We start from the raw sequence: 50,492 nt of genomic DNA, 5'->3' as shown, positions 1-50,492 counted from the left end.
GGATGGGTGCGACGTAAGCTTCGGTGTGCCATCTGGCGCCAATGGAAGCAGCCCTCGACGAGGGCGCGCAACTTAATGCGCTTGGGGCTTGGCGAAGCTCGTGCCTGCAAGTCAACGTCGAATGGCCGCGGCCCATGGTGGAACTCGGGGGCGTCGCATATGAATCAGGCGCTGCCGAAGAAACTGTGGAACCAGCTCGGACTGGTCTCGATACTGGACACGATCAACGGCTTATCTGCATAACCTGAACCGCCGTATACGGAACCGTACGTACGGTGGTGTGAGAGGACGGCGGATGCAAATCCGCCTCCTACTCGATCCTGAAATTTGATGTTCTTGCGGTGAGGTGTAGTTAGTGGCCTCTTGGAAATGGCTGGGACAGTGGTCTTTTAGCTTTTTCGGATAGGGCTCTTACCCTTGAGTTCCTTTTCCCTTCCAGTCCTTACCCGCCGTTTTTCCGCGTGTCCCTTTGTGTGGCAATCGGAATATCGATCTATCCTAGTGCCGTTTTGTTGGGTGCGTATGCTGGTACGAAAAAGGAAAGTGTCGGTACACTGCGGTGCGAATTTTAGATCGGGTCTCGCCATGAACCTCACAGATGCCACGCTCGTACTGCTGCTCGCGGCACGTATTCATGGAACAGACGAAGCCGTCAGGGCTTCGGCGAAGAGCGTGGTCAAGAAGTTACCGCGCAGCAAACGTGATCTGATCTACAAGGTGATTGACAGCCGGAGCCCGCTCCATCTCGTGGGTTTTCTGGCAGAGAATCTCGATGATTGATGGATGTTCAGCGATAAAATTCTTTCTGGTTTAACTGACCCTTTTGCGCAGCCTATTGCCGGTCAGCTTGGTGAGGTGAGAGCGAGTGTCTAGAGAGCACGCAAATGGTGATATTCATCATGGATGGCCGGTTTTTATTGCGAAGGGGGTCTCCATTTGGCAATAATCTCGCCCCCGTATTCTTCTGTCAGCCCTCCATCCCTCTCATTCGGGGGCTGCGTTTTGGAGAAGTGGGTAACCCGGCCTTCGTGCCGGGTTTTTTGTTTATTGGGAGCGGGGCTTTTTCTTCTCAATCGACTTCGAGCGACGATCAGAGGTAAGCGTCTGCCTAACAGCTCTTGCTTCCTGATCAGCCTCTCTGAATAGAATGGGTCCACCTCGTAGAGACTCCGCGCCGCCCGGATGATCACTGGGCGTGTGGCCGGTCTCAGGCCGCTCGAAACATTCTCGGCAGTTATGCGGCGAGCTCGATATAGCTAGACTCCCCACCCCCGGTCGCCCCCGACAACCAACCCCATACAAAGGTAAGAGTGGTACGCCCCTCGTGATCAGCACCTACCGTGCCACGAGACCAGCCAGCAAGAATTTCGCCTTCTGTAGTTAGGCAATGAAACAGAAGCTCAATGGTATCGGGCCCCGTCACGCGCCCAACCTGATGACCGATGCGAATCCGGCCACCTTGGTATGTACTCGAAATGGACTCTCCCTCGATGTGGTAGTGAAACACTGTGCCCGCACCGGATACCCCGTGGGAGTTGTCCGCTACGGTAAATCGGCGATTATTCAAACGCTCACTGATTTGGGAAAAGGGGACTTCCATATTAACTCACGTCCTTAGTTGAGATTTTCATTTCCAGCCTTCGGCGATCCTAGGCCTTTTTGTCGCGCCTCATCAAGGCAGTGCCTTGGCTATCAGGGGAGCGCGAGTCCCAGCGATACGGGCAGATGGGTTCACTGGCCGTTTACTTTCCTCCCAAGCGAGTCTTTTGAATCTACCAAATGATAAGGCTCAGAGTTACAGAAGATATGCTAGGATTAGATAACCTAAATAACCCTGTAGGGTGATTTCCATGAGCGTCGTTTTAGACCAATCGGGCGTTTCCACTTTGGTCGGCACGCCCAAAGAGGTACGGGCCCGCCTGAGCCGCTCGCATGCGGATCGAGTGCTGGTCGTGTCTTTCGATCACATCAAACCCAACGTTTTCGAAGCATTGGCTGAGAATTTCGCAAATGTGGCGTCCTCGATGTACGAGGTTTTGCAGGAGCGCCAAGACTTGAATTCCCTGGAGCGATTGGCCGAAGTCTTTGTTACGCGTAAGCCGCCTTCGCCCCGTTTGCTCAAGGAGGCGGCGATGCTGGTCCAAGCTCGCAAGGCGGTCTTGGAGAGTGGCGACTGGCTAACCGCAGCCGACATTGCACAAGTGGCGCAGTTAAGTACCCGAAACCCCAGCGCCCAGCCCAACAAGTGGAAAAAGCAAGGTCAGATCTTCGCTATCAATCATGGTGGGGTCGACTATTTCCCCGGTTACGGTCTGGACCCGGATGCAAGCTACCGGCCGTCGAAGGCGCTGGCCAAAGTCATTGAGGTTTTCGAGGGGCACAAGGACAGCTGGGGTATGGCTTACTGGTTCCGTTCAGACAACAGTTTTTTGGGCGGCAAAAAGCCCCAAGACCTATTGGCATCGGCGCCTGACCGAGTGATCGACGCGGCACTGGATGAGATTCAAGGCATCGCCCATGGCTAAGCGCAGTGCTAAGGGCAGTGAACGTGAGGCTCCGCCGTCGGATGATTCGGCGGCATCCGCGACTCCGGCGCCTGAGGCTACGCTGCACGTCACGTTCACTGAAATGGCTAAAGGCGAGGTGCTCCATCGCGTGCACCACGACAAATACCAGCCAGATCAATTCAATCCAGGCGTGCAGGGCAATGCACGCTTCAGCCCGATCCAGAATGATCAAGGGCAGGCGATTCCAACGTTATATGGTGGTACGACAATAGAGTGTGCCTTGATGGAGACCGTCTTTAACGATGTTCCCCATACGCCAGGCTTCAAGAGTTTCGATAAAGGAAAGCTAGCTGGACAGGTGCACTCCGCTGTCCAGATCGATCAACCGTTGCAATTGGTCGATCTGTCCAGCGTTCCCCTGCGCAAATTGGGCATCACCCGTAGGCAGTTGATCGACACTGAGAAGGATCAGTACCCGGCGACGCGCAAATGGGCCGAAGCGATCCATCGCCAATGCCCGGATGCGCAAGGCTTGTATTGGGTATCCAGGCAAGACGATTCTGCACGAGCTGTGGTTCTTTTTGGTGACCGTATTCCCGGAGGTTCGCTTCGTCCACAGGGTGTTTCGCGCAGCCTGGTAGACGATCCTATTGTCTACGACGCAGTGCTCGATCTGGCAGATCGGATTGGTGTCGCCGTCATTGCAGGGAAAAACTGAACGAATGCTCGAACAGTGTCCCGTGATTCGTTTCTCTGAGATCGAAGCGGCCGTGCCTACGGCCCCTGGTCTTTATGAGATCGTCACTGACCAGGGCGAGATTCTAAAGGTGGGCATCAGCGTTAATCTTCGTAAAAGGCTTATACAGCACCGACAGTCGAGGCAGTCTCGCTTGAAGCTCAAGGATGGAGGTGAATGGAGTAACCCCTCTGACGTTGTAAGCAAGCAGTCGATCCTCGCCAAGCATCTTTTCTTCTCAGGGCAGGTCTCGGGTTATGACTTGCAGACCGAGGCTGGCCGGCAATGCTATCTGGAAGAGAAGTGTCATATTCTCATAACGCCTACCACGACCCGGGACGAGGCACGGGCAATTGAAAGGGTGAAAGAAAAAAGCGGCGCCTATCGATTCGGAGGCAAAGTCAGGCTTTCATGCTGAGACGCTCCAGTACAAGAAGAGTGGGTACACTGCGGTGCATCATTTTTGGGTCTAGCAATGAACCTTACTGACGCTACGCTCGTGCTGCTCCTGGCAGCGCGTATCCATGGAACAGACGAGGCCGTCAGGGCTTCAGCGAAGAGCGTGGTCAAGAAGTTGCCGCGCAGCAAACGCGACCTGATCTACAAGGTAATCGACAGCCGAAGTCCTCTTGATCTGGTTGGATTTCTGGCAGAGAACCTGGATAACTGAAAATCAACCGTCTGTGGCGCGTGCAGCTTTCGAGATAGCTCTCGGAAGCGAGCCGTAAAGTTATTCACGAAAAGCGTGGGTATATCTGTGGATAAAGCTCTACGCGCCCCGGAGTAGCTTGATTTCCACGGTGTGATTACTAACTGATCAGCAGTGTTCCAGCTGGTTGATGGCGTGCGATTTCGACATCGCTAGAATGTCCTTCAGGGGCATGCGGCCTCATTGTTGCCTTGTTGCCTTGTTGCCGGTTGGCAGATAGGCCCATTTTCATCGAGCCATGAAGCCCTGAATCGGTGAGTTTTAACTAGTGAAGGCTGCCCACCTTCTCAGGCCGATACTGTTGCTTAAGGATTCTCCGATCAAGTCAGCACAGCTCATCTGACCTGTACTGACTTGATCGGAGAATCCTTAGGCGAGTGGTTGTATCTGAGTTCAGAGCGCTGAAAATCTGACTTTTTCAACAGAGTTGACTCAAAGCGGACATCGGAGCACCAAGGGTGTTATATCCGCACAGAGGGTGTTGCCAGCTACAAACAGAAAAATCTAGTTGAGAAATTCGCTAGGCTATCCGACAACCTCTGAGAGCGCGGCGTATCTAAATACCGCGCTCAGTAATGAATACTGGAAATAAATATTTATCGAAGGGAAATAGGGTAATTTATGATAATGCGATTTTCATCAAATTCATTGGTATTAAAATCCCTCCGAACGCTTGCGTTCCGCCATCGAATATTAAGATTTTTCAGCGTGCCGGACTGCACCACGTAAATTAATTCCGATTCTCGAACCCATTCTTTTCCGTCCACTACCAATCCGCTACGTACATTATCTCCGCTGATATATCGATTCATCAGAGTCAGCCCCGGAATCCCTAACACAGCAAAGTCGAAATTGTGTCGCACCTGCCATGAGCGCTCTTGTGCGTTATCAAAACTACCGTTGAAGGTATCATTGGCCACGGTTCCGCCATTGGTTCCATTCACACGCAGCCATGGACTGTCGCCGGTTAGTTTCTGAAGGCCCAGGTAGAAAGTGTTGCCACCGTACTTGGCAGATAGCAGAGCGAAAGCGGTCTTGTTGTCTAGACTGCCGGCCAGTGCTTTTCCGTCTTCCTTGCCGTTAAAAAAACCTACGTTCGCCCCAAGTATCCAGTCGCCTGCCGGCTGGCTATGAGTGAGGTTGACGAACTGCTGGTGGTAGATGTCACTCAGCTCTGCGTACCACAAGCCTATCTGCGTACGCTTGTCATTAAAACTATATTCGGCTCCGCCGAAGTTAAAACGATCCGAAGTGGACGCGGGTTTACTGTTTATGTACATATCTTCCATGCTTGCGTCGTTGCGCGGGCTGTTACCTCGGAACTGGCCACCGTAAAGTGTGAGGCCGGCCATCTCCCTGGAGGTCACTTGGCCGCCGCGAAAGGTTTGCGGCAAGGATCGGCCATCATCAGAGCGTAGTATCGGCAGCAAGGGCATCCACTCACCTACCTTCACTTCAGTTTGTGATACTTTCGCTTTCAGCGCGCCCCCCAGGCGGCCAAAGTCATCTGCTGGACGGCCGTCGTCATGGATCGGCAAAAGTTGAGTGCCTCCGGTGCCCTTGCCACCGTCAAGCTTCTGAGAATAAAGCCCCAATAAATCAACCCCAAATCCAACCGGACCTGGCGTATACCCAGAGCGGGCATCAAGGATGAAGCTCTGAGTCCATTCCTCTGCCTTGTTCTGTGGATTGGCTTTGCTAGGGTAGGAAGGATTGGTAAAGTTTCGATTAATGTATGCGTTTCGCAAATTGATAGTTGCGGAAGAACTCTCCAAAAAACCGACGTTCTCAGCGGCTTGACCATCGAACGGGGAGCCCACGCAAACCAGCAAGACTGAGCGGTTCAGAAATCGACGTGCGAAGACGCCAAGCATACTTATAGAGTGTCGCATTCTATGTTCTCACAATGATTGTTATTGTTCTTGCGATATTGAGTGCGTATAAATTCAAGCTTTATTGTTTTTTTCGGTATTTCTGTGTTTGATTGCCGGTGTATGTATGTTGGTCTGAATCTATCCCTCGTGTTCTCGAAGATTTTTAGAGGACCCCACGCATGCGCAGGCATGAGCTGTCTCTAACGGGAGGCCGTTTGCAAAAAAATCTCCGAATCAATCTTTCATAACATCATGATAAGCAAAATCAGCGATCCAGGCGGAGGACGTGATGAGGTCTTTTCCGCAATTTCGATTACCCCTCAACTAAAGTTGGACCTTCAATTCGGCGATGAGCAGAGCAGAATAAAAAATCTGCTTATGTCCCGTTGAAATGGGTGCTAAAGCCATCAATAGAATGAGCTTCTGCATTATTCGTTATTGATCCCGGGGAATACATATTCATGCCCTTATGCTGCAGGCCATCGGGGCTGGCGCCATTAAATATAACGACCTGCATCAACCTATGAATAAAGGCTTCTTGTTTTGGATTCTAACGGGTGCCCCAATCAAAACCGTATTCCTATGCTAAGGCCTTCATTGGAATTCAATCGGCTTGAGAACGAGTCATTTGCTTCTGCCTCTTAACCGCAATGACGATCAAAACCGCTGCTGCTCCCATCCAGAACACGCCAAGCCAACCGGTAGCCACGTAGCTCCCAGTTGCCTGCCGCAGTATGCCATTTATCGTGGGACTGATGACCGAGCCTAGAATCCCGCAACTCGTCATTACGCCTATTCCCAAGGGCCTAGCCAAGCGCGAAAGCATAGTCGGGGGAACTGTCCAAAGTAACGCCATTGCCGAAAAACCACCCGCTGTCGCAGCAATTAAGCCAACCAACTGGAGCCCAGGGTTACCCGTTTGGGTGCTGGCGAACCACCCCAGTGCTGAGAGGGTTGCGGCAAACGCGAAATGACCTGCGCGCTCTTGTTTGCGATCAGAAGATGCACAAAGTAGTGGCATCATAATGATTGCTGCTAATCCTGGAAACGCAGCCGCAAGTCCGACATTCAAAACACTGGAGCCATTGTAAATATCCTTGATAATTAAGGGCGACCAAGTTCCTAGAGTGCTCAAACTTGCGACCATAAAAAGGTTGGCAACGCAAACTGTGACGAAAGGGAAGTTAACAAATGATTTAAATGAGACCTTACTTTTTTCCACTTGCCCGGTAACTTTCTCAGACGCCAGCTCGGCTACAAGAGCGTCGCTTTGAGACTGTGTAAGCCAGCGTGCCTTCTTAGGTCCGTCCGGCAAATATTTGAGAACAATAAGTCCAAGGACAACGGTTGGAAGAGCTTCAATGATGAACATCCACTGCCAACCATGCATTCCCAGATATCCGTCCATCGAAGCCAGTATCAATCCTGACAGAGGTGAACCTAGCATGATTGCAGCTGGCTGAGCGGTCATAAATAGCGCATTTGCCCGGCCCCGCTTGGATGCTGGAATCCAGAAAGTAAGGTAAAGCAGGACTCCTGGTAAGAAACCCGCCTCGGCGATACCCAGTACCACCCGCGCAATATAGAGTCCCCAAGGGCCTGTCGCAAGACAGGTGGCCATGGACGCCACACCCCACGAGATCATGATTCGGGCAATCCAACGCCGAGCCCCAAAGCGAACAAGCAATAGATTACTTGGAACTTCGAAGAAAAAATACGCTGCGTAAAACAGCGTGCCAGCCAGCCCAAATTGCGTGAGCGTTACGCCCAGGTCGCTATTCATTGTAATGGCGGCAAAACCGAAATTTATTCGATCGATGTAGGCCATTACATAACAGGCAAAGAGCAACGGCAGGAGGTGTCGAAAGGCTTTTTTTACCGCTTCGTCTAGGTCGGCACGATTTACTGCAGGCGCAAGATGTTCTTGTGCATAAGTTGCACTGTCCATTGTGTAGTCTCCGCTTGTGATTTCTTGTTTTTGTCGAATTAACAGCACGAGGCTCTGACGAAAATGCTGGCATGGAATGGTCACTGCCATTCCAGCCTGCCTCTACCGGATAATTTGCGGTCAATACACGCTCAATTTACCGCCTTCAATGATCTGATTCAGACATCATTTTTAAGCCCTCCGCCCGACCATTGCGGATCGGTGCGCTGAATGAAATGGGTTTCTGAGATTCTTTCCCACAAAATTGGGGGATTGAATCAAATTCCGATTAATGCAGTTTTCATGTTCTGTAAAATGACACAGTCAGTAACCTTGTGACCTGTCAATTTCGCCTGTCAAAGGCTCGCCGGTTGTCAAGCGTCTTAGGTTGTCTATGAATTGCTCTACAGCAGACATCACCGAAGGCTGGGCCGCAATATGAGGAGTAACCAACACTTCCTCGCGCCGCCAAAACGCGCTAGTCGGATGTAAAGGTTCGGTTTCAAACACATCGAGGGCGGCGCCGCTTAGGTGACCGTCGTCGATCAATTTCAACAGGTCAGACTCAACTACAATGCCTCCACGCGCTACGTTGATCACATAGCTTTCCTTCGGCAGCTTCGACAACAGTGAGTGATCAATCAGGCCTGCGGTCTCTGTCGTGAATGGAAGTAGACATACCAGGTAATCACACTGTTCAAGAAACGGCTGGATGTTACGTTTGCCAGTGAATACCGGCACGTTCACTGCGCGCGTATCAGAGCGTGTCCATCCAATTACTCTGAAACCCAACTCTCCGACCACTCTAGCTACCACAGCGCCAATGCTACCCAAGCCCATGATGCCGACCGTCACCTTACTGGCGTCAGGCACTGGGATCCTTCTCCACTCGCCGGCCAAGTGCTGGGTTTGCAGTTTGGACAATGACCGAAATCGAGCCAAGATCTGCAGAGCCACATATTGCGCCATGCTTAGCCCTAGACCTGGGTCCATCACGCGTGTAACTCGAACATTCTCCGGAAGATCCTGCGCCGCAAGTATGCCATCTGCACCAGCCCCAACAGAGGCCGCCAGGCGCAGGTTCGGCAAGCGCGGCGCGATACCAGATGGCAACTTAAATGAGAACAATGCGGTTACGTCTGGATCAGGTTCCGTGCCCAGCTCAGTGATAATCTGCAGCATGGGCGCCCGAGCTCTTAATTCTTCGTATCGACTTTTGACGAAGTCCGAAGTGAGCAGCATCAAAACCTTTTGATTTCCCGCTTCAAAGGAAGTCATACAAGGTTTCTGTTGAAGCTGAATTCGGGGTTATGACGCCTAACTTGGCGTACGAGGAGTTTCCATCGCAGATCTACGACATCTGGGCGCTGCAAAAATGCCTTGGCCTGCCGTGCTTCCTCCGGCGGAAGCTGCTTTGCTGTGCCAACAGCCATGGCTTGCAATTGCACGCGGGCTGCAAACTCAAGGACGGTGGCTGCGATGGTGGTTTCTGGTATGGAATCCCCAACCACCACAGAGCCATGGTTCCGCAGCAGAATGGCCCGATTGCTGCCCAGATGCGTAGCAATGCTTGCGCCTTCTTTTTTGTCCAGCACGATACCGTCGAATTCGTCGAATAGTACGATATCCTCGTAGAACAAGGCACCGCTCTGCGTGACAGGTTCAAGATTGCTACCTACAACGCCCAGCGCCAGGGCAGCCTCGGAATGTGTATGCAGAATGCAGCAGACCTCTGGTCGAGCCTCATAGATTTCGGTGTGAATGTTCAGCGTCGGATTGCAGGGTAGGGTTCCCGTGACAGTCCGCAGATCGAAATCTGATTCAATGAGGTCGTCCGCCGTAGCCTCTTCAAAACCGAAGCCGTAGGGAATGCTCCAAAAGGTTTTCGCACCAGGCAAGCGGGCGGTCAGATGACCCGAGATCCCGCTTCCTTGCCCGTCCATTGCGAGGATTTGAAAGGCATGCACCAGATCATGAATTAATTCCGGCAAATTATTATTGTTCATTTATTAACTCCCTAAATGGAATCAGCTCTCAACTGGGGTACTTGATTCATTCGTTACATCGACAGCAGTGGCGTCGTAGCTAAACAGCCACTCATAACGCTGTCTTACGCTTTCTTCGTTCCACTCAGCAGAGACATAACGGCTCGCCTCGGCAGCATCGGCCAAAAGCGAATTGTGAAACCGCTCGCCATTGGCTGCCGATCCGCGAACAATGCGCGAGGTACGCTCCAGTCGCAGCGCCTGATATCGCAACAGACCTGTCGCTGGATCATTGCGATGCGCCGCGAGACAACGAGCTAGTACTACGCCGTCCTCCAACGCCATAACGGCACCTTGGGCCAAGAAAGGGAGCGTCGGATGACATGCATCCCCAAGAAGAGTTGCGCGACCCAAGGTCCAGTTTTCCATTGGCTGGCGACTTAGCAGCGCCCATTTGTAAGGTTGATCAATACCTTTTATGAGACGCTGGACATCGTCGTGCCAGTTTCTGAAGTCGTTTAAGCATTCCTCAACACTACCTTTCTCAGTCCATGACTCAACTTGCCAGTCACTGCGCTCGATGATGCCTACAAAGTTTACGAGCTTACCTTCGCGCAGAGGGTAATGTATGACGTGAGCACCGGGCCCGACCCAATTAGTACCCAGATTGGCATTCAAATGTGGCGGCAGATTTTCGCGCGGTACTAGGCCACGCCAGGCTACACAACCGGTGAACTGCGCACTGCTTTCGCCAAACATTGCACGTCGGATACGAGAATGGACACCATCGGCGCCAATGAGGATGTCGCCACGGATGGTCTCGCCATTTTCGACCTCGACGTTGACGCCCTCTGCGCCTTGGGTGAAACCGATAACTTTGGTGCCTAGCCGAATCGCGTCCGGCTGGCGTTGACGCACATGACGAACCATCAGTGCATGCAAGTCTGGCCTGTACATCAGGTAGTAAGGAAAGCCGTATTTCTCTACCGATTCAGCACCCAGGTCAAAAAGCTTCCAGGTCTGGCCAGTATTCCAGAGCCTGATTTGCTTGCCTTCCGCCTGGGTGGCCAACTGCTTTACTTCTTCGCCCAGGCCGATATCGGCAAGGCAGCGGGACCCGTTGGCACTGACTTGGAATCCAGCTCCAACTTCACCAAGTTCGCGAGCTTGCTCCAGGACTGTGACGCGAATGCCGCGTCGCTGCAGTGCGAGTGCACAGCATAAGCCTCCTATGCCGGCACCAGCGATTACCACGTGCAGAGGTTGAGCGGTCATGAGCTCTATCCTTTCTTATTGTTCGGCCCGATTGGCCTCCCTAGAATTGAGCCTCACCTGCATCTATATTTGAAGTTAAACTATCAAATCAATTAATAAGCGCTGCTAATGAACGTTAATACCCGCCAGCTCCAAGCCTTTCTCGCTATCGCCCGATTGGGCAGTTTCACTCGTGCGGCTGAAGAGATCTTCGTAACTCAAGCGGGCCTGAGTCTCATGCTCAAAGATTTCGAGGCGCAAGTTGGCGCTCGTTTGTTTGATCGCACCACTCGTTCAGTGAGTCTTACCCCGGCCGGGCAGGCATTGCTTCCGACGGTCCGAGGTATGTTGGCGGACTGGGAGAGCGCCATGTTCAACATCGACCAATTCTCTGCGGTGGCCGGGCAACGGTTGGAGTTGGCAGCGACACCATTGATTGCGTCCAGTGTGCTCCCGGATTGGTTACACGAATTCAGGCGAGTCCAGCCTAGCGTCCAGGTCAATGTCTGCGATCTCGATCGACGACAGATTCTGCAAGGCATCGAGTCCGGCGAGATCGATTTGGGACTGGGGGCTTTTTTTAAACCTGCTGCAGGTATCGAGCGGCGTTTACTAGCTACTTTTCAGATGGTACGCATCTGTTCCAGGGCGGGTTATGAGACGACTTCCCGTCAGCGCGGACGGCGCTCGGGTCTGGGGCAACAAGCGAGATGGGCTGATTTTTCGGGCGAGCGCTTGCTGACATTACCCGCCGATAACCCGATCCAAAAGCTGGTTAATGATCAATTAAGCGGTGTTCACGCCGCGCCCGTTCTAGGGGGAGGCCTGCAAAATATCCAGACCATCATCGGAATGGTTGAAGCTGGCCACGGTGTGGCAGCGTTGCCGGGGTTTGTCGTCTCGGCATGCGAGCGTTACAACGTCATGATTGAACCTTTGATCGACCCAGTCGTTCCGATTGAATATTTTGCTGTGACTAAAAAGGGTCGGCAAAAGACTGAATTAGCCACGCACACCATGGACAGTATCGAGACATATTTTCAGAGGTTGAGCCAGATCAGCGTCCATTGAAAATAGACGTCTATCGCCGATGGCGACACCTGTGCGCAGTTGACCCTCCATCAACACTGAAGACACCGTAAGGTAAATTGGTCAGCGGAAAATCGCCGTGACTATTTGCAGAAGATACCCAACTGTTCATTTTCTGCTCGCTCATTCAAGAATTTGGTGTGTGTACTTTGAGATCAAGCCTTGCCAACATGCATCGTAATTGCTCTGTAAGGCGGGGTTGTTCAGGGCAAATTTCGTAGGTCGCAGAACCTGCGAGGTTTCAAACATAAAGGCCATGGTGCCGCTGAGTTTCTGAGGCTGGAGAGAAGCAGTGATCGCCTGTTCACAGGTATGCGCATCCGGGCCATGGGCACTCATGCAAGCGTGGAGCGAAGCGCCACCTGGACTGAAGCCATCCGCTTTTGCGTCGTACTCGCCTTCGATCAACCCCATGTATTCATTCATGAGGTTGCGGTGGAACCAAGGTGGACGGAACGTATTTTCAGCTACCAACCAACGCGGCGGGAAGATCACAAAATCCAGATTTGCAAGGCCCGGCACGCTGGTGGGTGAAGTCAATACGGTGAAGATGGAAGGATCAGGATGGTCGTAACTGATTGATCCGATCGCATTGAAATGTCTTAAGTCGTATTTGTAGGGAACATTGTTGCCATGCCAGGCGACAACGTCGAACGGAGAGTGATCGAGCTCTGTTTCCCAGAAACTGCCTTGAAACTTCTGTACCAATCGAGTCAGCCCTTCACGTTGTTCGAACCACGCTTCAGGCGTGAGAAAGTCACGGGCATTGGCCAAACCGTTGCTGCCAATTGGGCCGAGATCTGGAAGACGCAGCGGCGCAGCATGATTTTCCGCGACATAACCCTGGGCTTCTGGATCAAGGAGCTCAACTTTCAATTTCAGCCCTCGAGGAAGCACTGCGATTTCTAAGGGGCTGAGTTCAATCCGACCTAACTCCGTTACCAACATGAGACGACCGCTCTGGGGAACGATCAGCATCTCCCCATCGGCGTTGTAGAAAACACGTTCCATAGAACGGTTCGCAACATAGTGATAAACCGTCACTCCGCTCGGATGGACAAGGCTCGAATTGGCAACCATGGCGCGCAAACCGTCCAGGAAGTCGGTCGGTGCAGTCGGCACAGCAAGAGGGTCCCAACGCATCCGGTTTGGATTCGCAGGAGCCAGCTCCGGCTCGGGGATTGGAGAAAGCATGGGCTTGAACGATGGATGTGCAGCAGATGGTCGAATTCTATACATCCATGTCCTCCGGCTTTCGTGCCTTGGCATCGTGAAGGCAGTACCGGAGAAGAGTTCAGCGTAAAGCCCGTGCGGCACGCGCTGCGGAGAGTTCTGGCCTTCCGGCAGTGCTCCTTTCACTGCCTCACTGGAGAAATGGTTACCGAATCCTGACTGGTAGGTGAGCTGGTGTGATGGCTGGTTCATTTTTACCTCCTGCAAACTCAAAAGTTATGCTTAGCGTAAAACGATTACACATAGCGTAATTACGGGGTTGCGTGCGGTCAAGATATTGCCGTTCAAATCTGCGCAGACAGACCTAACGAAACCACCGTAGAGAAACCGAGAGCCTGAAGAAATCCCTAGAGGCGGTTGGTCTCCGTTTTCCTCATTCGACGAGAGAAGGCCGTGACGAGACCGCCAAGCAGGGCAAAATGATTAATTTCGCATCGGGGGAATTTCGGTAGGACAATGGCTGGCGGAGCAAGCTGCACGGGCGCTGTTCAGAGAGATCTTCAGGGTGGTCATCCAGCGCATAGGGAAATTCTGGTGGCTGGATTAACTGCAACCAATCCGGGGCAGCTTCGGCGGCGGCGGTGATGACATGTCATGTCTTTGGGTTGGAGACGCTGATGTAGTTTCTGCGGCAACTGTTTCGGTTGTCGAATCAGCCAGCGTTGAGGATGTCAGAAACTTTTACTCGGTCGGCGTGTGTATGGGCGGTGTGAGATTGTTTGCCGTCCGATCTGGCTGTGGGTCGAACCAAATTGCGTAGCCCGAAGCACCCTCCTGTTTGGCCCTTGATACCCTCCAAAAACAAGTCCAGAATTAAGTCTTTCCCTGCTTCGGCAAGAAAAGAAACCCCTTAAATTTCAATGAGTCGGACACCAGATGCGAGTCTCGTTTCCCGCTCCAATTATTGTTCTACAGGCTTCTATTGAAGTTTGCAGAAACTGAAAAAAGAGGCTTCGGCCTCTTTTTTTCGTTCCAGTAAGTTCTTCTCGGAAGCAGACTTCGCGTAGACGCTCTTCGGCACCGACTGTGCTTTGGGCTGTCGCTTCATCGTTCCGTGCGGCTTTCGTGCGCTCGTGCAGGCGCCATGCCGACAGTACCAAGCTTGCTACCGGACGACCGGCGTCCTACGCATGGGCATCGCCCAGGGTTTCGGCGGCCAGTTGTGAGCGAGGCAGTCCGTTTTCGGGCAGTCGGCGGAGCACGCGGTCAACTGCTCTCAGCAACTGGCGTTGTCGACTGGCTCACCGCAATCGCGAGCAAGCTTTGCTCCCACGGGTTTGAGGCTTAATTGATCGGCATTAGGCTTCGGCCTCTTTTTTTCGTTCCAGTAAGTTCCACTCGAAAACACTACCATCCAAGTTTTCTTAATGCATTTTGTAATACATTAATCCAGCGCTCGGTAGATCAATTTTTCATCGGACTCGCCTCTCGGGAAATCGTACAAATCTCCTCTATTCAAACGAGGCGGATATTGTACGTGGCCACTTGCTGAAAACTTACGCCATTTCGAGAATCTTGGGATGAAGCGTTAACGAACAAGTCTGTTCTTTTGCTAGTGAGCGTTTTTCCGTTGCAAGATCGTCCTATAGCAGACGTATCACATCGATCGTCAACCCCGTTAGTTTTTATGCTCTTGCAATAGACATCTGTGAGAAACGCTCAGTTAAAGGAGAGGCGTAACGCATTCTCCATGCTGGCCAGCTTGATTTGAGTTTCCTCATACTCATCTTCCGGTCGAGACCCATCGACGATCCCACACCCCGCAAACAAGTGACAATGCTCAGGCGTAATCAGTGCCGAACGCAGGGCCACCAGAAAATCTCCATTGCCTCTTGAGTCTAGCCAGCCCACCGGCGCCGCGTACCAGCCCCGATCAAAGCCTTCGTGATGCCGAATGAAGCTCATTGCTGTCGCGCCTGGCAAACCTCCGACCGCTGGGGTGGGGTGTAAGGCCTGGATGCCGTCCAGCAAGGTGTACCGCTCTTTGAGCTGCGCCCTGATCGGGGTGCTCAGATGCTGCACCGTGGCCAGCTTCAGGAGTTCGGGTTGGGGGGCAGCGTGCAGTTGGCTGACGATGCTGCTCAATCCCTGCTGGATGGTCTGCACCACCAATTGGTGTTCGTGCAACTCCTTGAGGTCCGCTAATAAGGCTGAGCCCACGTCCTGATCCTCCTTGGGAGTCACGGCGCGGCGAGCGCTACCCGCGAGGGCATGGGTGCTTAGATTGCCTTGCTGGCAACTGAGCAGCCGTTCCGGGGTTGCACCCATGAAACAGCTGTCTCCACGGTGGAGGGCGAAGAGGTGGGCTTGGCTGCGTCGCTCGTGCAGTCGGCGCATGACGGCACCGCTGTCAAGGGTGGCGTCCAGCTGATATTCGATGTGGCGGGCGAGCACCACTTTGCTCAGGTCGCCGCTGTCGATGGCCTGCAAGGCGTTGGCGACTTTGGCCTGCCACTGCGGCGCTGGTAATGCGTTGCGTTCGATAACCTGGGGGGGCGATGCCGGGGCGTGTGGGGAGGCGAATAGCTCTGCGTACGCCGCCAGACTGGCATGCGCCAGCACGGCTGGATCGCTGTCGGGTTCTACCACGCACTGGCATCGCAGCCAGCGGCCATCGTTGTCTTCGCTGAGAAGCCAATGGGCAAGGTGAAAACTGGCATCGGCAAACGGTGCCCAATGTTGCGCGCAAGGCTGCTGCGCGTCGAAGCGCATGCCCCCCAGCAGCAGGGGTAGAAGGGGGCCGTCGAGCACCGCGTCGGCGCACAGCGCGAGCCATTGACGGTTCACGTCGGCCAATCGCTGGGCCCCCGCCGCTTCGATCTGCCAGGCGCAGCCCAGGCCGAACAGCGTTAGGGCTGGCGAATGAGCGCACCAGAAGAAGCCCTGCCGGTGCGTTTCGTAGAGCACCAGGGGATCCAGAGTTGGCGCGGGGTGTGAGCTCACGGCGACGACGGGGCGCTGATACTTCAGCGCGCACTGGTGAGCAGCTTCAAACGCGTTTAACAAGGCGGCTTTGTTCATACGGCCGTGCTCTTTTTCTGCAGCCAGAACGCCGTCTGTTCCGCGATGTACCAGTGGATGATCTGATTGAACAGGCCCTCGATGAATTCGCCGTCCAGACCGGCTTCCTGTGCCCATTGCCGGCGCTGCGGCAACATCGCCGCGACGCGGTCCGGTGCGGCGATACTGGCCTGGTCGGGCTTGAACGACGAGGCCGCCTTGACGTATTGCATGCGCAGCCCCAGGGCATCGATGATCTGCCGGTCGAGGGTGTCGATGGCGTGACGAATGTCCGGCAGGCCGGTGCAGTGTTTCGGGGTTTTCATACCGAGTCTCCTTGAAGATAGGCAGCGCGTTGCAGCAGGTGATGGATAACGGGGCGCGGCTGTTGCTTGAGGTAAAAATGGTCGCCGTCGAATAGGCGGATATCCGGGGTGTGCTTGCTCAGGTCCGCCCACGCCCGGGCCTGGTCCAGGCTGACGTCGGTGTCGGCCCGGGCCAGCAATACGTCGATTGGCGCCGTCAGCCGATCAAGCCGCGCCGGTCGCCAGGTCTCGATGGCCTGGTAGTCGCTGCGCAGGGTTGGCAGGAACAGTGCGCGCAGTTGCGGGTTGTCCCACAAGCCTGTGGCCTCGGCGTCCTGGCGCAGAATGTCGGCAATCAGCGCGGCGTCGTCCTGGCGGTGCAGGTCGCTGCACGGTTGCCGGTGCGGTGGCGGGTGGGCCGAGACAAACACATGTTCGGTGCCGAAACCTGCCGCCTCCAGACGCACACCGACGGCGTAGGCCAGCGCCGCGCCCATGCTGTGGCCAAACAGCCACAGCGGGCGGATGGGCAGGCTCAACAGGGCTTGGCTGATGTGCTCGGCCAGAGTGGCCAGGCACGCAATACGCGTCTCGTTGAACCGTTCTTCACGTCCGGGATACTGCACGGCCAGCAAGTCGATATCTCCCGGCAGGTGCGCCAGCCACGGGCGGAAGAAGCTCGCACTGCCGCCGGCGTGCGGCAGGCACACCAGGCGGGCGCGGGGGTGGTCGCCCTCACGCAATACACGCAACCACGCGGACAATTCGCCGTTCATAAGGCCTGCACCTGTTCCGCCAGCGCCTTGCGGTTGACCTTGCCCAGCCGTGTCAACGGGAACTCGCGCAGCACCTGCAAGCGATCCGGCAATTTGTAGGCGGCCAATCCTCGCTCGCGCAGCCAGGCGTTGATCGGTCCCAGCTCGACGTGTTCCGCGTGGGCCAGCACACAGGCGCAACTGCGCTCGCCCAGCAGCTCATCGGCCAAGGCCACCAGCGCGACATCGCGAATCAACGGATGGCCCAGCAGCAGATTCTCGATCTCTTCCACCGGGATTTTCTCGCCGCCGCGGTTGATCACATCCTTGGTCCGCCCCTCGACAATCAAATGGCCTTCGGGCAAGCGTCGCACCAGGTCGCCGCTGCGGTAGAAACCATCGGCAGTGAAAGCGCGCAGATTCTGCTCGTCGGCGTTGTAGTAGCCACGGATGGTGTAGGGGCCGCGCACCAGCAGTTCGCCCACGGCACCTGGCGCGACAGGAACGTCATCGGCGTCGACAATGCGAATCTCGTCATCGGCGGTCAGTGGCAGGCCCTGGGTTTCGAAGATGCGCGCTTGCGGGTCATCCAGCGGCGTAAAGCACAGTAGCCCTTCAGCCATGCCATAGACCTGTTGCAGCCCACAACCCAGGGCCGGGCCGATACGCGCGGCGATCTCGGCCTTGAGCCGCGCTCCCCCGACCTGCAGCCATTGCAGGCTGCTCAGGTCATGGTCGGACCATTGCGCCATTTCCAGCCACAGCAGCACCAGCGGCGGGATCAAGGCGGTATGGGTGATGCGTTCGCCCTCGATCAGTTCGAAGGTGGTTTCCGGGCTGGGCTCCGGCGCCAGCACGAGCGTAGCGCCGACACTGAACACTCCCAATGCGCCGGGTGAGGCCAAGGGAAAGTTGTGCGCCACCGGCAACGCCGCCAGGTAGCGGGTATGGCTGTTGAAGCCGCACGCGCGGGCCGCCAGGCGGGCATTACAGGCGTAGTCGTCATGGGTGCGTGGGATCAGCTTGGGCAGGCCGGTGGTGCCGCCGGACAGCAGCAGCACGGCGACTTCCCGTGAGTCCGGCGCGGGCAGCGCGCGAGGCTGAGCGACGCAGTCGCCCAGAGCAACGAATTCCTCGGCCGTCCCGACCACCCAGACCTGTTGCAGGCTCGGCGCCTGTTCACGCAGGGCGCGCGCCAGCGGTCGATAATCGAAGCCCAGGTGCCGATCGACGATCACGTAGGCCACGGCCTGGCTCAGGTCGGCCAGGTGGCGCAGTTCATGTTCGCGATGGGCCGGCAGGGCGAACACCGGAATCACACCCAGGCGCAGCAGGGCGAAGGTCAGGCTGAAAAACTCGGCGATGTTCGGCAGTTGCACCAGCACCCGCTGGCCGGCGCGCAGGCCCCGATCGGCGAGGCCGGCGGCCAGGCGGTCGGCCTGCAGGTCGAGTTCGGCGTAACTCCAACGCCGCTGACCGTCCACCAGCGCCTCTTTGTGCGGCGTGCGCTGCGCCTGCTCGCGCAACAACTGGCCCAGGGGGACGCCCTGCCAGTAGCCGTATTCGCGATAACGGCGGATAAAGTCGTCGGGCCAGTCGGTGCATCCATCAAGCATGGCAATCTCCTTGAGCGGTTGGGCACCCCAGCAAACGGGCGCCGTGCAGAGTCAGCGGGTGCGCCAGGCCAGCGATCTGCACAGCCTGTACGCCGGTGTAATCAGCCGCCTGGATACGCAGCAAAGGGTCGTCACCGGTCAGCAGGCTGAGGGCGGTGTGGTCGGCGGGGTTCACGCCCAGGTGGATCGCCGCGAGGCCCGTTGCACCGTTGGGGTGAATCATTCGGGGCGGATGCTGGGCCGGCTCATAGGGCGTGACGAGGAAGGGCAGGCGGTCATGGCGCGGGTAGACGAAACGAAAGCGCGTCTGGCTGCCATCCGCGCAGGTACGCCGCCAGTTCACCGGGCGGCCCATGGCCACGCCGCAGCCCGCAAGCCCCTTGAGGCGCGGCGCCAGGGCCGGGGTCTCGCACAGCAGCGCCAGGTCGCAGAAACCTTCTCCGTGGGCAGCCCAGCGCAACATCCGTCGTCCAGCGCCACGGCCGGCCAGGCAGTCGATGGGCCACTTGAACAGCCAGGCGTGACGCGGTGTGGTGAGCAATTCAATGATCGGCCCGTGGCTGAACCAGATATGCGCGTGTTGGGCGCGAGCCTCGGCGGTGGCGTAGGTCACTTCGAAACCGGCGGCGCGGAAATTCGCCACGGCCTGGTGCAAGTCGCGCACCCAAAGCAACACATGGCTGCAAGTGGAGGAGGATCGGGCAGTGTTCAAAACGGCAGCGCTCCCAACAGTTGGGCGGTGTCGTCACCGCGAGGCGGTTGCACGGCGCCGGCAAGGGCCTGGAGTTCGGCCAGCGGTAGCGCGCGGGGCACGGGCGGCTCAATCAAGACGGGCATGCCGATCAGGTTGTTCATTTCGCGCCACGCCATGGCCACTTCGGTGGCCCAGACGCCACTGCGCAGACGCCGCGACGGTTCATCGATGTCGCGGCATAACTCGTCCAGGGCGATGCTGACCGCGTCGGGCCAGACCTGATTGAACACCTGCTGGTAGCTCTTGGGCACCTGCGGATCGAGCAGCACCATCGTCGGTCCGGCGAGCCGTTCGCTGCCCGGGCCGGTCATGATCAGGCGGTCGGTGCTGTCCCTTGAGGCGTGCAGGCGCGGGTTCCACAGCACCGGGCCGTGGGTGTCGGCCAGGCTCAGCACCCCGGCTTCACAGCCGACTTCGAGGCGATGAAGCAAGAACGAGTGGTTGTCCGGGTCCTTGGGGTGCACTTGGTTCTGCACCCGCAAGCTGATGGGTACGCCATTGAAACGGGCATCGAGCCGCGTGAAGGGTTGCCCCGCGAACGCAGGGGCGGGTGCCGCGAACGTCCAAGGCCGCAGACCACCGGCCAAGCGCCCGAGAATATCCAGCAGGGGATAGGCCACCTGGCTGTTGCAGGCAGCCTCGATGTACGCCAACCCATGGTGATCGTGCAGGTAAGCGGCCACTGCGAGAAAACGCCGAATCGCCAGGATATTCGGGTACAGCGTATTCACCGCATAGGCGGCTTGGCCCTGGCGTGCGGCCTGCATGCACACGGCGATTTCGCGGTGGTGCACCGGGTGCTCCTGCAATACGTGGATGCCACGGTGCAGAAGTTGTTGGGCCAAGTCACCGCCGACGCCCCCGGTTGCGCCGGAGCGCACCACCACGCAGGCGATATCGACGTCATCCGGCACCTGTTCGACGGTCTCGTACAGCGCCACTCCATAATGCTCGGCGCAGGCCCGTGAGTAGGCATTGCCACGCGACAGGATGCCCACGAGCTGGTAGCGGTCATGGGCGCGGGCCAGGGCCTGCAGGTAGATGCGACCGAATGCGGTGCCGGCCACGATCACGCGTTTACGCACAGGAATGCTGTTCATGGCCAGGTCTCCGGGAGGCGAGCCCACAGGGCCAGCGTGTGGTCGTCGGGCAACTGGTCGGGCAGTTCGAGGGACAGGGCGGGTTCCTCGAGGTGCGCGGCCAATGCCGCGCGGCTCAGCCGCTGGGCAGGTACCTGGGCGACGAAGACGCGATGGCCCAGCCGCGCCAGTGGGTGCCCGGTGGCGGGCAGGCTGCGGTTGCCCTGGAACCCGGCCCTGGCCAGCGCGGTTTGCCACTGCGCGAGGTTGAGGAAGGTGGCGCTGCTGTACTGACGTTCATCATCGGCCTGGTTGAGCATGAAGGCCTGTGATGCCATCACCCAGAACTCCTCCTGCGTGGGTTCGCTGAACACCAGCCAGCCGCCCGGCTTGAGCAAGGCGAACAGGGTCGCCAGGGAGCGCTCGGTGTCGCGCGCGGCATTGAGCACGCCACCGGCGATGATCAGGTCCCAGCTCTGGCTGCGATAACCCTGGGCCAGGGCGGGGCGGTCGATGTCGAACACGCCGTGGCGAACCCATGGCCAGGCGTGCAGACGCTTGGCGGCCTGCTCGCAGAAATAGCGCGACACGTCGGTGCATAGGTAGTCCACCGAAGCATTTACCAGGGCGGGCAATACTGCGTGGGTGGTAGCGCCGGTACCGGCACCGACTTCCAGCACGCGCAACGGTACGCCGGCCGGTTGGTGCGCGGCCCAGACTCCCACCCAATGGGCTACGGCGCGATGCTGGTACTGCGCCGCCAGGCTTTCGCGGTACAACGCCGCCGCGCGTTCGGTGCGCCCCTGCGGAAATAGCAGGTGCACGGCCGCACAGTCGCCGCGCATCAGCGCCGGCAATTGGCGCGCATTCTCTCGAGCATATTCGAGGGTGCCGCTGCCTCCGGTGTTGCGCGTCCAGTCCAGGGTCAGTTGCGTCCAGATACCCTCGAGGGCTTCGTCGCCCCAGGTGCTGGCGTCAAGAGTGGGATGTAATCGGGTGCTTTCGCGGCGCAACAGGCCTTGCCCTTGCAACACATCCAGCCAGCGTGCGATCAGCGCGCGGTGACCCGGCGCGATGCCGCCATGTGCCAGCGCTCGGGCGACATCGTTCAGCGGTGCGGGCAGCAGGCCGCAATGGTCCAGGCCGTTGAGCATCGACAATAACGCGGCGTGGCCCAACCGATCGTTGAGTCGTGCCGCTTCGACGAGTCGTTCGGTGGAAAACTGCTGATTGAGGGCGGCTTCAGTTTCATCGAGGTGATCCTCGACCCATGCTGCCTCGCAAGGGTGAGGCACGGCGAACAGGGTCTGGCCGTGCAGCGCGACGCTGTTCACGTCGGGATGCCCAAGGGCACGCTCGCGCCAGCGCTGCTGCTCGAGCTTGACGCTGACCAGGTCGCGCCAGTCGCCAAGGGTCTCCGTAAACCCCTGGACGCGGCAATTGAGCTGTGCCGCCGCGCGTTCGGCGAGTTGCCAGTCGCCCGGTTGCGCCGTGACGAACAGCAGCTGTTCCAGGTGGCTCAGATCGGTCAACGGCAGCGCGGGGAAGTCCAGCAGCCGTTCCAGCTGTTCGGCATTCATGACCGCCACGGCGGGGCGCTGGCGTTCGATGATCGCCAACAGGCGTGCCGGGGAGCGCTGGTGAGTACCCAGGTCGGTCAAGGCAGGCAAATGCCATGGAAACGTGCCGACGGGCAGAGCAGTCAGCAGAATGTCAACGTGCAGCGTCATCAAGAAGCTCCTACGGCGTGAAACAAACGTTGCCCGGCGGCCGCCAGCGGGTCGGTTGCGGCGGGCCATACTTCGAGCAACTGGAAACCTTGGGCCTGCAAGGCCTGGCGCCATGCATCGGGCGTGATGAAGACCTCATCGGTATCGCGCAACGTCGCACCGGCGGGCGGTGATAGCAACAGGTGCATGAAGGTCAACATGGCCGGGTTGTCCGCAATGGACTCACTGAACAACAGGCTCCCGCCGTCTCGCAGGCAAGCACGAATCTGCCCGAGGCTGCGGGGCAGATCGCGGGCGTTGTGCAGCGTATTGCCAGCGACCACCAGGTCCTGGCTGCGCGCCGCGATGCCTTGTCCGGCGAAGTCTTTATCAAGGTCGAGCAAGCCGAAGTGCATCCCCGGCTCCAGGCGAAACTGGCGCTGGGCCGCGCTGGTGAAAAGCGCACTGATGTCGGTAAAGCGATAGTCCTTTTCGCGTTCCTGCAACGCTGCAAGCACGGCGCGAGTGGTGCAGGCGGCACCGCCCCCCAGCTCCAGCACCCGCAACTCATTGCCGTGGACCGCGGTTTCGCCCGCCCGTGTCGCGAGGGCCTGATTGATCGCCGCGGTGAAGTGGTTGTGCTGGTAAACCCCGAGCACCGCGACGGGGTCACCCGATTGCAACAGCAACGGTGCCAGGGTGAGTTGATCGCGCAACAGGTCAGGCAAGCATTCGATGACCTGGCGGTGCAGGGTGGCCATGTTGGGCGGGAAGCCCAGTTCCGCGTACAGCTCGGACAGGTTTTCGACGGCGGCCTTGGGGGGCGTGTCCTGCCAGGCGAGGTGTTCAGCGTCTTCGCCCAGCGCCCCGGCGCGGGTCAGCGCCGCCAGCCAGCGCCGTACGATCCAGGCATGGCGGGGCGCTGTACCTAACGCTTGGTTGATCTGCCCGGCGCTGCGCCAGGCCTGCAATGGCAAGGCCCGGGTGTCCAGCAACACCTGGGCCATCACCCCCAGGCTCAGGTGTTCGAGTTCGTTCAGAGCGTTGTTCATAGGCAACCTTCTTCGACGCTGTGCAGGTGATCGAGTGGGCCGTGCAGCAGGTTCAGGGCACGGATCGCCGAGGTGCGTTGCAAGCGTTCAAGGCTGACGGCGGGCGGCAATACCTGGGCGGCGTAATGGCAGCCGGTGCTGATTTCACCGTGCGCCACGCTGACCACCGTGGCCGCCGCCATTGCACCGGTCAGCGCCGCATTGCCTGCACCGCTGAGCACCAGGCTGCAGGTGCGCGCCTGGCCGTTCCACAGCCCGTCGAGCTGCAGCAACAACGTGACGAAGGGGGCCTGGCCGCTGAGGTCCAGCAGGCTGGCCTCGCACAACCGCCGAACCGCTTCGGCGCGCGGCAGGCTATGGGCCAGGTCCAGCGCCTTGAGCACATGCCCATCGGTGATCACGTTGAACCATTGGCCGACATCCAGGCGCAGGTCCATCGCCAGGCGTTCGCCTTCCTGGTTCAAATAGGGCAACACGTGAACCTGGCCGGGGAAACACGGCAGCAGCACGTCGCGGCTGCGGCGTAGCGCTCGGCTGCATCGGCCGTTGCGCCAGGCCGCCAAGGGTTCGTTGGTGCCATCCACCGCGCCTTGCAGGAAATCATCGGCGGCCACGGCGGTGAAGTGGTCACGCAAGCCGAAATAGCTGGTCAGTTCGAGGACTTGGGTGAAGGCTTGCTCGGCCAGCCAGCGCGGCAACAAACCGGTGAGCCCCGGTTGCAGACCGGCACCGAGGACGGCGCAACGGTTGCGCCATTGATGTGGGGCACGTGTCATCTCGCCGGCCGCATCCACGTAATGCGCATCGGCTTGCAGCGCCGCCCGTGCGGCACGGTCCGCCAGCCGCCAAGAGGGGCCGGCGCAGTTGAGCAGCACGTCGCAGCCGCGGGCGAACCCGGTCAGGGCAGGGGCATCATTGAAATCCACCGCCGTCCATTGCAACCGGGCGTCGGGCCATTGCTGCTGCAGCGATGCCAGGCAGCGCGCACCGTTGCCTGGATCGCGCCCGCCCAGGCGAAGCTCGTTCACGCCCAGGCTCAACAGCGCCCGAGCGCTGGCCAGACCGACATCGCCACTGGCGCCCAGCACACCGATCAGCATGGCTGGGCCTGCGCATTCAGGCGCCAGCCACCGGCGCGCTGGCGATCACGCCAGAACCCGGCGTAACGTCCGTCGAGGGCCAGCAGTTGCGGGTGAGTGCCGGCTTCCACGAGGCGGCCCTGGTCCAGCACCAGAATCTGGTCGGCGGCCATGATGGTCGGCAGGCGATGGGCGATGACCATTACCGTCGAGCTTTGCTTCAGGCTACGAATCGCCGCCTGTACAAAGGCTTCGTTGTGCGGATCCAGTGCGGCCGTGGCTTCATCCAGCAGCACGATCGGGGCGCGCTTGAGCAGCGCCCTGGCCAGGGACACCCGCTGGCGCTCGCCGCCGGACAGCGCCGCGCCGCCTTCGCCCACTGGGGTGAGCCAGCCTTGGGGCAGGCGCGCGACAATTTCATCGACGCCGGCGAGGCTCGCTGCCTCAGCCACCTGTTGCGCACTGGCGTCCGGCTTGCCGACGCGGATATTGGCTTCGAGGCTATCGTCGAACAGGTAGACGTCCTGCATCACCAGCGACAGTTGCGCCATCAAGGCCTCATTGGACAGTTCGCGCACATCGACGCCGCCGACCTTGACGTGGCCCTCGGTCACATCGAAAAAACGCATGAGCAGACGCGTGACGGTGGTCTTGCCTGAACCCGAGGCGCCGACAATCGCCGTCATTGAATGGGTCGGTGCGTGGAATGTCAGGTCGCGCAGCACTGTCGGGCCACTGGCGTAGGCGAAACTGACGTGTTCGAAGGCAAAGCTGCCGGGTTCGCTCAACGGCTGACTGACCTGTGGTTGCGGCAATGGCGGCTCGCGCAGGATGCTGACCAGTTGTTCCAGGTCGTTGCCGGCCATGCGCAACAGCCCGCTGCGTGCCGCCGCCTCGGCCAGTGGCCCGACAAAACGCGCCGCGAGGGCGAGCAGGGCAACCAATTGAATGGCGTCGATGTCGCCTCGGGCAGCGAGGGCGATACCCACGCCCACCAGCAGCGCGAAGGCCAATTGCACGGCCAGGCCGCCGGCCAGCAATTTCGGAAAGGTCTGGGACACCATGGAACCGCCGGCCTGCTTCTGCGCCAGGTTGGCCGCCTGCAACGGCGCGTATCCCTCCTGGGTCCGGCCAAAGGCCCGCAGCACTTGCTGGTAGCGAGCGAACTCCACCACTCGGTTACCGGCGAGGGACGCGGCGGCTTCGACCCGGGCATCGTTGTGGCCGATGGCATCGGCTGACCATCGATGGGTGAAGTAGATCAGCGGTGCGCACAGCACAGCGGTCAGGCCCAGGCGCCAGTCGAAGATGAACAGGGTCAGTGCGACCGTGGCCGGCACTACCACCCCGCAAACCACCGGCCCCAGGTAATGCGCAAACAAGCCGGTGACCATCAACGTGCCGCTGGTGGCGCTGCGCGACAGGCGCCCGACTTTCTCCGAGTTGAACCAGCCCAGGGGCAGGTTGGCCAGATGTTGGCCGAGGCGATCATGCAAAGTGGTCAGCACGACCAGTGCGAGCGCAAAGCCTTTCATCGCCTGCTGGTAATGGGCGATGCAGGTCAGCGCGGCCATCGCCGCGAGGCCGGTCAGCCACGCCATCGCCGTGGACAGGTCACCGGCAAACAATGCGTGCAGGATCGGCACCAGCAGTGCTACGGCCAGGCCTTGCAGCACGGCGCTGGTCACCAGCCACGCGAGGTATCGATAGAGGCGCGCGGCATGCGCCGGCCCCAGTAAAGTGACAAGACTGCGGATCACAGGGACATCTCCAGCTCGGGGGCTGAGCGCTTGGCGCCGGCGCGCCACAGGCGGGCATAGGCGCCGTTGGCCTGAAGCAGGGAATCGTGACGACCGCTTTCCAGCACGCGACCCTGGTCGAGGACGACGATCTGGTCCACCCCGCTGATACTGGACAGGCGGTGGGCGATCACCAGTACCGTGCGACCCCGGGTCAGGGCCGACAGTGCGTCCTGGATCAGCGCTTCGGATTCGGGGTCGGCGTGGGAAGTAGCCTCGTCGAGGATCAGCACCGGCGTGTCGGCCAACAAGGTGCGGGCGATGGACAGGCGCTGCGCTTCACCGCCGGAGAAAATCGCATCCTCGCCGATCACCGATTGATAGCCACGGGGCAGGGCCTGGATGCGCGAGTGGATCTGCGCCGAGCGGGCCGCCATCTCCATCTTTGCAGCGCTGGCATCGGGGCGGCCCAGGCGCAGGTTTTCGGCCACGGTCCCGTGCACCAGTTGCGCGTCCTGCAAGACGAAACCGACCTGCTTGTACAGTTGGCGCGGATCGATCTCTCGTACATCGACACCGCCGACCCGTACGCCGCCGGCGTTGACGTCGTGAAAGCGCGGTACCAGTTTGGCCAGGGTCGATTTGCCCGCGCCGGAGGCTCCGACCAGGGCGGTTACGCTGCCGGCCGGGCAGTGCAGATCGACGCCGTTGAGGATCGGGTGCCCGGCATCGTAGCCGAACTGTACCTGTTCAAAAGTGATGTCGCTGCCCTGGGGCTGCTTGCTGACGTTCGGCGCGGGCAGCTCTTGAACCGTGAGCAGCGCTTCGATGCGGTCGGCAGCGGCCAGGGCGGTGCGTTGCGCGGTCAGGCTCTGATTGATCACCAACAGTGACTGCGGAATCACCACCGCCACCAGGGTCTCGGCAAACAATTGCAGCGGCGTGATCCAGCCTTCGGCCAGCAACAGGCTGCCCACCCCCAGGCTTGCCAGCAGAATCACCGGGACGCTCAAGGCCATCGAGGAAAGCGCTTCCAGACGCAGCAGCGGCTTGACCCAACCGGCGTATTGTTCGCTGAACTGGTTGACCGCCCGTTGATAGCTGCGATGGGCCTGGCCTACCTGGCCGAATGCCTTGACCACGGCAATGCCGTGGACAAACTCGACGATCGCGGCGCTGACCCGGCTCATGCTCTTGTCCAGCAACTGCATCTTCGCGCCGAAGCCACGCATCATCAGGGCATAGGCCAGTGCATACACCGGCAAGGTCAGCACCGCCAGTAATGCCAGGCGCCAGTTCAGCGTGGCCAGCCATACCAGCCCCGCCAGGGGCGTGACGATTGCCGCGGTGAGTTCCACCGCATGGTGGGCGACCAGGTGATGGAGGTCTTCCAGATCGTCCTGGACCACTTTGCGCACCGCGCCCGAAGTGGTGTCGGTGTACCAGCCCAAGGGCACCCGCCCCAGCTTGTGCACCATGGCTTCGCGCAGGCTGGTTTGCAGGCGATGGTCCGCCAGGTGGGTCAACCACAGCGCCACCCCGTTGGCCATCCAACCCAGGCTCAGGGCGATCACCACCAGCGCGGCCCAGCGCCACAAGGCCTGACTGTCGACGCTGCCGGCCAGCAGCAACCGACCCAGTTCGGTCAGCCCGATGAAGGGCACCAGGTTGACCAGCGCGCCGACCGCGGCAAACGCCACGCCGATGCGGATCAGGCGGTTGACCGGACGTTTGAGGGTATCCAGAGCGCTCTTCATGAGTTCTTCCGTAGGGCTTCCAGCAAGTGTGCGGTGACGGTGTGGACGTAAGGCGGTTCGATCACGCTGAAATGGTTGCCTGGCACATCGATCAATTCGAACTGCCCCAGGCACGCGTCTTCCCAGAACGGCGCCGCCAAGTGGCCAACGCCGCCGGTGATACCGAACGATTGCTGCTCCAGGCAGCGCAGGTAGGTCATGTTGCCGAGGAACGGCGGCGGGTCGAACCGTGCCGCGCGCATGCTGTGACGACACACGCGAAACAACGTCGGCACCAGCTCCGGACCGATGGGCACCCCGGCCTGGCCCGACGCCAGGCGCGCATACTCGGCCAGGCGTTCTTCCTGGCTGCGCGCCGATTGTTGCTGCACCGCCAGCGCGAGGGCCTCCAGGCCCGAGTCGCCGCTTAACGAAGCCATGGCCCCGGCTGGTACGCGGCGATTGTCACGGGCCATCAACAGATCGATGGCGCGGTACACGTCATAGTCTTCAATGTGCGCGCCGAATACGGTCTTGACCGGGTCCAGGTTCAGGTTGGGTACGAAGATCGCCTCGTAGGCCAGCTCTTCGTCGGTGTCGATGAACATCGGAATACTGTCGATCAGACTCAAGTCCACCACGTCCATGCCGCGTTCGAGCAGGCGCCGGGCAACCTCGGTGGCAAGCAGCCCGCCGAGGCAGTAACCGATCAACTGGAAGCGCTGGTGACCGTCGGCTATCAAGCGTTCGGCGTAGTCTTGGGCCACGCTTTCGATCAGGTGCTTGGGCTCCAGCGCCAGGTAGCGTTCAGTGTCGGCCACGGCAAAGCCGATCACCGGCCCGGCCTGTTGTTCGGCCAGGGCGCGGCCCAGGTGTTGGAAGTAGTCCAGGGTGCCGAGGGCGGCGTGGAACATCACCCGCACCGGGCCGATCTCGCCACCGCCAAACGGCACCACCAACGCGTTGCTGCTTGATGAACGCTGGGCTTCGCCGCTAGCAGCAGTGGGGGCAGGCGCGCTTTCGCCGTGGTTGAGCAGGCGCGCCAGGGCGGCGACATTCGGCTCGTTGAGCATCTGCCGCAGCAGTGTGTCGTAACTCAAGCCCTGGGCCTGGGGCAGTTGTTCACGCAGTTGTCCGGCGACCCGGGCGAGGATCAGTGAGTCCGCGCCTTTTTCATAGAAACTGTCGTTGACGCCAATCTGCGTCAAGCCCAAGGCCTCGGCCCATAACCGGCAAAGCTCGGCTGTGAGAGGATCACTCGGCGTCGCCTGGTCATTGGATGCCTGGGCATCGACTGCGGGACGCAAGCCGGCCAGAGTCTTGCGGTCGATCTTGCCGTTGGCAGTCAATGGCAAGTGGTCAAGCACTTGCAGGTGCGCCGGCAGCATGTAATCGGGCAAGCGCTGTGCCAGGGCGCGGCGCAGGCTGTCGACACCCAGGCGCCGATACCCGGCCTTGAAACGGGCGGCGAACACCTGCATGCCGAGGGTGGCCAGCGGATGATCGGCCTGGGGCAGGGCGGGCAGGCATTCTCCACCGAACGCCTGGATCCGCGCCTGCCAGGTTTCGGCGTCGCGCAAACCGCTGCGACCCAGGTCGTGGTCGCCGTTGACCGGGGTCATCATGAAGCCCTGGGTCAGCAGGATCGGCGGCCATTCGCCGGTGGGTTCGCTGAACACCAACCAGCCACCGGGGCTGAGCAATTCGGTGATCCGGGCGAGGGCTTGGTCGACGTCCTTGATGCTGTTGAGCATGCCCGCGCAGAGCACGACATCGGCGCTGTTGCTGACCAGCCCTTGGGGCCGGATGTCCTGGTCGATGTCGAGCACGCCGTAACGCACCCAGGCGTGCTCGGCAAAACGTTGTTTGGCCGCCGGCAGGAAAAAGGCGGTCATGTCGGTGAACAGGTAATCGACATCCAGGCCATCGAGCAGGCCGATCACGGGCGCGCTGGTGGCCCCGGTACCGGCACCGATTTCCAGGATGCGCAGCGGACCGTCGCCGTCATGGTGGGTGGCGAGGCGATTGATCAGTGCCGCGATGCTGTGATTGTTGTAGCGCGAGATGGCGTCCCCGCCGTACAGCTGCAACGCCAGCTCCTGTTGGCCCTGGGGGAACAGCAAGTCGAATGGATTGACCTCGCCCTTGAGCAGTTGCGGCAATTGCCAGACATGGTTGAGCTGGTAGTCGAACAGCGCCTGGCTGCACAGCCCCGAGGCGACCGCCTGTTCCACCCGCCCCCAGGCCAGTGCCGGCTCTGGCACGGGTTGCGCCAGTCGATAGCGGGACTGTTCCAGTTGTAGCAGGCCCGCCTCGCACAGCGAGCCCAGCCAGCGCCGCACCAACCAGTGATGGCGCGGCTGTGCCTGCAAGGCGTTGAGAATGGCCGGCGCATCGGGTTCGGCCAGCTCGGCGCTGAACAAGCTGGCCTTGAGCATCACCTCCAGCATCGAGCTCAGCGCCGCAACCTTGAGGTCCGACTGATAATCACGAACGCCTTGTGCATCGAAGGTGCCGACCTGGCTGTCGGCAAAACGATTGATCGTCGTGAGCAACGACGCGTCCGGCAGTGGTTCTGGCGCTGTCCGCGCAGCGGTGACGAAGGCCATCAGGCTGCGCTCGCCGGATGCTTCACCGCTGACCAGGCTGATGGCGCTGTCCACGCCGGGCGTGGCGAGCAAGGCCGCGTCGATCTCGCCCAGTTCAACGCGGTGCCCGCGAATCTTCACTTGGCCGTCTTCACGACCGAGGAACTCCAGTTCGCCACCCGGCAGGTAGCGTCCACGGTCGCCCGTGCGATACAGGCGCTGACCGTCAACGGGATGGGCGAAGAACCGCGCCTCGCTCAGCGCCTGATCGCCGAGGTAACCCTGGGCCAGGCCGACACCGGTGATATACAGGTCACCGGGCACCCAGGTCGGGGCGTCGCGCCATTGGCTGTCGAGCACGCGAAAGCCCTGGTTGGCCAAGGGCAGGCCATAAGGAATGCTGCGCCACGCCGGGTCAATCGCGCCGATCGGGTGCAGGTTGGACCAGATCGATGCTTCGGTCGCGCCACCGAGGCCGACCAGGGCCAGGTCGGGCAGCAGCTGTTGGAGTTGCGGCGGCAGGTTCAGCGGGATCCAGTCACCGGACAACAACGCCAGGCGCAGGCTGTCCAGCGGCCGCGGTTCGGCATGCAAGTAATGAGCGAGCATGTGTAATTGCGCAGGCACCGAGTTCCATAACGTTACCTGGTGGCGCTGTATCAGCTCGGCCCAGTGCGACGGGTCGGCGCCACGGGCCGGGTCGGGCAGCACCAGTGCGCCACCGACGGCGAGGGGGCCGAAGAGATCGTACACCGACAGGTCGAAACTCAACTGTGCCAACCCCAGCACGCGATCACTGGCGCTGAGCTGAAAGCGCCGATTGATGTCCTGCACGGTATTGAGAGCGGCGCGATGGCTGATCATCACGCCTTTGGGATCGCCCGTGGAGCCGGAAGTGAAGATCACGTAGGCGAGGTCATCGGGGCTGCCGTCGACCGCTTTGAAGTCGGCTGGAGCCGGCGCCAGTTGATCCACCAGATGCCAGTGCAGACCATCGGGCAGCGGCGTGTTGGGCAGCGCGTGAGACTGGCCGAGCACGTGGCGCACCTGGGCGCTGCGTAGCACGCGGTCGCGGCGGGCGGGCGGGGCGTTGCTGTCGAGCGGCAGGTAGGCGGCTCCGGCAAGCAATACACCGTAGGCCGCCACGACCTGGTCGAGGCCTTTGGGCATAAGGATTGCCACTGGTTCTTCGGCGGCGCAACCGGCCTGGCGCAAGGTGGCGGCGACGGCCAGGGCGCGTTCGACGAGTGCGGCGTAGGTCAGGCTGCCGTTGGCGTCGATCACCGCCAGAGCCTGCGGATGTGCAGCGGCCATGGCCAGCAGGCCGTCGTGTAAACGACCGGTAGGCAGCGGCGCGGCGGTGGCATTCGCCGCCAGGCGCTCGCGCTGTTGCCAGGCCGGCAGGGGCACGTGCATCGGTTGCTCCCAGGCGATCGGGTCCAGGGCCAATTGTTGCAGTTGGGCCAGGAATGCCTGCTGCATGTCATCGATCAACCCATCGGGGAACACGCCTTGGCGCACGTCCCAATGGATGTGCAAACCGTGATGGTCATCCATCACTTGGCAGTCGAGGGTGACCTGCGGGGTCTGGGTAATGCCGTGGCCCACCCGACGCTGGCTGGCCGCCAGTGGTTCGATCGCCAGGCCGATGGCGCTGGTGAACACCACCGGCATGACCGCGGCTTCACGGCCACGACGGCGGCCGATTTCGCGCATCACTTCAATACCGGAAAACAATCGGTGCTCCAGGTCCGCAAACAGCTGGCTGCCCAATTGGCGGGCCTGCTGGCTGAAATCCTGGCCTTGGGGATCGTTGACCTGCAGCAGGCTCACGGAGGTGAAGTCGCCCACCAGCCGATCCACCTGCGGATGCAACGGCAAGCGGTTGAGCAGCGTCAGGTTGAGGCTGAAGGCGGGGCGCTGGCTCCAGCGTTGCAGGGTGCCTACATAGGCGGCGAGCACCGCAATGGAGGGCGTCAGGCCGCGTTCGCTGGCGACTTTTTTCAGGGCGTTCCAGTGTGGCTGGTCGAGCTGCGCGCAGTGCCGTTGGAAGCGCGGCATGGCCGTGTCGTCGCCACTCAGGGGCGCGGGCAGTTGCGGTGCGGCGGGCAAGTCGTCGACGCGCGCCAGCCAATATTCGCGGTCGCGTTGATGGCGGCTGCCTTCGAGCAGGCCACGCTCGGCCAGCAGATAGTCGCGGAAGGTGATGTCCAGGGGCGGCAGGGCGGCTTGGGGATCGTCCAGCAATTGCTCCAACTCATTGAACAGCAACTGGGCGCTGGCCCAGTCGGCAATCAACGAGTCCATGGAAAAATGCAGGGTGTCGCCACTCTCGCTGCGGCTCATGCGCAACTCGAACAGCGGCCATTGATCAGTGGGGTAGAGCTTCTGCTCCATGGCTTGGCGGATCTGTTGCACGGCGTGCTGACGCTGTTCGCCCGTGGCGTGACGCAGATCTGTGACGGCCACGCAATACGGGCCGACTTCGGCGAGGACACGTTGCGAGCCTTCACTGGCAATCACCGCGCGCAACATGTCGTGGCGCTCGATCAGACGGTTCCACGCGTTTTCCACCTGTTGCGGGTCGAGCGCCGGCCAGCTCAGTTCCAGGTAACCGTGGCAGGCCACGTTGCCGTAGCCAAATGAAGATTGACGGCCCAAAAGGTAGGCGTTCTGCACGTCGGTGAGCGGGAAGGGGGAGTGGTGGTTTGCCGGGTCAGCCTGGACCAACGGCCGTTCCTGTACTTCGAGCAGGTGCAGGATCTGTTCTTTGTGCTCGCGCAGTTGTGCCATTCGCTCGGCATTGAGCAGGCCTTGCGGGGCGCGGAATTTCAGTTGTCCGTCCTGGGGCCAGAGTTCGACGCCCAGGGACTTGAGTTCACTTAACAGTTTGGCGGCGGGCATGGATACAGCTCCTGGAGAAAAGGGAGGTTGTGCGGGCATCAGATGACACCCTCTTCAACGGTGTCCGAAGACGGCTGGCGCTCAAGGATTTGCGCCACCTCGGTCAAGGTGGCGGCGCCGAACAACTGGCCCATGGGCAGTTCAACGCCCAGGCGGGTGCGCAGCATTTCGAGAAAGCGCGTGGCCAGGAGGCTGTCGCCACCGAGGCGGAAAAAGTTGTCGTGGCGTGACACGCTCGGCACGTTGAGCAATTGCTGCCAGAGTTCGGCGATCACCCGTTCGTCCGGGCGCAGCGGTTGCTCGTCTACCACCGTGCGCGTTTGGGTGGCGTCGGCCAGGGCGGCCTGCAGCGCGCGGCGATCGACCTTGCCGTTGCTGCTCAGAGGCAGGTGTTCAAGCACCAGGATCTGCTCCGGGCGCATGTACCCCGGCAGGCATTGCTCCAGGTGTCGCGCCAGGGCCTGCGCCTCGGTGCTGGCGGTGACGGCGGCCATCAGCTGGTTATTGGCGACCAGTGCCACCGCTGTGTTTACGCAGGGGTGGCGGGCGAGGGCGGCTTCGATTTCGCCCAGCTCGATGCGATGGCCGCCAATCTTCACCTGGCTGTCAGCGCGGCCCAGAAACTCCAACAAACCGTCGGGGTGGTAGCGGCCCAGGTCGCCGGTGCGGTACCAGCCATCGACAAAGCGCTCGGCATTCAACTGTGGCGCGTGACGATAGCCGCGAGCGACACCGGCGCCACCAATCCACAGCTCGCCGGTGACCCAGTCCGGGCAGTCCCGCCCCAGGGTATCGACCACCCGGTAAGCCTGGTTCGCCAGCGGCACGCCGTAGGGGATCGAGCGCCAACCCGGCAAGGGTTGTTGCACTTGGAAATGGTTCGACCAGATCGCCGCTTCGGTGGCGCCGCCCAGGGCGATAAAGCGGCAGTCAGGGGCCTGTTGCCGCAAGCGTTGCGGCAGGTCGAGGCCAATCCAGTCCCCCGACAGCAGCGCCACTTTCAGGCCCAGTGGCTGGCGGTCGTGGGCGTTGGCTTCGAGCAGCATGTCCAGCAGGGCCGGCACGCTGTTCCACAGGGTCACGCCATGGTGTTGCAACGCCTTGAGCCAGGCCCGCGCATCACGGCGTTGATCCTCTTCGATCAACACCAGCGCACCGCCCACCGACAGCAGGCCGAACAAGTCGTATACCGAAAGATCGAAGTCCAGTGCTGACAGCGCCAGGGTACGGTCGCTGGCGTCGATGCCATAACAGCGGTTGATCTCGGTCACGGTGTTCATCGCCGCGCGGTGGGTGATCTCCACGCCCTTGGGCTGGCCAGTGGAACCGGAGGTGTAGATCACGTAGGCCAGTTCTGCGGCCGGGACGGCGAGCGGCGCCGACAGCGGTTCAGCTTCCAGCGCGCGGCTCGGATCGAGGTGTCTGACGCTCGACAGCTGCGGGTCGTGCCCGGCAAGCATCAGGCTCACACCGGCCTGTTGCAGAATGCGTTGGCAGCGCTGCAGCGGTTGGTCGACACCCACCGGCAGGTATGCGGCACCTGCGGCCAGAATGCCCAGCACGCTGGCGATCTGTTGCGGCCCCTTGGCCAATGACACGGCCACCAGGTCGCCCGGCCCGACGCCTGCGTCCACCAGGCTGCGAGCAATGCGCAGCGCCCGGTCGGCGAGTTCGCCATAGCTCAGGGTGCCATGCTCGCCCCACAACAGGGCCGGGCGTTGTGGCGCTTGGCGTGCGTGTTCGAAGAACTCTTGGTGTAAGGTCGGGTCACCCGGCACGCCCGGGCCCGGGGCATTGAGCCGGGCGCGCAGTTGCGCCTGGGCTTGCGGCAGCAGGTCCGGCGGCGGGTTGTCCCAGGCGTGCTCGGCCAGCCAGTTCAAGCTGTACAGGTAGGCGTCGAACATCGTTTCGACCAGACCTTCGGGGAACAGGCCGACCACGTAATCCCAGTTCAAGGCTACGCCGCCGTTGGCTTCGACCACCTGATGGTCGAGCCAGACCTGTGGCGTTTGAGTCAGGCCAAAGACTTGCCGGGCAAACGGCCCATCCACCGGCGCGGCCGTGCCATCCGGAACCCCGAGGGCACTGGTGAACACCACGGGCATGCTTACCTGCCGCTCGCCATTGCCCCGGGCCAATCGCCGCAACAAGCTGACCGAGCCGAGGCAACGATGTTCCAAAGCCTCGCCCAGGGTTTGCTGGGTACGCCGGGCACGGTCGATCCAGCGCTCGCCGGGCACCGGTACATAGCCAAGCAGCGTCAGGGAGGTGAAATCGCCCATGACCTGATCGATCTGGGGATGCAGCGCGCGACGATCGAACAACGTGAGGTTGAGGCTGAGGTCCGGGCGCGCACTCCAGCGGCCGAGGGTTTCGGCAAATGCGCAGAGCAGTACCGCCGATGCGGTGAGGCCGTGCTGTTGGGCCTTGGCCAGGATCGCTGCCCAGGCTTGGGCGTCGATCTGCCCTTGCAGACGGTCGAAGCGCGGTTGGCCAAGGCTGGCGGGGTCAACCGCCAGCGGCAATTGCGGATGCGCTGGCAGCTCGGGCAGGCGTTCCTGCCAGAACTGTTGCGCGGCTTGCAGCTCGGCCGCGTCCACGGCGGATTGCAATTGATAGTCGCGGAACGACAGTTCCAGGGGAGTCAACGTCAATTCGGGGTCACGGTACAAGGCATCGAGTTCTGCGTAGAAGCGCAGGATGCTCAGGGCATCGAGGATCAAGTTGTCCAGGCTGATGGCCAACCGCGTATAGCGGCCGTGGGCCACGGCCTGCACATCGAACAGCGGCCACTGGCCTGGATCGAACACGCGATGGGCACAGTGTTCGCGCAAGTCTGCGAGGTTGGCATAGCCCTGGCCGATCTTGAAGGATGGCAGCTGTTGCAAGGGCAGGATGCGGGCCTGGCCGCATTGATCGAACACGGCGCGGAGCATTTCGTGGCGCTCGATCAAGCGCCCTAGGGCGTTTTGCAGGCGCGGCAGGTCAAGGTCCTCAACGTCGTATTCGCGATAGAAGTGACAGCTCACGCCGCCCAGTACCAGGCTCGGATCGCGGCCCAGCCAATAAGCTTGCTGGACCTCGGTCATGGGGAAAGGCGCGTGGCGTTGCGGCAGGTCGGGCACAATCGTGCGCTGCGGTTCGGCCTGGGTCAGTCGATGCAAATCGGCACAAAAAAGCGCGAGCACCGGTTTGACAAAGACCTGGGCGATACGCGCGCCACCCAGCCCCTGTTCGGCGAGCAGGCGCACCAGGCGGGTGGCGCTCAGGGAGTCACCGCCCAGGGCGAAGAAATTGTCTTCACGGCAGACTTTGTCACAGCCCAGCAACTGCTGCCAGACACGCGCCACCTGCGTTTCGATGTCGCCGCAGGGAGGCGACAGATTGGCCGGTACGCGAGTGTTGTTCACGGCCAGCCAGGCGCTCAGCGCCTTACGATCCACCTTGCCGTTGCCGGTCAAGGGCAACTGCGCGCACCCCAGGATCGTGCCGGGAATCATGTAGGCCGGCAGGTGCTCGGCGAGATGCCGGGCAAAGCCCGGCGAGTCAAACCGAGTGGGCTCTTCGGGGCCATTTGTCAGGCGCACCACCGCCGCCAGTTGCTGGCTGGCCAGCAGCGCCACCGCCTGCTCGATGCCGGGCCAGGCGAGCAGGGCGGTTTCGACTTCCCCGGCTTCGATGCGGTAGCCGTGCAGCTTGAGTTGGAAATCGCGGCGCCCGAGGAATTCGACATTGCCGTCGGGGTGATAGCGCGCATTGTCGCCGGTGCGGTACCAGCGCAGGCCTTGATAGTCTACAAAGCGTTCAGCGGTGCGCACCCGGTCGCCGCGATAACCCTCGGCCACACCGGTGCCGCCGATCCACAGTTCACCGGCGACCCAGTCCGGGCAGTCGTGGCCGTGCGGGTCGACGATGCGCAGGTGGACATTATCCAGTGGCGTGCCATAGGGCAGGCAGTGCCAGGGCAATGTTTGGCCAGGCAGCACTTCGAACAGGGTCGAGTGGATGGCGGTTTCGGTGGCACCGCCCAGAGCCATGAAGCGGCAGCCGGGTGCTTGGGCCCACAGCCGTGGCGCCAGATTCGGAGCGACTTTGTCGCCGCCCAGCAACACCGCGCGTAGCGGCAGGCTGGCGTCGGCAGGGGCGCAACCGAGCAGCATGTCGAGCAATGCCGGCACGCAGTTGAGCACGCTGGCGCGATGCTGTAGGGCCAGTTCACGCCAGCGTCCGGCATCGCGCTGGGCCTCGGGCTCGATACCGATCACCGCGGCCCCCGTCGACAGCGCGACAAACAGGTCGAACACCGACAGGTCGAACTCCAGCGCCGACAGCGCGAGGATTCGGTCGTCACTGTTCAAGTGCAAGCGCCGTTGCAAGTCTTGCAGGGTATTGGCGGCCGCCTGATGACTGATTTCCACGCCCTTGGGTTCACCTGTGGAGCCCGAGGTATAGAGGATATAGGCCAGGTCGTTGATTGCTCCGGGCCGCGGAGCGTCCAGCGCGGTGCCGGTGGCGGGCAGTTCCGTGAGCAATAAGCGTGCACCCGATGACTCACGGATTTTCTGGCAACGCGCCGTAGGTTGATCGACGCTTATGGGCAGGTACGTGGCGCTGCACGCCAGGATGCCCAGCACCGCAATCACCTGCTCGGGCCCCTTGGGCAGTTGCAACGCCACCACATCGCCGCGCCGGACGCCTTGGCCTTCCAGGTAGGCCGCCACGCTCAGGGCGCGCTCGGCCAGCTGGCCGTAGTGGATGACGGGCTGATTGCCGTGCAACAACGCGGGCAGGTCTGGCGTCAGGCGCGCCTGGGCAAAAAAGGCTTCGTGCAGGCGCTGTTCCGGCAGGGGCGCGACCTGGCCTTGAACGCTGTTGCGGACCTCAAGTTGGTTGGCGGGGATCAGCGCCGGCGGCGGCAGATCCCAGGCCGAAGATTCAAAACACAGGCGCTGCAACAGGCCGATGTAGGCCTCGAACAAACCGTCCAGCACCCCGTCGGCGAACAGCCCCTCACGGGCATCGAGATTGATCAGGATGCCACCATCCAGTTCGGTAACCTGAGCGTCGAGCCACACCTGCGGGCCCTGGGAAATGATCCAGGCCGGTTCGCCGAAACACGCCTGCACGCCCTCGGCGAACAATTCCCCTAGCCCCAGGGCGCTGGTATACACCACCGGTGCCAGCACTTGCTCACCGCGTTGCCGCGACAGCTCGCGCAACACCTCCAAACCGGAAAACGCGCTGTGCGCCGCATCGCTGTGGAAGCGTCGTTGCAGGGCCGTGGCGCGAGCGGCAAAAGTGCCGGCGACATGACCGTCCCAAGCCAGCAGGATCGATGAAGTGAAATCGCCAACCAGGCGGTCGACATCGGCATGCAACGGGGTGCGGTTGAACAGCGGCAGGTTGAGCAGCAGCTCGGGCGTCTCGCACCAGGCACCAAGGGCTTCACAGAACACCGCCGCCAGGGCCATCGCCGGCGTGAGCCCCTGTTCCCGGGCGTGGCGCTCGAAGGCCTGGCGCTGGGACGGCGGCAGCCAATGGTGACGGCGCCGCACCTGGCGATCGTCGCCCTGGGTCTTGACGGGCAGGCGCGGAGCACCGGGCAACCGGTCCAGGCGCTGCAACCAGTAGTCACGGGCGTGTTGATGACGAGCAAGCTGCTCAGGGTCGGCCTGTTCATCGCGCAGGTCGGCCAGGTAACAGGCGAAGCTGTAGTCCAGCGCGGCCAGGGGCTGTTGGTGATACAACTGCACCAGGTCGCCGAGCAAGATGCGCAGGCTCAAGGCATCGGCTGCGAGCATGTCGAGGTTCAAGTGCAGGCGAGTCCCGTCGGGCAGCAGCGACAACTGGATATCCAGTACCTGACCTTGTTCAACGGCCAATTGGCGGTGGGATAGCTCCGCGCGCAACGCCTCCAGTCGTTGTTGCTGTTGATCGACGCTGGCCTGGCGCAAGTCATGCACTTTCAATCCTGGCCAAGGGCTCTGCGCGAGGATCTGCTGGCGGCCGTCGTCGAGAAACTGCGCGCGCAACATCGGGTGCCGCACCAGCAGCGCCCGAACGGCGGCTTCCAGGCGGGCGGGGTCAACGTCGCGGCCATCGAATTCGTTATAGAAGTGCGCCGCCACACCGCCCAATTGCTGGCCGGGCGCACGCCCGATCCAGTAGGCGTGTTGCATCGGCGCCAGTTCGAAGGGCTGCCCTTCGTCTACTTGCACAGTGGGCGCGGCGGGGGCAGGGGTCGCCACATCGAGCAGTGCCAGCCAGGCTGACAGGCGCGGGTCGGCGATCAACTCGGCGAACCGCGCGGCCAGGCCCTGGCGGCGCCATTGGCCGGCGAGGCGAATCAGGGTGACGGAGTCCAGCCCCCATTCGATCAGGTTCGCCTCCAGGGGAATTTTCTCGGCGGGCAGATCGAGGGCTTGGGAAAGGGACTGGCGCAGCAGTGTCGCGGTTGAGGTGCTGGGAGTGGCCATGGCTCAACGTCTTCTCATTACTAGGGCCCGGACCGGGGTTGGCCCAGGCGCTGGGGGCAGGCAGATGCTTGGAGGAAGATGCTAGTCATTCTCATTTTGGCAACTACCCGGATCGAATCGTTTTTGCCCCGCATCCGCGTCTCGCTCACCGGTTGCAGTGGCGTGGTGGCTGCGCGCAATGCCGGTCGGTCGCAGGATGCGGTTGGAAAATGACTTGAATCGGGTAGAGCCCGACCATGGCCTTGATTACCGTCGCTCGCCGCCCTCTTGCAGGGCCTGTGTCCCTCTGATCTGGTCTGGAGTTGTGGATGTCTTTCGATTCGGGTTTACAAGTGCGCGGCCTGCGCAAGCGCTACAGCAACGGCGTCGAAGCGCTGCGCGGCGTGGACCTGAGCGTCGGGCCCGGCATGTATGGTCTGCTGGGGCCGAACGGCGCGGGCAAAAGCAGTCTGATGCGGACCCTGGCGACTTTGCAGCAACCAGACGCCGGTAGCATTCACCTGGACGGAGTGGATGTGCTGGCCGATGCCGATTATTTGCGCCGCCGCCTGGGCTATCTGCCGCAGCAGTTGAGCGCGTATCCGGGCGTAAGTGCACGGGATCTGCTTGATCGTTTTGCCTGGCTCAAGGGACGAACCGACAGCCGTCAACGCCGTGAGGAAATCGAGGGTCTGCTGGACAAGGTCAACCTCCGGCAGGCAGCCCATCGGGCGCTTGCCACTTATTCGGGCGGCATGCTGCGCCGGTTCGGCATCGCCATGGCGCTGGTGGGCTCTCCACGCCTGTTGATCGTCGACGAACCCACGGCAGGCCTCGATCCGGCGGAGCGCAACCGTTTTCATCGAGTGCTCGCCGATGTCGCCGCCGAATCGATCGTGTTGCTTTCGACGCACATCGTCGAGGACGTCGAGAACCTCTGCAGCCGGCTGGCGGTGCTGGCCGGTGGACAGATTATTGTCGAAGGGAGCCCGGCGCAGTTGTTGGGCGCCGAGCAGGGAAGGTTGTGGGAAGCGTCCTTCGACCGTGGCGAGGCGCTGCCCGATGCCTTGCATGTGGCCGCCAGTCCTCAAGGCAGCCGCGTCATTGTGCACGGCGCATGTCCTGCCGACCCTCGCTTCGTGCCCCACGCGCCGCGCCTGGAAGACATCTATTACCTGGCCCTGGCCCAGGCGGGTGAGGCGATCGACGCATGAATACCTTTGCTCTGCTGATGCGTGAGGCCTGGGTTGAAGTGCGCGCCGGCCTGCGCAGCGGCATCCCGTTGCTGGTGTTCCTCGGCCTGACCGGCTATTTGCTGATGTCCCTGGCCAACGCCGACTACGTGCAGAAAATGGGCGCCAGCGATATCGCCCGCAATGCCCCGAGCCTGATCTACCTGATGTCGTGCGGCTGTATGTTCTTCCTGTTTTTTGCCTGGGCATGGGTCTTTGCCCAGCCGGCCCTGAGGGACCGCAAGGCGCAATTGGAAGAAGTGTTGCTGGCTTTGCCACTGTCGCTGCCGGCGCTGTTGTGGGGACGTTTCATCGGTGCAGCGCTGGTGGGTGGTTTACTCGCCAGTTCGTTGATCGTCGGGTTTCTGCTCAGCCCGGTGCTGGGGTGGCTCGGCTGGGTGCCAGCGGCGAGCATCGGCGCGCCAAACTGGTCGGCGCTGGGGTTTGCCTGGGTCGCGTTGCTGTTGCCGGTGAGCACCGGGATCGGTGCGTTGTATTACCTGCTGGCCTTGCGCAGCCGCGGCCTGGCCGCGCCGTTTGCTTTGGCAACGGTGCTGATGCTGCTGTGGATGTTCGCGGTAGTGGTGCTCAAGGGCGGGCATATCAACCCGCTGCTGGCCGCCAGCCTTGATCCGTCACTGTTTACCTTTGCCCAGGCCCAGGTGGAAACCTGGTCCGCCACGCAGAAATCCCGATCGCTGTTGGCATTGACGCCGGGGTTCTGGCTGAACCGGGCGCTGTGGTGTGGGTTGCCCTTGCTGCTGCTCGCCGTCGTCCTGGCCCGCACCAGCCGCCAAGGCTTGATGGGCCGGCGCAGCGGCACCATGTTGGCCGAGCCACCGATGCAGTTGGCGAGCCACGTGCGCTTGCCGGGTCTGTTATCCAGCAGCCAGTGGTCGCGGGCCTTGTGGCGCGAGGTTCGCTGGCAGGTGCGTCAGTTGTTTGCCCGGCGCCTCTGGTGGGCAGCCCTCGGGTTGTTGCTGGCCATGGGCATTCTTAGCGGGTTTGTCCACATCGTCTGGCATGCACGTGGGCCGATGGTGCCGCGGCCGGATCTGATCTTGCCGCTGTTATCGAGCGCGTCTTTCCTGGTGATCGCCTTTATTGTCGCAGCGCTGGTGGGGCTGGTGTGCCGGCGCGATGACGTCGAAGGCTTGGGCGCGATGCTGCAAGCGACCCCGGCGCCGGCATGGCTGCGCTTGTTGGGACGGGTGGCCTGCGTGCTGACGGCGACATCGGCCTTGGCACTGGTGCCGGGCATTGCCAGTCTGGTGATCAGCGCGATTGCCGCCCCCGGTAACCTGGCCCCAGGCTTTGTGCTGATCTATCAGGTACTGGTATTCGCGCCACCGTTGCTGGAACTGGCGATGCTCACGGTGCTGGTGCATGCCTTGATCCGTCGCTCCGGCCTGGCGTACGCGACGTCGATGCTGCTGACATTTTTCCTGGTGCTCAACCATGAGTTGGGGCTGGTCAGTTATCCCGCCTATGCCATGGCGATTCCGGCTCACGTGGCGTTGTCGCAACTCACGGGCTGGGGGCCCTGGTTGCCTTATCTCGCCACCTTGACGAGCTGGAAACTGGCCGGCTGCCTGGTACTGGTCGCGTTGGCGGCGCTGGTCTTGCCCCGGGGGCCGGAACGGCGACGTCTCATCGATGTACGCCGCAGCCTGTGGAGTCTGCCCGGTGCTTTGCTGGTATTGGGGGCTGTCGGTTTGCTGGGCAGCGGCGTGCTGTTGCATCGGCATCTGGTAGAGCAGGGCGAGTACCGGTCGGTGGCCGAGGAACGGGCCGAGCACGCCGAATGGGAACAGCGATGGCTGGCTGGGGCGGGCGCTTGGCAAGTAGCGCAAGGACGTTTGCGCTTGCGTATCGACAGCGTTGCGCGACGTGTCGAAGGCGAGTGGACACTGGGGGCTGTGACCGCTGCCAATCAGCGCCTGGACGCCGAACTGCCGCCGGGTTTGCACATCACGACGGTGAGCGTCATGGGGCGCCCGGTGATTTTCGAGCAGGCGGCCGGGCACCTGCGTGTGCCTCTGAATGAATGCGCGGCGAGCGGCTGCAGCATGCAACTGAACTGGACGCTGGAAGCCGCCGGCTGGCCGTCCGAAGGTGACGCATTCTGGCTGGGACCGCGAGGGGTGTGGTTGCAGGCGCGCCGCGTGATGCCGCGCCTGGGCCTGGACCGCGAGCGCTTGCTGCGTGCGCCGGCGCAGCGTGCCGAAGCCGGTTTATCGGCTGAGGTGCCGAGTCTGCCAGCAGGGTCGACAGTTGCCGTAGACGCGGTGGCGCCGGCGGGGGCGTGGCAGTGGCTGATCGAGGTTGATGGCCAGGCTTTAATCGGACAAAGCGACGGGCCACTGGACTTCGCCTACTACATGGCCGCGACGCAAGACCTCGACGGCGTGAAGGTACTCGCCGATGCCGGCCGCCAGCAAACCGCCCGTGAAGTCCGCGAGGATCTGGAGCTCATGTCCGCTTGTGTGGCTCGGCGCCTGGGCCATCGCCCGACCGTCGAACACCTGAGCCAGTGGCCGCCCGGCATGGGCTCCAGCCAGTTGAGCCAGACCCATCTTTTGCTCGGTCAGGCGCCGGATTGGGACGTGGCGCCAGCGGGCGTCGGGCGCTGGACGCGCCGCGCGCATATCGCCGAACTGCTCGCACGCCGAATGCTGATCGACGCCAGCGACCTGCGGCAAGCCCCAGGCTACCTCTGGTTGAGCCAGGGCGTGGCGGGCGCGATCGGCCTGCTATGTGTCGGTGATGTCGACGGCGCTGATGCCCGCTCGGCCCTGGTGAAGTTGATGGGCGAAGACTTGACCCGTGCCTTGGGCAATGACGGCGAGCCCATCGGCACCTTGGCTGACGCCCGAGAGCAGGGCTGGGTTGCGTCTTATGCGCCCCTGGTCAGCCTGGATTGGGTGGCCGGACAAAGCGCCGGACAACTGATGGCGATGAGCACAAATATCCGAAACGGCCAGGGATGGCCCGCCGCAATGCAGGGCCTGCTGGGCGCGCCCTCCGATCAGGCAATCACCACGGCGCTCAAGCGCTGGGGGCCTGCGCAATGAATTCGAACCATCCCTGTTTTTTGGAGCTTCCCATGTCACCTGAGTTGTCTCTCCAACCGCTACGCCGTCCGCTTGGCTGGCGGGAAAACGTGTTGACCCAAACCCTGGCGCTGGCGTTGTCCAGCCAGGTATGCACGGCCTATTCCGCCGGCTATCAACCCTCCACCAGTGCGGAGGTCATCGAGTTGGCCCCGCTGACAGTCAGCGCCCGGTTGAACGAGGAAAGCGCCAAGGATATTCCCTTCGGACTTTCCGTGATCGATGGACAGACCCTCGAAGCCCGGCGCTTGCGCAGCCTGGAGGATGCATTGCGGACCACGCCGGGCGTGGATGTGAACTCCTGGGGCGGCGCCAACGATGCCAATGTGCGCATCCGTGGTGTCGGTTCGCTGAACCAGATGAGCATGGACGACGGCTCGGTGGTACTGAATGTCGACGGGGTTCCGATGTCGGTGCGCAACGCGGCGATGGCCACGCTTGATGTGCAGCAAGTGGAGGTGCTCAAAGGCCCCCAGGGCACACTGTTCGGGCGCAACAGCGAGGCGGGCGCGATCAATGTGACCACCCGCAAGCCGACCCGCGAACTGGAAGGTTATGTGCGCGGCGAAGTTGGCAACCAGGGCCAGTTCATGACCGAAGGTGCCATCGGCGGGCCGTTGACCGAATCCCTCGCGGGGCGTATTGCCGTGCGCCGTAGCGGCTTCGATAACTGGATCGACGACCAGCAGGACGGCGACCCGTTGACCAAGCCTCGCGACCTGGCCCTGCGCGGCAGTCTGCTATGGGACAACGATCAGGGCACAACCGGCCTGCTGACCGCCGAGCGCCAGCGCGCCGATCATTATGCCGGCCTGGAAATGCTGCGCCCGTTTGGCAACCGTCCCAGCCTGGACTACACGCCCGGTACGTTCGATGACAACCAGAAGACCAACGAGCGTTATTCTTTCGAGCTCAATCATGACTTGGCGCAGTCGCGGATCACCTCGATCAGTGCATACACCAGCACCGATTTCAATGCGGTAAAAGGCTATGACCGCAACATCACCGAGGCTCTCTACGGATCACCGTTCGAATACCTGATCGAAGATACTGCCAAGGAGCGCGTGTGGAGCCAGGATCTGCGCCTGGGCTCGCTGGAGGATGCCGAGGTGTTCTGGGTGACCGGGGTGAACCTGTCGCGCTCCGAGCGTAGCTTCGACTCCGACGACTTCACCAGCGGCGCCCGTCACAGGCGCGATTTCGCCACCAACAGTTATGCGCTGTACGGCGAGATGACGTATCCGATCGCCGAAGACTGGAAGCTCACCACAGGCCTGCGCCACACCTGGGACGGCAAGACCTACGGTGCCGACTATTCAAGCGGGGGCAATAGTGTCGCCGACGATCGCCGGTTACGGAATGACTACAACACCGGGCGCGTGGCCTTGAGCTACGCGCTCACGCCGCAGACGAATCTGTATGCGGTGCTGTCGCGAGGCTATAAATCAGCGGGCTTCAACGATTACGCGACGTCGGTCAGGGACAGCGAACCTTACAAGGCGGCCAAGGTGAACTCCGCCGAAATCGGTTTCAAGCATGAAAGCGCCGAGGGTGCCGTGAGTCTCGAGGGTGCGTTGTTCATGACCCGTGTGCAGGACGACCACCTGCTGGGGTATGACTTCAACACCCTGGCGGTCAGTGCCGTGAATGCCGATACCCGCAGCAAGGGCGCCGAGCTGTCGAGCACCTGGCATGTCACTGATGAGCTGACCCTCGGCAGTGCGGTGAGCTACACCAACGCGGTTGTGACCTCTGATGCACCGGGCGTTTCCGGTGGCGATGTCGCGGCGGGGAATCGTGTGCCGGACGTGCCGCTGTGGAGCGGTAACTTCAGCATCGCCTGGCAGAGGAACCTGGGCGAGTTCATGGGCTTGCCTGCCCCGCGGCTGAACACGTTGCTCAACTATCGCGTGCAGAAAAATCGCCCCGCCGACCCACAGAACCACTACGACCTCAAAGGCTACGCCAAGCTGGACCTGCACGTGGGCCTGGAGAGTGGCGGTTCGGAAGTCTACCTGTGGGGCGATAACCTGCTCGATGCGCGATATGACTTGTATGGATCGTACTCAACTGATCAAGTGCTGACCGGCATGCCGGGCCGGGGGCGCTCGGCCGGCGTGGGGTACAGTTATTCGTTCTGAGTGCTCCTCATGGAGTCAAGGGCAGGTCAGAACTGATAGGTGTAGCCGAGACCCAAGGTGCGCCGCCGAGCCGGTGCACCATAGGCTACAGGGTCACTGTAGAAACCATAGGTGTCGTAGGTCTGGTTCAGCAGGTTGTCGGCGAAGGCATAGACTTCGCCGAAGCGGCTTTCGAGGCCCGCGCGCAGGTCGAGTTTTTCGTAGTTGTCCAGGTTGAAGTGGTTTTGTGGATCGGCTGCGCGTTCGCCCACCAGATGATAATTGAGGCTGGTGTTCAAGATCGTTTCGCCAAGGCTGGTAAAGCTGCCCAAGGGGTGTCGCCAGCCGATGTTGAGATTGCCGCTCCAGCGTGGAACATCCGGGGTACGGTTGCCGGCGGCGACGTCACCGGCCTGGATACCGTGTACGGCGCTGGTGATCCTGGCGTCGAGGTAGGTGGCGCTGGCGGTAACGGCCAGGCCATGGTCGAAGCGCCAAGCGCCTTCCAGTTCAGCGCCCCGGGTGCGGGTATCGGCATTGAACGCACTGGTGGCGAAGGTTGCAGCGTTGTAGCCCAACAGGTGGTCGTCGTGCACGCGGGTGTAGAACAGCGCACCGTTCAGGCTGCCACGGCGATCTTCGGTTTCACTTTTGAAGCCCAGTTCGGCGGCTCGGCTGACGGCGGCCTTGTAGGGCTCGCTGTCGCTGACCTGCGCGGCATAATCATTGAACCCGCCGGATTTATAGCCTCGCGCCAATTGCACGTAGACGTTGGTTTGCGGGGTGAGCGCATAGCTCAGGGCTACGCGGCCAGTGCCGTAGTGGTCAGTCAGCTTGCGTGAATCGTCCACGACGCTGGCGCCAGCGAAGTACTGGCCGTCGTAGGTCTTGCGATCCCATGAGTGGCGATAGCCGGTGGTGAGCTTCAGGCGCTCGGTGAGCGGGAAGGTGACTTCGCCGTAGCCGGCATACGTGGTGGTGGTGAAGTCGCGAAACCTGGCATCGGCGGTGCCATAGGTATTGCGCGGCGTGTCGTAGCTGCGCTCGTTGCGGCTGGCGGCAAGGCCGGCGATCCAGAACGTGTCGGCGTCGGGCAGCGAGCTCAAGTGCAGGTCCTGGCTCCAACTGCGCTCGAAGGATTTGTCCATCGCCCAGTACTCGCTGGGCGTGCCATACAGGGCGCCCATCAGTTTGCTGTCGTAGGCGACCAGGCCTTCGAAATCGGCGGTGGAGGTCGCGGTTGTCGACGTCAGGCGACTGTTGGCGAAGTCATGATCGAGCTTGACGGCGTAGCGCTCGGTGGTCTTGTAATTGTCGTCGAACAGACCGGGCGTCAGGTCCAGGCTGGGGTCGCTGCCATAAGGTCGCAGCACCAACGAGTTGGTGGCGCGTTCGGTTTTCTGGCGTTCAGCGCTGAACAGCACATGGGTGTCATCGTTGAGGTCCCAGCGCAGGCTGGCGCGATAAGCCTCGTTGCGTGGCTCGGTGATCGGATCGTGGGTCTGATCGTTGTCGATCCAGCTGTCATAGCCGGCCCGGCGCACTGCCAGGCGGCCGCTGAGGCTGTCGCTGATCGGTCCGCCGATGGCACCTTCGCTGAGGAACTGGCCCTCCTGACCCATCTCGCCGCGTATATAACCTTCCGGTTCGCGGGTCGGCTGCCGGGTAGTGATGTTCACTGCGCCCGCCTGGCCAATCGCACCGGACATCGTGCCCTGGGGGCCCTTGAGCACCTCGATGCGATCGATATCCAAGGTGCCGAAACCGAGACTGCGTGACGCGACTGGAACACCGTCGATGTTGAATGCCACCGAGCTGTCATCCATCGACATCTGGTACAGCGAGCCGACACCACGGATCAGCACGTTGAAGTCATTCGGGCCACCGGAAGAGTTGACGTTGACCCCGGACGTATTGCGCAGGGCGCTTTCCAGCGTGTCGAGCCGCTGGGTACGCAGTTGTTCGCCGCTGATCACGCTCAGGCTGATGGGCAGGTTTCGCGGATCTTCCTGCTCCATGCGCGCGGTCACCGTCGAGACGGGTAATTCAAAGGTCTCGTCAGTGGCGGCGAGTACCGGACTGGCCAATGTCAAAGTTAAAATTATTGTTATAGTATTACATTTGTAGCATGATCCAGGGGTAGCCGTCGTGTTGCGTCGTGCAGACATTGTAGGTCCTTGAGCGAGGATTCTGATCGGTGCGCGTTACGTTGGCTGCAACGAATTGGCGCAGAAATGGGGAGCGCGCCAGATGCTAATAATTATCAATTGCATAGATCCACCCCAATGTGATCTGATTCGAGCCGTATCCGGTCAACCAGGAGATTCACGATGTCAGTCGTTCAAGGAGGGGCAGGAGAGCCGATGCCGGTCTCGCGAATAATCACGGGAGAATATGGAAGTGATCTCGGGCCTGGGGCGCACTGTCGGGTCACGCGAATGAACCTGCAGGACGGCCTCGACATCGTGCGTTGGCAAAGCAAGTTCGAGCAGCCGATCGAATTACCTTTGCAGGACGATAGCGAATGTATCCATTTCAGTTTTACCAACCTGCTCAAGGGCAAGGCTGCCTGCAGCTTTCGTGATGGTCGTCGGCAGCGTCGCTACGTGATCGACGAAGGCGCCGGCTGCATCAGCTACGGGCGTCGTCGCCACGGTCTTTATCACCAGCACGGGGAGATCGACAACATCACGGTGATGATCCGTCCCGAGGTGCTGGTACAGTGGGAGTTGAAACTCGATCCGCTGCTGAACAAAGCACTGGCTTGCGATCATTGTTTTCTTGAGGGGCACCGCAGCGGCGAAATGAGCGCGACGGCGCATCTGTTGTGCACGGCGATGGACCAGGGGCCTGATTCACCGAGTAGCCAACCCCGAAGCGGCCTTTGGCTGTACGGTCAAAGCGTCACCCTGGTCAGCCTGTTCCTGGAGGCGCGCCACAATGTCGACTGCACCTGCCGCGTCAGCCACATCGATCGCCAACGCTTGCTTCGCGCACGTGAACGGCTGCTCGCGGATCTTGGCAAGGCACCAAGCCTGTCAGAACTCGCTCGCGAGTCCGGGATGAGCCAACCAAAGCTTACACGCGGGTTTCGCCAATTGTTCTTGAACAGCGTCTACGGCGTCTTCCAGCAAGCGCGGATGATCCAGGCCCGGAGTCGATTGTTGAACGGAGAAGAGTCGGTGATGAGAATCGCGTCGGACCTTGGGTATGCCAACGCGAGCCATTTCGCCACGGCGTTTCGCAAACAGTTCGGGATCAACCCTTCGCTTCTCAAACATGGCGGGAGGAGCAAGTTATCGATTTCGGTAAAGTGAGCGCCGTTCGTTAGGAAGAATGGTCTCTGCGTGGCGTATTAACGAACCTGGAGTCTGTTTTCTCCACGTCGCACTGCAAGCTTTCCGGAAAAAGCCACGCTAGCGCTGTCGAATGGAAAGACCTATTTTTTCCTCCTTGAAGCGGAATTCAAACAAGTCCAGAATCAAGTCTTTTCCTGCTCTAAAAAGAAAATAAACCCCTTAAAATTCAATGAGTCGGACACCAGATGCGAGTCTCGTTTCCCGCTCCAAGATTCAGAAAAAAGCCACTCAGATGAGTGGCTTTTTTTTGGTGCGCCAGGCATGGCGCGTTGCGCGCAAGCGCAACCAGCTTGGCTGTGGTGGTCACGCTGGTGACTTGGAGGTGAAAGTCCTCTACACACCCGGCAAGGGGAAGTGTTAGCCAGAGGCAAGGGTGTCGCGGGTGACTGCGAATCTGAAGGAAGCCCGAGGCAAAATGCTGGCCTGACGAACAGGAAGCGGATTAGGCGGTGCAGCGGGGTAAGGTAGCCAAAATTGCCAAAGCCCAATACTTGCACGGAACGCTGTGACGTAGATCCGACAGGCATAAGCAGGAAGGTCGCGCGAATTACCCTGGGAGATCTGCCCGTTTGCCAGTGTGCTA

The 50,492-nt window shown here is 61.0% G+C and carries 32 protein-coding genes and 1 pseudogene; 11 read left to right on the top strand and 22 right to left on the bottom strand.

The window, feature by feature from the left end; genetic code table 11:
• Positions 1–243: pseudogene (locus BLT00_RS32315) on the top strand (group II intron reverse transcriptase/maturase); the annotation flags it as partial.
• Between the two features lie 342 nt (positions 244–585).
• Positions 586–780 (top strand): DUF7740 domain-containing protein, encoded by a 195-nt coding sequence (locus BLT00_RS30365; protein WP_063325127.1) that lies wholly within the window; start codon positions 586–588, stop codon positions 778–780.
• 454 nt (positions 781–1,234) lie between these two features.
• Here the strand turns inward: BLT00_RS30365 and BLT00_RS32310 are convergent, their stop codons facing one another.
• Positions 1,235–1,600, bottom strand: a complete 366-nt coding sequence (locus BLT00_RS32310; RefSeq protein WP_063321957.1) for an avidin-fold protein — start codon at positions 1,598–1,600, stop codon at positions 1,235–1,237.
• A gap of 250 nt (positions 1,601–1,850) precedes the next feature.
• Here BLT00_RS32310 and BLT00_RS30355 point away from each other — a divergent pair, with 250 nt between their 5' ends.
• Genes BLT00_RS30355 through BLT00_RS30340 form a run of 4 tightly spaced genes read left to right on the top strand, consistent with a single transcriptional unit; the run spans position 1,851 to position 3,913 of the window.
• The gene (locus BLT00_RS30355) at positions 1,851–2,525 is read left to right on the top strand and encodes a hypothetical protein (protein ID WP_092151135.1); all 675 of its coding nucleotides are present in this window, start codon (positions 1,851–1,853) and stop codon (positions 2,523–2,525) included.
• Complete coding sequence (locus BLT00_RS30350) at positions 2,518–3,225, top strand: RES family NAD+ phosphorylase (RefSeq protein ID WP_092151138.1); 708 nt, start codon at positions 2,518–2,520, stop codon at positions 3,223–3,225. Before BLT00_RS30355 ends, BLT00_RS30350 begins: the two co-directional genes overlap by 8 nt.
• 4 nt (positions 3,226–3,229) lie before the next feature.
• Entirely contained in the window at positions 3,230–3,661 is a 432-nt protein-coding gene (locus tag BLT00_RS30345; protein WP_092151141.1) for a GIY-YIG nuclease family protein, read from the top strand.
• 57 nt (positions 3,662–3,718) lie between these two features.
• A complete protein-coding gene (locus tag BLT00_RS30340) occupies positions 3,719–3,913 on the top strand; it encodes a DUF7740 domain-containing protein (RefSeq protein WP_047703585.1) in 195 nt (64 codons plus the stop codon).
• Between the two features lie 635 nt (positions 3,914–4,548).
• Here the strand turns inward: BLT00_RS30340 and BLT00_RS30335 are convergent.
• The 5 genes from BLT00_RS30335 to BLT00_RS30315 form a co-directional block, all read right to left on the bottom strand.
• The gene (locus BLT00_RS30335) at positions 4,549–5,826 is read right to left on the bottom strand and encodes an OprD family porin (protein ID WP_092151144.1); all 1,278 of its coding nucleotides are present in this window, start codon (positions 5,824–5,826) and stop codon (positions 4,549–4,551) included.
• Between the two features lie 604 nt (positions 5,827–6,430).
• Positions 6,431–7,864: an MFS transporter gene (locus BLT00_RS30330; protein ID WP_092151147.1), complete on the bottom strand. Its 1,434-nt coding sequence runs from the start codon at positions 7,862–7,864 to the stop codon at positions 6,431–6,433.
• Positions 7,865–8,077: 213 nt separating this feature from the next.
• Positions 8,078–9,031 (bottom strand): 2-hydroxyacid dehydrogenase, encoded by a 954-nt coding sequence (locus BLT00_RS30325; RefSeq protein ID WP_218190053.1) that lies wholly within the window; start codon positions 9,029–9,031, stop codon positions 8,078–8,080.
• Positions 9,028–9,759 carry a class II aldolase/adducin family protein gene (locus tag BLT00_RS30320; RefSeq protein ID WP_092151150.1) on the bottom strand — a complete coding sequence of 244 codons (732 nt, stop codon included), beginning with the start codon at positions 9,757–9,759 and terminating at the stop codon, positions 9,028–9,030. Before BLT00_RS30320 ends, BLT00_RS30325 begins: the two co-directional genes overlap by 4 nt.
• Before the next feature lie 21 nt (positions 9,760–9,780).
• Entirely contained in the window at positions 9,781–11,013 is a 1,233-nt protein-coding gene (locus tag BLT00_RS30315; protein WP_092151153.1) for an FAD-dependent oxidoreductase, read from the bottom strand.
• 108 nt (positions 11,014–11,121) lie between these two features.
• Here BLT00_RS30315 and BLT00_RS30310 point away from each other — a divergent pair, with 108 nt between their 5' ends.
• A complete protein-coding gene (locus BLT00_RS30310; protein ID WP_092151156.1) occupies positions 11,122–12,063 on the top strand; it encodes a LysR family transcriptional regulator in 942 nt (313 codons plus the stop codon).
• 141 nt (positions 12,064–12,204) lie between these two features.
• Here BLT00_RS30310 and hmgA read toward each other — a convergent pair whose 3' ends face one another.
• The 15 genes from hmgA to BLT00_RS30240 all read right to left on the bottom strand — a co-directional run bounded on the left by hmgA (position 12,205) and on the right by BLT00_RS30240 (position 40,106).
• The gene (gene hmgA, locus BLT00_RS30305; RefSeq protein ID WP_092151159.1) at positions 12,205–13,506 is read right to left on the bottom strand and encodes a homogentisate 1,2-dioxygenase; all 1,302 of its coding nucleotides are present in this window, start codon (positions 13,504–13,506) and stop codon (positions 12,205–12,207) included.
• A gap of 932 nt (positions 13,507–14,438) precedes the next feature.
• Positions 14,439–14,537, bottom strand: a complete 99-nt coding sequence (locus tag BLT00_RS32700) for a TIGR02679 domain-containing protein (protein ID WP_106215926.1) — start codon at positions 14,535–14,537, stop codon at positions 14,439–14,441.
• A gap of 436 nt (positions 14,538–14,973) precedes the next feature.
• Positions 14,974–16,335 (bottom strand): isochorismate synthase, encoded by a 1,362-nt coding sequence (locus tag BLT00_RS30300; protein ID WP_092150949.1) that lies wholly within the window; start codon positions 16,333–16,335, stop codon positions 14,974–14,976.
• Positions 16,332–16,640 carry an isochorismate lyase gene (locus tag BLT00_RS30295; protein WP_092150946.1) on the bottom strand — a complete coding sequence of 103 codons (309 nt, stop codon included), beginning with the start codon at positions 16,638–16,640 and terminating at the stop codon, positions 16,332–16,334. The genes BLT00_RS30300 and BLT00_RS30295 overlap by 4 nt, the downstream gene beginning before the upstream one ends.
• Complete coding sequence (locus BLT00_RS30290; protein ID WP_092150943.1) at positions 16,637–17,395, bottom strand: thioesterase II family protein; 759 nt, start codon at positions 17,393–17,395, stop codon at positions 16,637–16,639. The genes BLT00_RS30295 and BLT00_RS30290 overlap by 4 nt, the downstream gene beginning before the upstream one ends.
• Complete coding sequence (locus BLT00_RS30285; RefSeq protein ID WP_092150940.1) at positions 17,392–18,990, bottom strand: (2,3-dihydroxybenzoyl)adenylate synthase; 1,599 nt, start codon at positions 18,988–18,990, stop codon at positions 17,392–17,394. Before BLT00_RS30285 ends, BLT00_RS30290 begins: the two co-directional genes overlap by 4 nt.
• Complete coding sequence (locus BLT00_RS30280; RefSeq protein WP_092150937.1) at positions 18,983–19,702, bottom strand: VOC family protein; 720 nt, start codon at positions 19,700–19,702, stop codon at positions 18,983–18,985. The genes BLT00_RS30285 and BLT00_RS30280 overlap by 8 nt, the downstream gene beginning before the upstream one ends.
• Entirely contained in the window at positions 19,699–20,844 is a 1,146-nt protein-coding gene (locus BLT00_RS30275) for a Gfo/Idh/MocA family oxidoreductase (RefSeq protein ID WP_092150934.1), read from the bottom strand. Before BLT00_RS30275 ends, BLT00_RS30280 begins: the two co-directional genes overlap by 4 nt.
• On the bottom strand, positions 20,841–22,553 hold the full coding sequence (locus BLT00_RS30270) for a methyltransferase (protein WP_256572634.1): 1,713 nt from the start codon (positions 22,551–22,553) through the stop codon (positions 20,841–20,843). The genes BLT00_RS30275 and BLT00_RS30270 overlap by 4 nt, the downstream gene beginning before the upstream one ends.
• Positions 22,553–23,584, bottom strand: coding sequence for a class I SAM-dependent methyltransferase (locus tag BLT00_RS30265; RefSeq protein WP_092150931.1), 1,032 nt, complete (start codon positions 23,582–23,584; stop codon positions 22,553–22,555). The genes BLT00_RS30270 and BLT00_RS30265 overlap by 1 nt, the downstream gene beginning before the upstream one ends.
• On the bottom strand, positions 23,581–24,684 hold the full coding sequence (locus tag BLT00_RS30260; RefSeq protein ID WP_092150928.1) for a saccharopine dehydrogenase NADP-binding domain-containing protein: 1,104 nt from the start codon (positions 24,682–24,684) through the stop codon (positions 23,581–23,583). The genes BLT00_RS30265 and BLT00_RS30260 overlap by 4 nt, the downstream gene beginning before the upstream one ends.
• Positions 24,678–26,423, bottom strand: a complete 1,746-nt coding sequence (locus tag BLT00_RS30255; RefSeq protein ID WP_092150926.1) for an ABC transporter ATP-binding protein — start codon at positions 26,421–26,423, stop codon at positions 24,678–24,680. The genes BLT00_RS30260 and BLT00_RS30255 overlap by 7 nt, the downstream gene beginning before the upstream one ends.
• Positions 26,420–28,159 carry an ABC transporter ATP-binding protein gene (locus BLT00_RS30250; protein WP_092150923.1) on the bottom strand — a complete coding sequence of 580 codons (1,740 nt, stop codon included), beginning with the start codon at positions 28,157–28,159 and terminating at the stop codon, positions 26,420–26,422. The genes BLT00_RS30255 and BLT00_RS30250 overlap by 4 nt, the downstream gene beginning before the upstream one ends.
• Positions 28,156–33,630 (bottom strand): non-ribosomal peptide synthetase, encoded by a 5,475-nt coding sequence (locus BLT00_RS30245; protein ID WP_092150920.1) that lies wholly within the window; start codon positions 33,628–33,630, stop codon positions 28,156–28,158. Before BLT00_RS30245 ends, BLT00_RS30250 begins: the two co-directional genes overlap by 4 nt.
• 38 nt (positions 33,631–33,668) lie before the next feature.
• The gene (locus BLT00_RS30240) at positions 33,669–40,106 is read right to left on the bottom strand and encodes a non-ribosomal peptide synthetase (protein WP_092150918.1); all 6,438 of its coding nucleotides are present in this window, start codon (positions 40,104–40,106) and stop codon (positions 33,669–33,671) included.
• 308 nt (positions 40,107–40,414) lie between these two features.
• Between BLT00_RS30240 and BLT00_RS30235 the strand changes: the two genes are divergently transcribed.
• The 3 genes from BLT00_RS30235 to BLT00_RS30225 are packed head-to-tail and all read left to right on the top strand — an operon-like array spanning position 40,415 to position 46,571.
• A complete protein-coding gene (locus BLT00_RS30235) occupies positions 40,415–41,299 on the top strand; it encodes an ABC transporter ATP-binding protein (RefSeq protein ID WP_092150915.1) in 885 nt (294 codons plus the stop codon).
• Positions 41,296–44,391, top strand: coding sequence for a hypothetical protein (locus BLT00_RS30230; protein WP_092150912.1), 3,096 nt, complete (start codon positions 41,296–41,298; stop codon positions 44,389–44,391). The genes BLT00_RS30235 and BLT00_RS30230 overlap by 4 nt, the downstream gene beginning before the upstream one ends.
• 32 nt (positions 44,392–44,423) lie before the next feature.
• A complete protein-coding gene (locus BLT00_RS30225) occupies positions 44,424–46,571 on the top strand; it encodes a TonB-dependent receptor (protein ID WP_092150909.1) in 2,148 nt (715 codons plus the stop codon).
• A gap of 26 nt (positions 46,572–46,597) precedes the next feature.
• Here the strand turns inward: BLT00_RS30225 and BLT00_RS30220 are convergent, their stop codons facing one another.
• Complete coding sequence (locus BLT00_RS30220) at positions 46,598–48,643, bottom strand: TonB-dependent receptor (RefSeq protein ID WP_256572802.1); 2,046 nt, start codon at positions 48,641–48,643, stop codon at positions 46,598–46,600.
• A 270-nt stretch (positions 48,644–48,913) separates the two neighbouring features.
• Between BLT00_RS30220 and BLT00_RS30215 the strand changes: the two genes are divergently transcribed.
• Positions 48,914–49,867: a helix-turn-helix transcriptional regulator gene (locus BLT00_RS30215; protein WP_092150904.1), complete on the top strand. Its 954-nt coding sequence runs from the start codon at positions 48,914–48,916 to the stop codon at positions 49,865–49,867.
• Positions 49,868–50,492: the final 625 nt, after the last annotated feature.

It is taken from the genome of Pseudomonas sp. NFACC51 (assembly GCF_900103575.1).
Taxonomy (GTDB): Bacteria; Pseudomonadota; Gammaproteobacteria; order Pseudomonadales; family Pseudomonadaceae; genus Aquipseudomonas; species Aquipseudomonas fluorescens_Q.
Note: the sequence above shows the minus strand (reverse complement) of the source record. Positions and strands in the feature narration are given on the sequence as shown.

Coding starts and splice junctions, on each gene's coding strand:
- BLT00_RS30225 (WP_092150909.1), top strand. CDS start 44,424: ATGTCACCTGAGTTGTCTCTCCAACCGCTACGCCGTCCGCTTGGCTGG.
- BLT00_RS30320 (WP_092151150.1), bottom strand. CDS start 9,759: ATGAACAATAATAATTTGCCGGAATTAATTCATGATCTGGTGCATGCC.
- BLT00_RS30355 (WP_092151135.1), top strand. CDS start 1,851: ATGAGCGTCGTTTTAGACCAATCGGGCGTTTCCACTTTGGTCGGCACG.
- BLT00_RS32310 (WP_063321957.1), bottom strand. CDS start 1,600: ATGGAAGTCCCCTTTTCCCAAATCAGTGAGCGTTTGAATAATCGCCGA.
- BLT00_RS30365 (WP_063325127.1), top strand. CDS start 586: ATGAACCTCACAGATGCCACGCTCGTACTGCTGCTCGCGGCACGTATT.
- BLT00_RS30345 (WP_092151141.1), top strand. CDS start 3,230: ATGCTCGAACAGTGTCCCGTGATTCGTTTCTCTGAGATCGAAGCGGCC.
- BLT00_RS30335 (WP_092151144.1), bottom strand. CDS start 5,826: ATGCTTGGCGTCTTCGCACGTCGATTTCTGAACCGCTCAGTCTTGCTG.
- BLT00_RS30290 (WP_092150943.1), bottom strand. CDS start 17,395: ATGAACGGCGAATTGTCCGCGTGGTTGCGTGTATTGCGTGAGGGCGAC.
- BLT00_RS30340 (WP_047703585.1), top strand. CDS start 3,719: ATGAACCTTACTGACGCTACGCTCGTGCTGCTCCTGGCAGCGCGTATC.
- BLT00_RS30215 (WP_092150904.1), top strand. CDS start 48,914: ATGCCGGTCTCGCGAATAATCACGGGAGAATATGGAAGTGATCTCGGG.
- BLT00_RS30330 (WP_092151147.1), bottom strand. CDS start 7,864: ATGGCAGTGACCATTCCATGCCAGCATTTTCGTCAGAGCCTCGTGCTG.
- BLT00_RS30270 (WP_256572634.1), bottom strand. CDS start 22,553: ATGACGCTGCACGTTGACATTCTGCTGACTGCTCTGCCCGTCGGCACG.
- BLT00_RS30240 (WP_092150918.1), bottom strand. CDS start 40,106: ATGGCCACTCCCAGCACCTCAACCGCGACACTGCTGCGCCAGTCCCTT.
- BLT00_RS30260 (WP_092150928.1), bottom strand. CDS start 24,684: ATGCTGATCGGTGTGCTGGGCGCCAGTGGCGATGTCGGTCTGGCCAGC.
- BLT00_RS30285 (WP_092150940.1), bottom strand. CDS start 18,990: ATGCTTGATGGATGCACCGACTGGCCCGACGACTTTATCCGCCGTTAT.
- hmgA (WP_092151159.1), bottom strand. CDS start 13,506: ATGAACCAGCCATCACACCAGCTCACCTACCAGTCAGGATTCGGTAAC.
- BLT00_RS30275 (WP_092150934.1), bottom strand. CDS start 20,844: ATGAACAGCATTCCTGTGCGTAAACGCGTGATCGTGGCCGGCACCGCA.
- BLT00_RS30310 (WP_092151156.1), top strand. CDS start 11,122: ATGAACGTTAATACCCGCCAGCTCCAAGCCTTTCTCGCTATCGCCCGA.
- BLT00_RS30325 (WP_218190053.1), bottom strand. CDS start 9,031: ATGACTTCCTTTGAAGCGGGAAATCAAAAGGTTTTGATGCTGCTCACT.
- BLT00_RS30315 (WP_092151153.1), bottom strand. CDS start 11,013: ATGACCGCTCAACCTCTGCACGTGGTAATCGCTGGTGCCGGCATAGGA.
- BLT00_RS30245 (WP_092150920.1), bottom strand. CDS start 33,630: ATGCCCGCCGCCAAACTGTTAAGTGAACTCAAGTCCCTGGGCGTCGAA.
- BLT00_RS30295 (WP_092150946.1), bottom strand. CDS start 16,640: ATGAAAACCCCGAAACACTGCACCGGCCTGCCGGACATTCGTCACGCC.
- BLT00_RS30350 (WP_092151138.1), top strand. CDS start 2,518: ATGGCTAAGCGCAGTGCTAAGGGCAGTGAACGTGAGGCTCCGCCGTCG.
- BLT00_RS30300 (WP_092150949.1), bottom strand. CDS start 16,335: ATGAACAAAGCCGCCTTGTTAAACGCGTTTGAAGCTGCTCACCAGTGC.
- BLT00_RS30250 (WP_092150923.1), bottom strand. CDS start 28,159: ATGAAGAGCGCTCTGGATACCCTCAAACGTCCGGTCAACCGCCTGATC.
- BLT00_RS30230 (WP_092150912.1), top strand. CDS start 41,296: ATGAATACCTTTGCTCTGCTGATGCGTGAGGCCTGGGTTGAAGTGCGC.
- BLT00_RS30265 (WP_092150931.1), bottom strand. CDS start 23,584: ATGAACAACGCTCTGAACGAACTCGAACACCTGAGCCTGGGGGTGATG.
- BLT00_RS30235 (WP_092150915.1), top strand. CDS start 40,415: ATGTCTTTCGATTCGGGTTTACAAGTGCGCGGCCTGCGCAAGCGCTAC.